Raw genomic sequence first — 57,671 nt, forward strand, 5'->3', positions numbered from 1 at the left:
TAGTCGAGGCCGGCAGAAATGGAGTGTGCCGGCGTAACCTGCCCGTTTTCATCCTGCAGGAGGTAGCTCATGGCCCCGTGGAGGACCCCTGGCCTGCCCGCGTTCAGGGAGGCGGCGTGTTTCCCGGTATCCAGCCCTTTGCCCCCCGCTTCAACCCCGATCATCTTAACCTCTCCATCGCCCAGGAACGGGTAGAAGAGCCCCATCGCATTGCTTCCGCCTCCTACGCAGGCCACAAGGTAGCCGGGAAGTCTTCCCTCCTTCCGAAGCAACTCTTCCCTGACCTCCCGGCCTATGACAGACTGGAAGTCCCGCACCATCATGGGATACGGATGGGGTCCCACCACAGACCCGATAATATAGTAAGTGTCGCGCACGTTGGTAACCCAATCCCGGAGCGCCTCGTTGGTGGCGTCTTTCAGGGTACGGCTCCCCGCATTCACCCCGGTGACCTTGGCCCCGAGCAACCTCATGCGGAAAACGTTGAGAGATTGCCTTTCCATATCCTCTACTCCCATGTACACCTCACACCGGAGCCCGAACAAAGCCGCGGCGGTAGCCACCGCGACTCCGTGCTGGCCGGCCCCCGTCTCGGCTATCACCCGCTTCTTGCCCATCCTCTTTGCCAGCAGCGCCTGTCCCAGACTGTTATTGATCTTGTGGGCGCCGGTGTGCATTAAATCCTCCCGCTTGAGGTAGATCCTGGCACCTCCCAGGCTTTCTGTGAGGTGCCTGGCATAATAGAGTGGAGTCGGCCTGCCCGCGTATTCTGCCAGGTAGTAGTGCAGTTCCTCCGCGAAGCTGGCATCGTTCCTGGCCTGGAGGTAAGCCTCCTCAAGCTCGAGAAGAGCCGGCATGACGGTCTCTGGAACGTATCGGCCTCCGAACGGCCCGAAATGCCCGTTTTTATCTGGCAGCCCCTGCATTCTCCCACCTCCGAACCTCTTCTATGAAGAGGCGTATCTTCTCACAGTCCTTTTCTCCGTCGGTCTCAACGCCGCTCGATACATCCACCCCGTACGGATTGGCTTCTTCCAGGGCCCTCGCCACGTTTTCCGGCGACAATCCTCCCGCAATGATAACCCTTCTGCCAGAATCCACGCGACGGGCCAGTCCCCACTTGAAACTCCTGCCTGTGCCTCCGGCCATCCCTTCGACATAGGTGTCCAAGACGTAGGCGAACGTGGAATATCGATCGGGGTCGGGGAAGAACCTGTCCCCCCTGACGCGAAGGGCCTTGAGTACCCTGAGCGAAAAGCGCCTGCAGTATTCCGGGCTCTCGCTACCGTGAAACTGAAGGGTGTCCAGCCCACAGTAGCTCGCAGTCTCGGAAACCACCTCGGGGTCTTCGTCCACGAAGACCCCAACCTTCCATATCGACCTAGGAAGACGGCGCACTATTTCCCTGGCCTCATCGGGGGTTACCCGGCGACGGCTGGGAGCAAAAACGAACCCCAACGCGTCGGCTCCGCACTCTGCGGCATAGAGTGCAGTCTCGATGTTCTTTATCCCGCACACCTTGACCATCACCATGCAGGTCGCTCACTCTCACGGCCTGCCAACTCCATCACTTTGGCCCGGATATCCCGGCTTCTCATGAGGCTTTCCCCCACAAGAACAGCGTGTACCCCGGCATCAGCCAGCCTGACCACGTCGGCCCGTGAGTTTATGCCGCTCTCGCTGACAACCACGGTACCGGGGGGAATGTGACGGATGAGGATCTCCGTGGTCTTGAGGTCGGTCTCAAAGCTCCTGAGATCGCGGTTATTGATGCCGACGAGGTTGGAGCCAGCAGCCAGCGCGACTTCGAGCTCCTCCCCCGTGTGAACCTCCACGAGGCACTCGAGTCCTATCTCCGAGCCAACCTCCGCGAACCGGCGGAGATCGCGCTCATTGAGGACGGAAGCTATGAGCAATATGGCATCGGCCCCCATCAGCCGCGACTCGTAAAGCTGATACTCCTCAAGAATGAAATCCTTGCGTAAGACCGGAAGGCCCGCACACCCCTTAACCTCCATCAGGTGCGAGGGAGAACCTCGGAAGAAATCCTCCTCCGTCAGTACGGAGATGGCGGCCGCCCCTCCCTCCCTGTAGGCGCACGCTATGGCGGCCGGGTCGAAGTCTTCCCGTATAAGGCCCCTGGAAGGGGAGGCCCTCTTGACCTCGGCTATAAGAGCAGGCCTGAACGCCGAAAGAAGCGCTTTCCTGAAAGCCGGCTCCCTTCGACCCGTCCCCGGCAAAGCCTCCACCTTCGTCATCAGTTCCTCCAACGGGGCTCTGCGCTTGGCCTGGTCCAATCTCTCCCGTTTACGCGCTACGATCTCATCTATGATCATTCGGTACACCTCGCGTCCTGTAGCGAAGTAGCTCGAGTTTCTCGAGGGCCTTTCTGGAATCGATGGACTCCGTGGCGATCCCCAGGCCCTCTCGAAGGTCCGCTGCTAACCCACCCGCCACCAGGGCCGCAGCGGCATTGAGGAGGACCACGTCCCGCCTGGGACCTCGCGCCCCCGAGAGTATCTCCATGGCGATGGAGGCGTTCTCCTGAGCGGAACCGCCACGCATGTCTTCAAGCGACGCTCTGTTGAGACCGAGCTCCTCGGGTGTCACGAAGTACGTACGCACCCGATCTTCGTATACCTCGGTTACCTTCGTGGGAGCGCTCACCGAAAACTCATCCAATCCGTCTCCGCTATGCACCACGAATGCGCGTCTAGTGCCCAGTTTTTTCAACACCTCTCCCAGCAGCTCCGTCAGCTGCGGGTCGAATACCCCCAATACCTGGGCCTGAGCCCCTGCAGGGTTGGTAAGAGGACCGAGGAGGTTGAAAACTGTCCTGATACCCATCTCTCGTCGAGGTGCTGCCGCGTGTTTCATGGCCTCGTGAAACAGCGGGGCAAACAGGAAACCCATCCCAACAGTATTGAGGCAATCCTGGACCACCTGCGGGGTCGCTGCGATGTTGACTCCCAAGGCCTCCAGCACGTCAGCACTGCCGCTCCTGCTGGAAACCGAGCGATTGCCGTGCTTGGCTACGACTGCTCCCGCCCCGGCGACCACAAACGCGGCGGTGGTCGAGATGTTGAAGGTATTCATGCCGTCGCCACCCGTGCCGCAGGTATCGACAACCACATCTTTTTCAGGATAGATCCTCGCGGCCTTTTTTCTCATCGCCCTGGCGCTTCCCGTTATTTCCTCCACCGTTTCACCCTTCATGCGGAGGGCCGTCAGGAAGGCAGCCACCTGGCTAGGTGTTGCCACACCGTCCATGATGTCCATCATGGCCGTCTCCGCTTCTTCTTCTGTAAGATTGACTCCCTGTACCACTCTCGCTATCGCTTCCTTAATCACGTGTTCTACTCCCTTTCCCACATGCATGTAGCCTCTCGGAGACTTCACCCGAATATCTCCTCGTCTCCGGCGGCGCATCTTGCGCCTGTCAGAGACCTGCGGTCCTCGCAGTCCCATCCCCGCCAGGCGTTTTTGCGTGTAGCACCAGGAAGTTCGCCAGTATCTTCTTCCCCTCCCTGGTAAGGATGGACTCCGGATGGAATTGGACCCCTTCCACGGGATAGAAGCGATGGCGAACACCCATCACCGTACCGTCGTCAACCTCGGCCACTACCTCCATCTCATCAGGAAGAGACACCCTGTCGATCACCAGTGAATGGTACCTGGTCGCAACCAGCGGGTTTTCTGCGCCTCGGTAAATGCCGCGGCCGTCATGTCGTATCACGGATGTTTTTCCGTGCATCAACCTGGGTGCCCTCACAACCCGCCCGCCGAAGGCGACTCCTATGGCCTGATGCCCGAGGCAGACGCCGAGGATGGGCACTCGCGGCCCGAAGGTCTTGATGATCTCGATGCAGATCCCTGCGCGTTCTGGCGTACCCGGCCCCGGGGATATGACTATCCTTTCGGGTTTCATCCGAGATATCTCGGCCGTAGAGATCCGGTCGTTACGGTAGACTACCGGCTTAGCCCCCAATTCCCCCAGGTACTGGACGAGATTGAAGGTGAACGAGTCGTAGTTGTCAATAACCAGGATCATATCAACCCTTCCCCAGTCACTTCGAGGGCTCGCAGCAGGGCTTTGGCCTTGTTGACACACTCCTGATACTCCCGCTCAGGGTCGGAATCCGCGACAATTCCCGCCCCTGCCTGGAAGTAAGCCTTGCCTCCGCTGAACACGATGGTCCGGATGGTAATGCACGTGTCCATGTTCCCCAGGAAGCCAAAGTAACCGACAGCCCCGGCATACGGCCCGCGCTTCGTGGGCTCCAGCTTATCAATGATCTCCATCGCTCGAACCTTCGGGGCCCCCGAAACGGTACCGGCGGGGAAGCACGCAGCAAAGGCGTCGAATGCGTCTCTGCCTGTCGCAAGCCTTCCTCTCACTCCGGAAAGGATGTGCATCACGTGCGAGTACCTCTCTACCGTCATGAATTCCGGCACTTCCACCGACCCGTATTCGCAAACCCGTCCCAAATCGTTTCTCCCGAGATCGACAAGCATCACGTGCTCCGCTCTCTCCTTCTCGTCAGCAAGCAATTCCCTCTCAAGAGCCCTGTCCGCCTCAGGCGTATCCCCCCTGGGCCGGGTCCCGGCGATGGGCCGAGTCTCGAGGACCCCGTGCTCGAGACGCACGAGCATCTCAGGCGAAGAACCCACAAGAGATATCCCGTCGAAGTCCATGAAGAACATGTAGGGCGATGGGTTGATGCTTCGCAGCGCCCTGTAAACCTCAAAGGGTGGTACGGATGCCTCCGCGTGGAAACGCTGGGATAAAACCACCTGAAATATCTCCCCGGCGGCAATGTAATCCTTCGCACGCCTGACCATTTCCATGAAAGAGCCAGGCTCCATGTTGGCATGGATCGACAACGCCCTGTTCCCAGGCGCGGGAGGACCGGCAGGAGATGCATGACGCGCGTTGTCTTCCGCTTCGCAGGAATTACGGATCCGGTCTGTGAACTCGCTGATTCTGGCCACGGCGGCCCTATAGGCCAGCGCCGGCGGGCGGTCATTCACGACAGCGTTTACGATGACCTTTATCTTATGGGTCACATGGTCAAATACCACAACCACCTCGGGGAAAACGAGAAAACAATCCGGTATTCCCATATCGTCCTCTACTTCCCCGGGCAAGGCCTCGTAGAAGCGTACCAGGTCGTAAGACATGTACCCTACCGCGCCACCGAAAAACCGCGGGAGGCCCTCAACGTCGCCCACTCGAAACTGCCTCATTATCCCCCGGACAACTTCCAGAGGATTTCCCTCGGCGGTTCTCTTACCCCCTCTTTTGTCGATCTCTACTTTGCTTCCCCAGCCACGTACGGTGATGAACGGGTCGAACCCGAGGAAAGAGTATCTCCCTAACCTTTCCCCGCCCTCCACGCTTTCCAGCAAGAAGCCGCACGTCTTGTCGCGAAGCTTCTGGTAGACGGAGATAGGCGTCTCCATATCGCAGACCAGCTCGCTGTACACCGGAATGAGGTCACTTTCGCGGCATTGCTCGACGAATGCTTTTTCATCAGGCCGATACATAAATTTTCCCTCCTTTCATCGCATGTCCCGGGTAGAAAAAGGCCTCCCATCCCGACCAGGGACGGAAGGCCTTTCCGCGGTGCCACCCCAATTACGTCACGGTTGCCCGTGACATCGCTCAAAGGTACTCCTTGAGGCCGCCTGAAAACGAAAAGCCTTTCGTCACGGGACGAAAGGCTTCGTGGTGCCACCCATGTGAGATCGCACGAGATGATCTCCCTCGACGGGTACTCCTCAAGAGGCGACTCTCAGTTTCATACCCTCCCTCTTTTCACGGCGAGGGATCCGGCAGAGCCTACCACCTCTCGCTCCACACGGGAGCACCGCCTGTCTTGCGACTGTTTTGTGCAGAGGCTTCGGTTTGCAGCTTGTGGGCCCATTCAACACGACCGTGCGGGCTGACCTTCCACCGCCATCAGCTCGCTGAGCCGCCGGCTTCGTGCCTACTCTTCCCACGCATCGCCTTTACTTGTTATTTGATTAGGTCGCACTATATCACTCCACAGACCGGATGTCAATATGTCGAGTTGCCTCATCAGAGGTTCCGCAAAACTGCCCCCCAAAATAGGCGACGCTTTCAATCTCGAAGGGGGAGCTGATAATCTTGTTTATATCGTCCACGTTGGGCTCGGCCATGTAGGCTCTTGTCTCCTGTCGAAGTCTTCCCTCGCGGGGAACAGTTTCCTTGCTGGTCACCAGGTACCTGCTGGGGACCCACCCCTCGCTATGGCCGACTCTAACCAGCACCCACGGCGGACATCTCTCTTTCACAACTACTTCCTGGCCGGCCTGAACGGTTCCAGGGGTAGATAGTTCGGTTGGCGAATTGCTGGGATAAAGATTCATGGTCATCCGACTGACCGGCATAGATGGCTTTGTGGGACCCTGGCGAGCTGTTGAGTCACAACCAGATCCAACAATGAGGAGAGCGACGAGGAAGATGCATCTCATTGACTGACATATACGCCTAATCAACATGCGTGTACTCCTCGCTTCCCATCCAGGCTCTATTACAGGCCCGTTGCTAATCGGAGGAGGATATCGATTTCTTTTTTCAGCCAGGGCCCGTAGCCAGGCAACGAGAACAAACTCCACTTGGTCTGATCATCCGTGTTTTGAATCCCGAGAAAAGCATCGTTAGGGTTTCGGGGGGCTGCGTAAACGATTATGTCTTTGTGTCCGAAATCATTCATCCCTTGTTCGGGCTTGTACGTCTCATAATAAAGGCGAATCCACAACCCCTTACTCTTTACCTCGTTCTTTTCACTTTGCCGGATTATCTCAAGATGGTCATGGCCTTCGGCAATATTCTCTATACCAAGGCCGCCACGAAGGGCTATCCATCGTAAATTTTGAATATCCGATACCAATCCGTATGGTTTTTGCCCGGGGGTTACCTTAAGAGTAAAACGGTCGTTGTCTCGTTGTACCACGATCTGGTGAAGCGTTTTCTTATCTTGCTGAGGTTGAGTCTCGCCCGGATTCTGTTCGGTTTCCGCACTCAGTGGAGTCACGCTCTGCCGGGCATCGGGATTTCCTGCGTTCTTGCCTGCTCTGTTGCTTGTTGAACAAGCACTGACTGTGAGTGTGGTAACAACGATGAAGAGGGAAAGCAAAAAAGCTGACAGCCACTCTTTCTTCACCCGCGCAACCCCCTTATGATACTGTGCCCCAAGTAATAGAGACCCGCGGGGCACCTACTTTGTTCCTGCCGTGAGGGTGGATAGTCAGGAGACTGGCATTCAGTCGCCACCCTGCCCCCCGCCATTACCTGCATTGTTTTCGATGCGGTGGATCCTAAGAGAGTCTGGGTGGGAGCTGGGAAGCAAGACTGGGAACTTAGCAATGGAGCCACCCTGGAGCCGAGTAGGATGGGTGTATACGGCGGTTTCTGCGTTACGCAGGACGGCGGTAAAACGTGGATTGCAGCGATCCCGGGCTCCCCTGGGCGAGAGGGGTACCGTGGTACGAAGACCTCGTCGAGGTGGTGCACGGGTCCTATCGTCTCGAAGTGATCTTGGTCTTACCAACGAAAAACCGACCTTCGGCTGTCGGTGAGACAGGCCGCGGCCATCTCTGCGGTGGGCGTTCATCGCACAGAAGTAGATCCTGGGATGATCTTCCAGAGGGCAAGTCCGGCCATGATGACCAGGAACAGAATGATCATGCCGGGAATCGCCGCCGCGAGGGCGATCTTGTATCCTACAAAGTTGCCGAACAGCATGACCACGCCGGAAATCACCAGCACGAGCATGGTCTCAAGGAAGTTGAGGTTCATCAGGCGTTACCTCCCTCTCTGGCCCCAGGAGATTTCAAGGCGTAACGGCCGAGTATGGGCTCGAGTTTCCAGTACATCCAGTGGGTCATGGGTAGGGCAAGGAAAATCGTCGCGTAGACCCCGTCCGCCATGGTAGCGAGGTTCGACGCGCCGGCGAACGCCGTAATCTGGTCCTTCAAGTGTGGATAGAGAGCGATGAGGCTACCTGAAGATGCCGCCATCATGCTCCCGCTCCCAACACCGCAGGCCATGGCGAGCGCGTATGGGTGGAGCGGAGTGACACTCGCCAGGAATCCCGCAAACAGGCCCATAAACACGGCCCCAAACAGGGTCCCCACCACATACACACCGAGAACGCCGCGCCCCTCGGGACTGTCGAGGCCGTACTTCTCGCTGATAATCGCGACGTTCGGCTCACGGCCGATGGAGTGGGTAGCCCCTATGGTTTCCCTTTTCAACCCCAGGAGAATCGCTATCGGCACCCCGATCAATGCGGTCCCGAGGTTGCCGAGTTCCTGAAGGATGAGCGCCGGGCCTGCGCTGAGAATCGTCTTGATGTTTGGGCCAATGGTCACCGCTATCTTTGCTACCAGAAAGAGTATGGATACCGTTATGATGGGGGATGCGACCTTGCTTTCGTCCGCATTGAACAGCTTAAGGTGCGCGATCCCCCGCCCGGCGTTACCGACACCCAACCAGAAGAAACACCCGGGTGCCTTTTCCTGGAATATGGCGAAGTCCTCTCCTCCCATCGACGGCAACGGCCTGACTATCGCACGACTGTGACCGAGCACGCAATGGACGCAGTCCTGGCGGCGGCGTGCGCGATGGCCTGCGCGGGCCTCGATCCGGTATTGGACGAAGACTGCGTTGCGGAAGTACTGCAGGAGTCCCGTTCCGGCAGCGTACGGTAACAACCACGAGCGAAGGAAGGTGCAGCAATGACGAGTGGGGACGAATACGAGACCCTATACTGTTGTTTTGTACAGTAGATGTCCCGTGGTTTTTCAGACCGGGTGGGTGACGGGCGCAGCCCCGAACATTTTTGCCGGTAGCAGCGTCTAAACACCTGTGGATCTGCAAGGTTGGAGGACTATTAGATGGTGAAGAGGCTCAGGATGGTCGTACTGGTTCTGGCTCTGTTGATCGCAGGTTGTGCCCCGGGAGCGACGAAGCCGCCTGCCTTGCCTGGCGCTGGAGGGGCCGGTGGCCTGTCCGCGGTCCCGCCGGAGGCTGCGGCGAAGTTCGAGGACGCGAAGCGCGCATTCCTGGCGACCTTCAAGGAGGAAGCGATATACGGACGCGCGCAGGGCAGTGCCGGGTTCCAGTATCCTGAAAAGGAAGCGCTAGGAAAGCTACCCGCCGGCTCGTTGTTGGCCGGAATCAAGGAAGGCCTGGCGGGCGCGAAATCCCGGCCCGAGATGGTTTTCTGGCTGGACTTGTTTTCGGTTGTGCCTGACCACGAACCGGGCGCCGCCCAGGTTCTCCTCGATTATCTGATTTCGCTTCCGCCGGAGGGTGACCGCTACCTGGCTTATCAGAGCGGCCGGGTTCACCTGGCGCGCCTGATGAGGGAAGAGGATGCTGCGTTACTTATGTCAATGCTGGGTCGTTACGATGAAGGATTGCAGTACCTCCTACTGTCCGTGTTGCACGGGCAGGGGATTCTGACAGTGGAGAAAGCCATAGAGCTGCTCAAGCAACCGGACGTGTACGCGCAGGCGGTGGTGGCCCACCTGGATCCGATCACGGCGGGGGTCCTTTCGCTTCTGGGCAAAGACTTCACCAAGTTCACAACAAAGACGCAGGTAGTGGTGGCCGAGAGAGTAGGACACCTCTCAAAGTGGGGGCCCGGTGAAGGGCTCAAGAGGGATGCACTGTCCTGGTTGAATACAATGCTCGAGAAGTCCAGGGAACCTGCGGTGAGGCAGGAGATACTCTATCAGGTATACCAGGTAAGTGACTCGAAGGAATCGCTCGACCATCTCGTGGTGGAGGTAGAGAAGGACGGCACGACCCCGGGCCTTAACATCTGGGGAAACCACTATCTGCTACGTGAAATAAGGTCAAGTTACCCGGACAGCTACCTGGCGCGTGGGTTTGTAGCGTATGAAAAGGTGCGCGGGCGGCCGTACTTCGTCCTCGACTTCTGGGACTCCATGCGCAACGACCCCTGGCCGTTCAAATACGGATCGGGACAGTATGAACCGGCGAAGGAGATCCCGGGCTGGCTTGAGTTCCTGGAGGATTTCTCAAAACACCCGGGAGCGGACGACGCCGCCTACCGGCTGGGCCGCTGCTACGAGCTTCAAGGGAAGTGGAAAGAAGCGCTGACCTGGCTGGCAAAGGCCGCCGTGCTGCCTGACGGGGACCTTCACTTCGATTCGCGCGGGCGCCTCCTGTTCGTCCTCGACGGGAGGGTTCCGCCGGCGGAGCTGGAGAAACTGGCCGGTGACCCGGAAGTTGTTCCCGAACTCAAGCCACTTATCGAATACACCCTCGCCGTCCGCGACATTCGCGATGAGAACTATCAGCGGGCGTCGGAGCGCCTGGCGGCATTCATCGAACGCTACGGTGACAAAGGCGCAGACGCTACGGGGGAGCTCCTGCTGGGTGGAGCCGTGGGAGTACGATACCCGTTCTGGGCGAGGATCAGGGAACAACAGGGATGGGTTTCGAGCCTCGCGGAACAAACGGCGCGGCTAAAGTCGGATTCGAGCAATCCCGAAGCGCTGTACCAGCTAGGGGCTGAAATCTATCGCAACCAGTTCATCTACTACAACTTCCTGTGGGCCGGGGCCAGGCAGGGGTTCAACTGGGTCGGCCACATCAATGAACTATGGGCGGAGATCCCCGAAAAGCAGGCCTATCTCCAGGGGCTCATCAATTACCAACACGCCTTGAAGTGCTTTGAGGCTGTAGAAAAGTCCCCGCAGGCGACGGGCGACCTGAAGGCCAAAGCACTGTACTCTCAGGGACTCGCGCACATCGGGATCCTGCAGTGGGGGTTGGACTCGGAGACGGTGCTCGGCGCAGAGTCCATACGGGGGAAGATCGTAGACACATACAAGCGTTTCATTGAAACGTATTCCAGGAGCTCCATGGCCGACGACGCCCTGTTGACCCTGTATGCCTACACGAAGGATAAGGCGTACCTCGAGAGGTTGCTGACGGATTACGCGAACGGCGACCGCGCCTGCGAGGCCCGGGAGTTGTTACAACAGGTAAACCCCTGAGAGAACATCGGGTACAAGGAGAGAGGGCGGTCATTCCGCCCCTTAAGTTCGGAAACCCGGAACGGCGCTCAAGAGGGCCGCAGCCCGCTCCCGCGATGATGTTCCATCGTACTGTACAATCTCTGCCTGCACCGCGTCGAGGTCCTTCCGGAGAGCTTGGGGTCCGGCACCGATCTCGCGCAGTCGCTCCAGCAGCACCTGGCACTGGCAGACACCCCGCAATCCCCTCCTCGAAAAAAACCGAGAAGTTTCGCGGAAAGGGGTTAAGAAGTAGGCATCTATCATCGATTATATATATCGGTGTGTAGACTTCCGCTTACCGATCTATCAAGCCTCCAGACCGCAAGCCCCAGGCTCAAAGCCCGGTATTCGGTACCGCCGAGGCCGCCGGAGAAAGACAACGGTAGTTCTGCCTGCGTCAACCCATCTTCGGAAAAGCGTGGAGGAACACTAATAGGACTTCTATACCCGGCGTCAGGATGCAGCCAACCGCGGGAGGAAGAGATGCTGCGCCTGCGTTCTTACCGGGCGCGGGGGGTATGTATGGACCTCGAATCAGGAATTCCTGCACTAGTACAGGATCCTTGTGTCAATATGATCCACAAGTATTTTCGAGCCGTCGAAAGACTCTCCGATTTGACTTGCAGGCCCACTTCCGTGCAGGGAGCGCTAGAGGGCTCTATTGATGTATTGATGGACCTGCTGCAGGTCAAACAAGCCTCGATCATGCTCCTGGATCCTCTGACGAATGAATTGAGCATCAGGGTATGCAGAGGGTTTCCAGCCTTCAGGGCGACAAACCGCTTTTTGAGGGCCGGAGAGGGGATCGCCGGACAGGTACTCTTACGAAGAGAACCCTATTTGGCCACCAGTAAGGAACGGTCGTCATCGCAATGCAATCAGTCACTCCCTGAATTCGATGCCGCCCTTTATATCCCTCTGGTGGTCGGGCACGAGGCCCGTGGCTTGATTACTCTCGGCAGCGTTTGGGAGAAACGGTTCTTTAGCGCTGCTGAGATTAAAATATCTTCAGCCCTGGCCGGCTACATTGCTCTGGCCCTGGAGAATACCAGGTTAGGCAGTGAGGTTTCTGGCCTCAGTCTGAACTTCCTGAAGAGCCTCGCTATGGCTATTGATGCAAGAGATAGCCATACCCGGATGCATTCAATGCGGGTGACCAGGTATGCGATAATGACCGGAATGCGAATGGGATTATCGCAAGATAGCATCGAGCTGCTCCGGAGAGGAGCTCTGCTGCACGATATTGGAAAGATCGGGCTCCCGGACAACATCCTCCTGAAGCCCGGGAAGCTGACAACCAGCGAATCCGAAGCGCTCCGAAGGCACCCCGAAATCGGGGCCAAGATCCTGGGGCCTGAGCCTTTTCAGCCTATTGTGCCACTGGTACTCTACCACCACGAACGATACGACGGTAATGGCTACCCCCATGGGTTAAAGGGAACTGAAATACCTCAGGGGGCACGGATCATCGCAGCTGCGGATGCTTTCGAGGCGATAACCGGCGACCGGCCCTACCGGCCGGCTCTTTCATATGAAGCAGCGGCAAGAGAATTGCAGCAAAACGCGGGAAGCCAATTCGATTTAGAGGTAGTGAACGCATTCATGGGGGTGTTGAACGAGGAAATTCGTAAACCAGCGCCTGATCGGTAAACCGGCAACCAGGAACCCAATTATCAAACAGATGTGATCTGTTGTTCAGGTGAGGGAGTCCGCAGGGGCTACCTGGAGTGGAATCCCAGGGAGTTGTTGGAGGCGGACTACTTTCACCAGGCAGTTAGATAGTGTGAGTTGGAGGTGCTGCCTGTGTCCCAACAGGCGCGACGAATTCCCGATGACATAGAAGCATCGGTAACGAAAATGCAGCTATTGCTGTTTTTTTATAATAATCCATTCACCCTGGACGACCTGGAGGGAGTCTCAATGTGGGTGGGCATGAACAAGGAAGACATTGCCGGTGAGGTAGAGCAACTCTGCCAAATGGGTTTATTAATCAAGCACGGGCGCGCTACTAACCCTTACTACAGCCTCACGGACGATCCTGAACTGGTTGAAGTGGTACGCTGCCTGGTCGAGAGGTTTACCAGAAGAAGTCGGAGGCTTTGAAATGGGGCCAATGAACCAAGAGGCGAAAATCCGAAGTAATAATACCAAGGGGGGGATTTCTGTGTCGACCATTCAAACAGGGATCGCTGGATTGGATGAAATCCTGTGCGGGGGGATACCCCGGGAGAACAGCGTGTTAATCAAAGGCCCCCCTGGGAGTGGCAAGACGATCCTGGCCATGCAGGTCATCTACAACGGGATTGTAGAATCCAACGAGCCCGGGTTGATCATCAGTTTCGAAGAATTCCCCCAGATGATCTACCGGGATGCCAAGAGCATGGGTTGGGACTTTCGGGAACTCGAACGACAAAAGAAACTGCGGGTAATGTCCACCTCTCCGCAAGTGATCCTGGAGCAACTGGGCGCCGGGCAGGGTGTTCTCGTCGACATGATAAAGGAAATCGGGGCCAGGCGGGTAGCGGTAGACAACATCACCCACTTGCAGCGGCTGGAGCAGGATCCCGTTAAGCTTCGGGAGCTACTTAATAGACTCATCAACGGGCTTAAGCGACAGGGGTTGACCCCGCTATTGATCGCGGAGACGGCCGCCGAGCAAGGAAGAGTGGCTTTCGAGGAATATGTGGTGGATTCGGCAATCATCCTCAGCGAAGAGCTGAAGGGACGCATATCCACCAGGTACTTGCGGGTCGTCAAGAGCCGCGGGCGAAACGTCGTCCCCGGGTTACACACCTTCAAGATCACCACCCACGGCCTCGAAGTCTTCCCCCGGGTCACCGCCCCGGTAACGATTCCGGATCATCAACCCGTTTCCGAGACGAGAAACAGTTTCGGAATCACGGAACTGGACAATATTCTGGGCGGCGGCCTGCTGAAGGGGGATTCCCTGCTGCTGGCAGGCGATTCGGGCTCGGGGAAATCGCTCCTCGGACTGCAGTTCCTGATGCAAGGAGCGCAGCAGGGCGAGTCGGGGTTACTGGTGGCGCTGGAAGAGCACCCTCGCCAAATTGTCAAGAACGCGGCCACCCTTGGTTTTGACCTGGCAGAACTGATCCGGGAGGGAAAAGTGACGATTCTCTGCACCTCTCCAGGGGAGTTGGACCTGAACGAACACTTACACGCGCTAAAGCAAATGGTGCAAACAAATGGAATCAAGCGGATAGTAATCGACACCATTAGCAACTACGAAAGCAGCGTCGACGACCCGATTATGTATAAGGAGTACATCCACGCTATTGTCAACTGGTTCAAGAACTGCGAGGTCACCTCCATCCTCATTACCGAGGTAGACGAGCTACTGGGACTTAACACCATCACCTTCCATAAAGTCCCTTTTCTTGTGGATACCATTATCCTCTTGCGCTACGTTCAACTGGGAACGGAACTCAGAAAAGCCCTGCTGGTGGTGAAGATGCGGGGTGGTGCGCACGCCCGGGACATCCGCGAGTACGTTATAGAAGAGCAAGGAATCAAAGTCCGCAAAATCAACCCGAAAGAAGTAAGGGAAAGACTTTCTTTCCAGCATTGCACCGGCCTTCTTTCCCAGTCTCCCCGGCAGCGTAGCGACCGTGGGTGATTTTGGCCCCGGTAACCATTTACTCATCGGCCCGGGAGGTTGGATTCGTGGGAAACAAGGAAGTGGTAATCCAGGGCAAAACGGTCAAGGATGCTTGCCTCACGGCCAGGAAGATTCTCCAGGCAGAAGAGAAGCACCTACAAATAGAAGTGCTGGACGAAGGCAGCAGGGGATTACTGGGCCTTTGGTGGCGGCCGGCCACCATCCGGGCGATTCTCCGGCCGGAACACACTTCAGGGCGACGGGATCGCGATGCCGAGGCGGACCGCGAGGGGATGGCCGAAGTAATCGGTGGTGTCCTGCGGGTACACGGGCCACATGGCACGGGACAGGCAGCAATGGTCATTCCAACTCCCGGAGCCGTCCTGCGCGTGAACGGGATAGTAGTGCACGGTCCACGACAAATACGCGAGGATGAAGAAGTTGATGTCGAGCCCGTGGAAGAAGTGCGCCCGGCCGGAGTGGAGGTGGAGGTCTCCGCCGATGGCTTTACAGCTAGGGCAAAAGTAACCCCGCAGGTTACCGTTCGCCACGAGTTGGTAGACCAGAACCCACAGAGTGTACTCCAGTTGTTCACCCAACACCACGAGGAAAGGATCAAAGTAATCGCCGCGGCTGACGTGGAAGCGGCCTTGTGGACCAAGGGGGTGACATTTGGCCTTAATCGCGAGGAAATCCTCTTAGCGGTGGAGACCGCGGACGGCGTGCCCCGGGTAGTAGCCAGGGGTGATCCGGTCAGAGAAGGACAGGACGGTTTCATCGAATATCTGTTCGACCGCGAGCCGGTGGAGATCGTCTATGGGGATGAAGAGAAGGTCAATTACTGGGAACGGTACGTTTTCCCCTCCGTGAAGGAAGGAGAACTGCTGGCTGTACTGCACGAACCGGTGCCAGGAGTACCCGGGAGGAAAGTAACAGGGGAAATTGTCTTGCCGCGCCCCACTCGGGAAGTCTCGCTGCGAGTCAAGGACGGAGTCGTGATCGACGATGGCGGAAGAAAAGCCGTAGCGGCCATTGCTGGTAGGCCCGTTGTGGAAGGTTACCGCGAGCGGTATTTGAAGGTCGTCCAGATGATGGTACACCCCACTGATGTGGACATGAAAAGCGGCAACTTGAGTTTTCGGGGGGACTTGTTGATTCTCGGCAACGTCAATGAGGGAATGCGGGTGGTGGCTCACGGGGACATTACCGTGATGGGGAACAGCTCGGGCGCGGTGATCCAGGCCGGGGGCATGGTAATATGCCGGGGAAGCCTTATCGGCTGCCAGGTGCGAGCGGGAGGATTGAAGTTACTCTACAACCGGCTGGCTCCTTTGCTGAATAGCCTCGACCAGATCCTGGAGCAGATTGCCCGGGAAACCAACAGAATACGGCAGCATCCTGTTTACTCCGACAAATTGAAAAAGACCGATGTCAGCAGGATTGTCAGGTTCCTCTTGGAGAAAAAGCGCCAGGAGATTAACGCGATTGTAACTGAATACGCCACGGCCCTGGAAAAGATCGACCTACCATTTCCGGCTGTCTTCCGTGAATTGCCACTGAGTATTAAGAACTTGGTTCTCGGTCCGGCTGGCCGGGAAGAGTCCAGCACCGATGAACTGCAGAGAATGCTCGAGAAGAAAGTGGAGATCGACCACCTCCTTGACTCCCTGCCCGATCAACCGGGTGACATCCTTTGCTCTTACGCACAAAACAGCGTTCTGGACGCCACCGGCAGCATCGTTGTAGCAGATCAGGGATGCTACCATTCGGTTCTCACGGCAGGGAAACGGGTTAAGATAAACGGCGTTTTCCGGGGCGGTGAGATATCTGCGCTGGGGGATGTCTATATAGACGAAGCCGGATCACCGGGCTTTTCCACCCGTAAAACGGCGAGAATTAAGGTGGCCGAGGAAGCAGTGGTTGGTATACGCAAAGTCTTCCCTGAGACGACGGTTCAGGTGGGCAATCGTTCCTTCGTCTTTTACGAGGAAAGGAATCGCGTAAGGCTATACGTGGGACCAAACGGGACTCTTAAAATAGGAACTCTTGGGAATGATGAGAAACATCCCGGTGGAGACCATCGGGTAGTAGCCGGCGATAATTAGGCAGACCTGCGGCGATGGGGCCCTCCGCCGTATCAGCCCCTCGCGCAAAGGGTCATTGTCCACTACAAGATGGAACCCATGGACAAGGAAGAGGTGTTTCCGTACGTCGCTCACCAGCTCAGACTGGCCGGCGCGGCCACAGAGGTGTTTATGGAGCAGGCGCTGGAGGCTATCGCTTCCCACTCGGGAGGCTGGCCAAGGTTAGTGAACAACCTGGCCAGGACGGCGCTGCTCTTGGGATCCCAACTGAAGCAGAACCCCATAGACGCCGAGACCGTGAGGCTCGCGTCCGCCGAAGCCAGCCTCTAGCCCCGTACGCCGAATAAATCCAACACGGTGGCGCCTCCCCGGCGCCACCTTTCCCTATGCAGTGGAACGCTCGCCAACCCAGCGTGCAAAATGCAAATCGAGGGTCAGGACAAAGTGAAAGAAGACGGGAGGGACATCCAAAGGAATCTGACAACTTGCAGATTGGCACGCGATTTCAGGCTTGAAGACTGTGCAAAACACGGGGTGTGCTAATGTGCAAAGTCACACTGATTGTTTGGCGTCACGACACGCAAGTCCTACTGAGTACCTGATCCAATTCTAAAGTGTTAGGGGTTGACGGCCTCGTTCATATCAGTTCGGCAACAGGCCCGTTAGCAGACACATTCCGCCCGTCTGTATGAAGACATCGAAGGCTGCCGATCTGAGTCGGCTGGAAAGATAGTTTGCCTAGGCTAGTAGAAGCCATGCGATGGGAAAGCCGATCAAATCCCGATGCATTGGTGCCGGTTGCGGGTTGAACACCTACATAGCGGAATCACGCTTTCAGTTGGTCTGCTATCACCACCTCGCGCGGAGGTAAACCATCTGGCGCGATCCTTCTTGACCGGTGGCTGTCTTCACGGACATTGAGCACGTTACGGCGGTGTGTCGAGTCTGCCCAGAATGGCTGCAGCGCCTGTAGCACTATCGACCGGACCTTCTAAGAAACCTACCGCTCCGGTGTCATAGGTGGCTGAATGGGTAGAGACTCGCTCCTCTTTGTGAGATTAAACCTCGCGATAGAGACGATTCGGATTTCATCCGGGTCATCCTCATCGTTGAACTCGACAACCGCTATAGTCCCGTCCGGTAGGTCCTTAATGGCCAAAACCCGACGCCGCATTGAGCTGAAGTCTTGACGCGCGAGCTTAGCCATGTGAGAGACTTGGACCCGGCCAATCATCTCACTATCTTGCTGGCTCTTGGCCTCAATTGGAAGGATGTGAAGAGTACCCTTTCTATCGATGCCTACGTAGATAGCGTCGACCTCTACCTCGCCGGAGTCCTTGACAAAGCTCCTGTAATGATTTTCGATATGGTAGCAGGTCAGACCTGTGAAGATGTCGACGAGTCGATTGTACAATACCCGCGTAAGCAAGGACTGCTCGTCGCGGCGAAGTAGGCCCTCCACTACCTCAGGAATGGCATTCAGTATTGCGACAGGTTCGTAGTCACCGAATCGGATCTCGAAACGGGGAGGGTTCCTCAAGAGGCGGAAGGCATACTGTCCTCTTCCACACGGTTCAATAGCCCAGTGCCCGAGAGCAACGATTTTCTCTGGAAGCAGCCGTCTCACCCGATATGTGTAGATGATGTCAGGCACATTCCTGATGGTGTATCCACGTTTCTCACTAGCTTCGGCAAGTTCGTCCTTCGTGAATCTTAGGTAACTCAAACCGGGACGGTAATGCTTGAAGAACACGTCGACCATGATTTCGTCATAGCGCGTGAGCTCCAGCTCGCTACTGGAGATCTCGTTTTGTCCTGACAACACAATTCACTCCCTTGGACGGCGGATAATCAAGACGTTCTCGTCAATATCTCGCCTAGTCGCAGTCGCCCGGCGGGTTCTCCAAAGGTCGATGCCTTCAACCTCGTAACCGGCCTTTAGGGCCACTTCGGCCAGCAGCTTGGCTGTCTGAATATGCACCCGGAAGTAGGACATCTGGTCGCCGACAACATAGGCGCATCGAGCTCCATGTTTGAGATGTGGCAATAACGAAGCCAAGTGGCGATACATCCCTCCGAAGTACAGCAGAGTCACTTTATGGTACAGTCGTTCAAAGCCAGACGTCTTGTGTAGTTCGACCCTCCGCCTTTCAATCTCCTCCGATACCTGTACTATCGGCTTTATATCGCGAATGAACCGGTCGTCGTCGTCACGGGCAAATACCGTTCGAGTATTGCTCCGCAGAAGATGGTCTTTGACGTGGCGCAAATCACTCTTACTGCGGATCAAGCCGAGTAAGACGCTCTCCAGCCTAGTACTCCGGGTATAGTCCTTCTCGTTTGGGTACGGTGGAGATGTCACTACACAGCCTATAGGGGGTAAGTCATCTACAAGATTCAATTCACGTGCATCGCTATCGAACATGTAGCACTTGGGCTCGGGATTGCCCACAGGCAAGCCTTGCACGTATCTAAGGTCTTCTATCATCTGGCTCACCACGGTCCAATAAGCACCTACTATGTCGGAATCGGGTCTCTGAGGCAAACGATAGACCTCGGGGCCAAAACCCACATTACCTGCGTACGCCACTATTGTCTTTGCGAGGCCAACCTGCAAGAACTTCATCTCGGGTCCATCGGGAACAATCCGCTCAAGCGCCTGTCGCAATGATAGCACACGTGTGAGCTGGTTCCGTCCAATAAAGCCCTCCGGGATTAGGGAATAGGCCTCAGATGGCAGGATAAAGTCAGGGTCGAAGCTATTCGGATCTCTTACTCTGGATATGGCGGCCCAACCTGGCAGTGACAGTTGGGTCCGTCTCGAGCCAACTGTCGGTAGACCACTCAATGTTACGCAACCATCCGCGTAGTCTATGATGTGGTCAAGCAGGGCCCGAATTCTCACGGTGTCTAGGCTCCAATGAGTCTTGACACTGGACGCTAGAAAGAGCATCGGATTCGCCTCAACACCGGCGCTTCTAAAACCACGGAGTTTGGCTTCGACTGGTGTGGTACCCGTCCCGCAGAATGGGTCGAGAACAAGGTCGGACTGCGGGTCGACCCTAAACGCCTTGAGATACTCACGCACGAGGTGCGGGGGGTAACTCAAGACGAATCTGTACCAGTCGTGAATGGGCTTGTCATCTGCTTGGAGGCGATTGCCGTTTGATGTATTGCACGGAGATTCCCTGACGTCCCAGGTAGCCAATCGAACTTGTCCTCCTTAAGGAGTCATCTGCCCGATACACTGGCTTGGTCTAGGTTCATATTCACGCTTTGCCTTTGTCTTCCCTGTCGTGCGAACCGAGTAGAATCTCAATTGGTGATGTGAATATAACGGGGCATTGACATAGATGTCACCTCGTGGTTGCCTATGAATGTAAGCGCCAACAAACATCTATACGAGAGACCACGAAGTGGCCAACGACAGCTTCCCACTTTTGGAGTAGCTTAGCAAGACCGGTATGGAGCAAAACGCTCCCACCGATCCAGAAATGTTCTCAAGGTGCTCTCGTAGGATCTTACCTTGCGCAGCCATTAGCTCCGACCTCCATCCCCAGGGGTTCCGCAGATTTGCTTAAGGCGAAAAGGGTAGGGCCTGGTTAGAGTGGGGAATTGGGCAGATGGATTAGTTTGGGCATTTTCGAATATTCTGGTTGACAATTGGATCTGTTAGCTCGATTGGATCTAGCAGCTCTAGTCTGGGAAGTAGGGTTATTAGCAGGGGAAAGCGGACGCGCTGTATGCGACGTCTTCATTCATAAACGAGGTAGAGAGTCAGGGGAAATGGGTTGTAATCAGGGTTAAGCAGGAGAACCGGCATATTATCAGAGATGCTGAGGGGCTGTTTCGAAGAGGGGGCTTGATTACGAAGGTAAGGGGCTGGATGATTTCAAGGGTTCGAGGTATGACGTGAGGATATGGGACGAAGAGGGGTTCACGATCTGGGACGGGGTGCGGGTGCCATTAAGGTGTTTGAGGGTTGAAGAGTTACGGCACAGTCTGAGGGACGGGGAGCCGGTGAGCGAGAGAAACACGAGTTACATAGTGACGACGTGCCCTAAAGGGCTGGTGAAGGCCATTACAGTGTGGAAGATCATGCACGCGAGGTGGGACATAGAGAACGAGGTATTTCACGAAGCGAAAACCTACTGCTCACTGGGACACTGTTTCATTCACGATGAGGTAGCGACGGAGGTTTTGTGGAATCTGCAGGTTATTGCGCTGAATCTGTTTTTGTTGTTCAGGTATAGGGCGCTAAGGAAGGCAGATGGGACGACGCATATAGGCATGGCGAGGGCGATCCTGATGGGGTTAGCGAGTCTGCCCGAGCCGGTATTTGTTGGGACTGGATGAAAGCGTGGGCCTCAGGCGGAGGGTGTCCAGTGAGCGGGCAATAGCAGAGAATACAGTGGGAACAGCCCAACGGGCATCTTCACCCCCAAAACGAGCCTCGGTGCGAAGGCCCTTTTCTCCGGACTCTGACATGACCAGGCTTGGTTTCAGAGCAGTTTTGCGGAACCTCTGGGGTTCACCTACTAACTGTTGACATGGACAATACTTTTACAATATTAATATTATGAGACCAAACTGGGGGCCATTCGAATGTCATCGAGAAGCCAGCGGCTCAACGACCTAATCACTCGCATCGCCAACAAGCTCGTATTCCTCGAGGGCAAGGTTCTCAAGGACACGGATTTCTCGGATCTCACACTTGGGGAACTGCACGTAATCGAGGCGATCGGGACGGAATGTCCGCGCTCGATGTCGGAGATTGCGGGGACTCTGGAGATCACGCTGGGCGCTCTAACCCCCACGGTTGATCGCTTGGTCAACAAGGGCTACGTCAGCCGCAGGCACTGCGAGGACGACCGGCGACTTGTACTCGCGGAGTTGACCCCGCGTGGCAAGGCCGTGTGCGAGGAGTATGCCGTGAAGGAGGCTCAGGCCATTGACCAGATCATCGGCTCTCTCACAGCGGAGGAGCTGAACATACTGGAAGCACTCCTGGAAAAGTTGTTTAACCAGGTCACCAGATTGATGTGAAGAGCAGTACCTTGAGGCGAAGGCGAGGGGGCAGCTCAAGACGATGAGGTGGCTGGCCGAGAACTCCACCGGGCGGCCCGTGGCCATGACGATGATCATACTGGTAGTTGTGGTCTTCGGATTGTTTTCTTTTAAACGGTTGCCCGTCAACCTTTTCCCCGACGTTGAAACCCTGGTGGTGACCGTTCTCACAACCTACCCGGGCGCCGGCCCGGAAGAGATCGAGAATCTCGTGACCACACCCATTGAAGAAGCCGTCTCCGGTATCACTGGCGTGGCAAAGGTGAGGTCGGTGAGCAGGGAGGGGGTCTCAGTAGTTGCGGTTGAGTTCGAGTTTGGTGCGGACATGGAATATGCAGCGCTCCAGGTCAGGGAAAAAGCAGAGCGCGCGAGGTCCAGGCTCCCTGATGACGCCGACAATCCGATCATTCACAGGTATGATCTGGGATCAAGGCCTACCCTCCTGCTTGGCGTGAGCGGGAACGCGGACGCTGTCAGCATGAGGAAACTTGCGGATGACACGATCAAGCCTGTACTGGGGAGGATATCGGGCGTAGCTGCGGTCGAGGTGACAGGCGGTGCCAGGGAAGAGATCCGCGTTATCCTTGACCAGGAGAGGCTCAGCCATTTCGGCCTCACTTTCGGCGACGTGGAGCGAGCCCTGGCTGCGCGAAACGTGAATGTCCCCGGCGGGCACGCCGAATCCGGGAAATCGGTCTATGTTGTCAGGACGCTCGGGGAATTTCGGTCAGTCGCGCAGATGGGCGACGTCGTGGTGGCTGTGTCGGGGGGTTCGGTAGTCCGCCTGAGGGAGGTCGCCGAGCTGGAGCGTACGGTGGAGGAACCCGAGTATTACACGAGAATGGACCGTAAGGCAAGCGTCGGCGTTGAAATAAGGAAACAGAGCAGCGCGAGCGCTGTCGGCATATCGAGGCTCGTCTCAAAAGCGATCGATGGGCTGCAGAGGAAGCTTCCTGAAGGGACACAGGTGAGGGTCGTCTTCGATCAGGGGAAGTTCGCCCAGCACTCGATCAGCACTGTCTACAACCAGGCATGGCAGGGGGCCCTTCTTGCCGCGGTGGTGCTTTATTGCTTTCTGCGAAGCCTGAGGCATACATTGGCCATCGCCGTGTCCATACCTGTGTCTATCATTGCCACGTTCTTTATGATGTACCTTGGAAAGCTGACCCTCAACATAATGTCGCTTGGCGGGCTGGCCATAGGGGTCGGCATGATGGTGGACAACTCGATCGTTGTCATGGAAAACATCTACAGATGGGCGGAAGAGGGCCACGAGCCATGGGAATCTGCCGTGAGGGGGACTGTCGAGGTAGGCGGCGCGATCTGGGGGTCGACCATTACGAACGTGGCTGTTTTCCTCCCCATCGTATTCATGAAGGGCATAGTCGCCCAGTTCTTCAGGGAGCTTGCGCTGACCGTGACGTTCTCCATGACGGCGTCGCTTGTCTCCGCTGTGACTGTTGTGCCAATGACATGCTACCGCATGCTCCTCATTTCACGTGGCAAGGCGCGTGGTGTGTATCCCAGTCGCGCAGCAAGAGTATTGGAATGGGTCAGGTGGGGAACGGATCAGGGGGTGCCCGGCGTTTACCGCAGGGCTCTTGCCTGGTCTCTCGATCATAGAGGGCTCGTCGCCCTCATCGCGGCGTCGTGCGTCTTTTTCACTATTGCCATCATCCCCTTCGTTGGGGGCCAGTTCATGCCGGAGTGGGATGAGGGGCGATTCACAGTTGAGCTCGAGATGCCGGCGGGGACCCCCCTTGAAAGGACTGACCAGGTCGTGGCTCAGGTGGAGGAGTACGTGTCGGGGATTGAGGAGGTCGAAGCCGTCTTTGCGACAACCGGCCGCGGTAGGGCGAGCCTCGCCGACATCTCTGCGACGCACCTTGGGTCTGTCGAGGTGCAGCTCGTTTCCAGGACTCGGCGGTCGCGCTCGACCAACGAGATTATGGAGTGGGTCAGGCACCAGGCATCGCGGACTCCGGGCGCCAGAGTCAGGGTGGTCAAAGGCGCGTTTCTCGGCATCACGATGGAAGCGCCTCTACAGGTCACAATTCAAGGATCCGACTACACGGTCCTTGAGGATGCCGCAACAATGCTCGCTCAAAGGCTAACGACCATCCCGGGAACTAGGGACGTTCGCACATCGATTGAGACGAGGCTCCCCGAGGCTGTCGTCGCAGTCGACGACGAGAGGGCGGCGACGCACGGCCTGACGACATACCAGGTGGCGGATGCCATTCGTACTGCCCTGACCGGTCAGACGTCAACGAATTACAGGGTCGGCGGCAACGAAATCGCTGTTCGCCTACGCCTACCGGAGCCCCAGCGAAAGCAGCTGGACGAACTAGGGAACCTTAGAATCCCGACGTCCCTGGGCACAACCGTAATGTTGCAGGACGTCGCCGGTGTGACGCTGGGCAGTGGACCGACCGCGATCAACCGTGAAAACCAGGCTCGCGCTGTTTCGGTGAGCTGCAGCACAGAGGGGCGTGACTTGGCCAGTGTCATGGTTGAAGCCGCCAGGAGCATGAGTTCTATACCGTTGCCTCCCGGCTACTCGTGGGAGTTTGGAGGGGAAGCTGAGCACATGCGGGAATCATTTGATAGCCTCGGTCAGGCACTGGTTCTAGCCATCCTGATAATATACATGTTGCTGGGGGCTCAATTCGAGAGCCTCCTCCAGCCCTTCGTCGTGATGCTTACAGTGCCCCTGTCTGCGCTCGGGGCGTTTTGGGGGCTTCTCCTCGCGGGTCGAACCGTGACAATTGTGTCGTATGTCGGCCTGATCATGCTAGTGGGCATAGTTGTGAATAACGCCATTGTGCTCGTTGAGTACGTCAACCTCCTGCGTCGCCGCGATGGCATGTCAATTCGCAACGCTTTGCTTAAAGCGGGACCCACGAGGCTGAGGCCGATCCTCATGACAAGCCTGACCACCATACTGGGAGTCCTCCCCCTGGCCCTGGGGCTGGGCGAGGGTGCCGAGCTCGAGGCGCCACTGGCCACCGTGGTTGCGGCGGGCCTGGCGAGCTCGATGGTGCTGACGCTGATAGTCATTCCGGTAGCGTATGACCTGTTCGAAAGGATATCAGACTGGCTTACTACACGGATCTACGGTGGAAACCACAGCGCGTGAACCATGGCAAAAAGGGAGTGTGAATACTCCTGTGTAAATGGTCTCTGCAGTTGTTCCCTGGGCGCCTCACGCCATGACCCGATTCACTTCTATCGTGACTTGGGGCAGGCATCGAGGATGTTCCGCACAAAGTGCGTCTGGCAGCGCTGCCAGGTTGCGCCCTGAAAGTGCGTCGTAATGGCCTTGACCAGGCCCTTGTGGTCGTCCGAGACCACCAGGGCCACCCGAAGAAATCCGACCAGCTCCCCTCCGATTCGCTGTCGCCCACTTTCAGCCCTAACACCTCGCGGTAGCCCTTCGCAAAACGAATGCGCAGAGATGTACCACGCTGAACGTCATCGCCGTCCGATTTCGCGCGGACCGGGCAGTGAGTCATCACTTGCGCGAGTACTCATCGGCCGTGTATCATCTACACTAGCACTGCGTGTAGGCCGGATTGGCTGCGAGTGATTACGGCGTGTTCGCGGAGGACTGCGCTTTGTCCAGTCAGACTGCCCATGGCCCGCCTCATAGCGGTCAGCGCCGGAGGTTCGAGGCCCTTTTTCAAGCCGCGAAGCCCTCCGGGCGATTTATCGTGCTGCTTACTTTCTGGTTGGCGCTCTGCGGCCGCATTGATCCGGGATCGGTGGTTATCGGACTAATCTGCTGCGCCTTCGTGACGTGGTTCAACGTGGCGGACTCGCCTCGTCCGGTCCAACCTCCAATGAGGGCGCTTAAGACGACGTTTCGATTGCTCGCCTGGGCCCCCGTTCTTCTCGCGAGGTTCGTCTTTGAAATGGTATCGGCCAACATTCAGGTTGCACGCCTTGTGCTCCACCCCAGAATGCCGATCGAGCCCCGGGTCATCAGGTTCCGGACGAAGCTCCGTGGGACCTCGAGCCGCGTGATGCTGGCAAATGCTATTACACTCACCCCCGGAACCCTTACGCTTGATATACAGGGAGATGAATTCGTGGTACATTGTATCTCCGCGAAGGCTGCGAACGATGTCTCAAATTGGGTGATGGAAGATATGCTTGCCCGGATGGAAATGATGGCAAATGGCGAAAGCAGCGCTTGAGGTTTGTGCTATAGTACTCATGCTCCTCACGTTCTTGAGTTTCTCAAGGGCTATCGCGGGACCGACCCCTGCTGACAGGGTGGTCGCCGTGAACGTTATTGGGACCAAGACGGTGGTGATAGTCTCGACTCTCGCCTTCGTTTACGACTCGCTCCATTTCCTGGATGTGTCCCTGGTTTACGCCCTGATGAGTTTCCTGGCGACTTGCGGTATAGCCGCTTACCTGGAAAAAGGGAAGGTGATCGACCCCCGTGTTCTCGTCGACCCGGGAATTCGTGGTGGTAGTGCTGGCGGGCCTGGGGATCTTCTTTTTCACGGTGGGAACCATAGGTCTCCTGAGGTTCCCGGGTGTTCTGCCCCGTATCCACGCGACAACTAAGTGCGATACCCTCGGGGGAGGCCTGATGATCCTGGCGCTGGCAGTCTACTCAGGCTTGAACGCTCATACAGCCCGGCTGCTCTTGATACTTGCCTTTATCTGGCTGACGAATCCGGCCGGCTCGCACCTGCTCGCCAGGGCTGTCTATAGAACAAACACAGAACAGTCCGAAATGTTGAAGTCCGAGCCTGATGGAGGAAGTATCTCAAGTGCCTGACGCCATGAGTACGATCCTGCTCACGTTCCTCGTCGTATCAGCCGCATCCGCGGCTCGGACAAGAGATCTCGTCAGCGCGGTAGTGCTCTTCGCCGGCTATAGCCTGGTAATGGCCATCGTGTGGCAAAGGTTGAACGCTCCCGATATCGCAATAACGGAAGCAGCGGTAGGCGCCGGGATAACGTCTCTGTTGTTCCTGATGGCGATCAGCCGCACCGAGAGGTACGAGAGATGAGGACGGTTGCATCAGCGTTCATCCTGGGCCTGGTCGCGGTCGTGCTCATAGGCATAGTATCCGAGATGCCGCGGTTTGGAGGCCGTTCGAACCCGGCTCTGGGAACAACCTACCCGAGATACACCGGCTCCGCCATCGGTGATACGGGGGCCCAGAACCTGGTTACCGCGATAGTCCTCGACTACCGCGGTTTCGACACCCTCGGGGAGACGACAGTCCTGTTCACAGCGATCCTCGCCGCCACCCTGGCGCTGGCGGCGGCGAAGCGTAAGACTGGCGATCCCGGCGAATGAACCTCGCTTCTATCGTCATCATTCCGTGGGAGGTCCATAAATGGATAGCACAATAGCTCGCACGATCGGGCGTCTGGTGCTGCCGTTCATCCAGGTTCTGGGGTTATACATAGCTTTCCATGGGCACCTCTCCCCTGGAGGCGGATTCGCAGGAGGTACCGTCGTCGGCGCGAGCCTGATCCTCGCGCTCCTCCTTGACATCCCGTTTCGAGGCAAGAGCGTTCTAAAAGAGTCTTTCGCACTCGCCGAATCCTCGTGCCTCGTCATCTACGCAATGATTGGTTTCGTGGGGATCGCGGCGGGGACGGGCTTTTTGGGGAACCTCTCGGCGGGGTTTCCTCGCGGAATACCCGGCAGCGTACTGTCGGCGGGCTACATGGTTCCGCTTGGGGTAGCGATCTGTCTCAAGGTGGCGAGTACCATAGGCTCCCTTTTCTGGGCCCTGGCCCGAGAGGACGGCCAGGAGGATGTCCGGAATGCGTGAAATGGTCGAGTCCGTGGCCACGAATCACTATTATCTCGCGTCCATGCTCCTTTTCGTAATAGGGTTTCACACGATGTTGACCCACTCCAACCTGGTCAAGAAAGTCATGGGGCTCAACATCATGGAGACAGCCGTATTCCTGTTCATCGTATCGAGCGGTTACATCGAGGGAGCGAAACCTCCGATCGCGGAGGGGCCGTGGGATCGCGGTCCCTTCGTCAATCCGTTGCCGTCGGCCCTCATACTCACGGGCATAGTGATCGCGGTGAGCCTGACGGCTTTCGCCCTCAGCCTCATCGTACAGATGTACAGGTTTTATGGAAGCCTCGACGCCGACGAGATAGCCCGAATCCGGCTCGAAGAGGGGGGAGAGCAGTCATCGTGGAAAACGCGCCGGCTCTGGTAGTCGTCTTCTTGCTACTCGGGGCGTTCCTGATCCCGATCGTAGAAATGAAGTGCCGCAGGTTCGTCCCATGGCTGGTCGTGGCGCCCGCCCTTTTATCGTCTTCCCTCGCGCTGATCATGCGGGCGAAGGTCCGGAGTGAGGGGCCGATCAGATACTACGTCGGCGGATGGGCGCCACCTTGGGGCATCGAAATGCTCGTAGACGAATACACCACGACCATGCTGACAGCGATCTTCCTGGTAGGCGTACCTGTCCTGTTGTACTCCGTGGCGTCCATCCCCCACGAGCTATCGCCCGATCTCGCCCCAAGATACCATGCTCTCAATCTGCTTCTGCTGGGGTCGCTTTGCGGCATGGCTATGGCGGGCGACATCTTCAACCTGTACGTATTCATGGAGATCTCTTCGCTCGCGGCGTGCGGCACCATATCCGCCAAAGGTACCCGCGACTCCGTTGAAGCCAGCCTGAGGTATTTCCTCCTGAGCGAACTGGGATCTGGATGTATCCTTCTTGGGATAGCCATACTTCACATGTTGACAGGGCACCTCAACATGGGTTTGTGCCTCGAGTCAATGCCTCGCGCCGCCTCTCTGGCGCCGTCCAACGTGGCAGCGGCAGCCGGACTCGTATCGATAGGCCTCCTCGTGAAAGGGGCTCTGTTCCCCCTGCACATCTGGTTGCCGGACGCGCACGCTGTTGCTCCCGCCCCTTCGAGCGCCATACTCTCAGGTCTCGTGGTGAAGGTCGCGGCATTTGCGCTCTGGCGAGTGCTCAACCGTGCTTTCGGTCCGGAGATGACAGCCGGTTTCAGGATCTTCGACATCATCCTGCTGATGGCCACACTGGGCATAATCCTCGGGTCAGCCCTGGCTCTTAACCAGACGCACCTTAAGAGGATGCTCGCCTTCTCAACGGTGGGACAGGTGGCCTACATCTTCCTTGGCCTGGGGTTCGGCTCTGAAACTGCCGTGCATGGGGCCTTTCTGCACCTGATGAATCACGCAGTCGCGAAAGCGTGTCTCTTTCTAAGCGCGGGCGCCATCTCGCAGAGGCTCGGCGTGTCGAGCATCCAGAAGATGGCCGGGATCGGGAGACTCATGCCGATAACGATGGCCTGCTACAGCTTGGCTGCTTTTTCCATGGTAGGCATACCGCCCTTGGGGGGGTTCACGAGCAAATGGTACCTGGCAAAAGGGGCACTGGAAGCAGGGCGCCCCATCTACGTGCTGGTAATACTCGTTGGCAGCTTCCTGGCGCTGCTCTACACCTTCCCACCATTGGCTTCTTCGTTTTTCGCAACCAGCACAGGCTCCAGGCCTGCAGGCAGCGGGGATTCCGGGGAAACGCCCGCAGCGATGCTCATACCGATAGCCATACTGGGGGCCGCGTGCGTGGTGCTGGGCATAGACCCGGGCATAGCTGCGCGGCTGACAAGATGACCCCCGGACTCTGGGAATCTCCGGCGAATTGCGCTGTGCCGTTCGAATCGCCCAAGGGGAGGTGCCTCATTGACTGAGATTTCGTTGCTGCCACTGGCGGCCGTGAGTACGCCCACCCTGTCGAGCGTGCTGGTCTACGCGGTGGGCAAGAGGGCACTCGGCCTTGGAAGGATGCTCACGGTGCTCGCCTCAGCGCTCTCCCTCCTGCCCATAGCTCTCATGTATCCCATGGCCGCCCGCGGGGTCGTCTTAGAAGTCGCCCTTCCATCACTCCTCCCCCCGCTGGGGGTCATGTTCAGAGTCGACGGGCTGGGATACCTTTTCTCGGCGATGACCTCCGGAGTGTGGTGCCTTGTCACGATATACGCCATCTCATACATGAAAGGAGCGCTCAACCAGGCGCGGTTCTTCGCAGCCCTCCTGCAGACGCTCGGCGCTTGCCTGGGCGTGGCAATGGCCGGCGATTTATTCACCTTGTTCGTTTTTTTCGAGGTCCTCTCGCTGGCAGCATACGTATTGATCGTGCATGATCAGACTCAAGAGGCAATGCGAGCTGGTTTCAAGTACCTGGTCATGTCAGTCACCGGCAGCCTCAGCCTTTTCTTCGCCGTAGTGTCCACCTACGACGTTTCGGGAACCCTTTCCCTGGCAACCAGGGGCATAATTCCAGAGAAATCCGGCCTCACGCTTACCATTTTCATAGCTTTCCTGGTCGGTTTCGGTATGAAAGCGGGGGTGTTCCCTCTACACGTGTGGCTGCCCGACGCTCATCCGATAGCGCCTGCCCCCGCCAGCGCCCTGCTTTCGGGGATCATGATAAAGGCGGGTGCGTACGGGATAATCAGGGTATTCCATAATGTCTACGGAGCGCAGCTCGTTACGGCTGGCTGGTGGCCGTCCTTGCTCCTCTGGGCATCCGGCGCCAGCATGGTGCTCGGCTCTGGGGTGGCCATACTCCAAAGCGACCTGAAGAGAAGGCTCGCGTATTCCAGCATAGGACAGATGGGTTACATACTCGCCGGCGTGTCACTGGCCAGCAGTCACGCTCTCGCCGGCAGCATTTTCCACGTGTTCGGCCACGCCCTGGCGAAATCGTGCCTGTTCCTTTGCGCGGGGCTAGTCGCATCCAAAACCGGAATCAAGGACGTCGAAGCGATGGCGGGAGTGGGAAGGCGCATGCCGGTCACGATGATAGCATTCACCGCAGCGGCCTTGTCGATGGTAGGAATACCGCCGTTCAATGGCTTCGTGAGCAAATGGTGGCTTTCGCTGGGTGCGGTACAAGCGGGTGTTCCCCTCCTGCTCGGGCTCTACCTCGCATGTAGTATGATGGCGTGCCTGTACATCCTTCCGGTGGTGGTCTCGGCATTCTTCGGCCCCGAGCCCAGGGACCGGACGGCGGAGCGCACCTGCGGGGCCGAAGCACCGCTCGGAATGCTGATACCCGTAGCAGTACTCGCGACGGGGACTGTTCTGTTCTCCCTGGCGCCTGGCAACTTCGCCCTCGTACTGAGCAGGGTCTGGGCTGAAGGCGCGGGGCTCCGATGAAGTCCTGAGGGCATGAGAGTCCGGAGGAATCGATGAGGGATCAGGGCGGCATTTCACAGCTGATATCGGCAATCCTGTCGGGTCGGGATCTCGCGATCCTGGTTTTCGCCCCGATAATCGCCGGCCTGGCGATCCTGGCATTGCCCCCAAGAGCCAGACGCCATTCCGCGCGCATAGCGTTGGTCACAGCGGCTGCGGGGCTTGCAGCGAGCCTGTCGCTTCTCAGCCAACCTTCCGGAGCCACGTTGAGGATCCCAAGGTTTCTAGCCCAGGGCATCATCTTACGAATAGACTCCCTCTCCATGGCTTTCGCCCTCACCGCGTCGGTCGTGTGGACCTGTGCGACACTGTTTGCCCTCGACTATCTGCGAGGGGAACGAGCCGCGCACCGGTTCTTCGCTTTCTGGCTGCTCACGCTCGGGGCTTGCCAGGGGGTATTCGCCAGCGGAGATTTGTTCACGCTCTTCCTGTTCTTCGAGACCATGACCCTGGTCTCATATGCCCTTGTCGTCCACGAGGAGTCCCGGGATTCCATGGATGCAGGGGCTCTCTACATTAACCTGGGTATCGGCGGAGGGTTGCTGCTCCTGGGAGCCATAGCCAGCGTCTACTACTCTACAGGAGACGTCTCTTTCGCTCCATCCCTCGAAGCGATCGCCGCCTCGGTCCCCTACGTTCCTGTTTGGATTGCGTTCTTCTTCGGTTTCGGCATCAAGATGGGCATGGTACCGCTGCACTTCTGGCTGCCGCGAGCACACCCGGTCGCGCCCGGCCCAGCCAGCGCAGTGCTCTCGGGGATCCTCATCAAGACCGGCGCCTACGGGCTACTCAGGGTATCCAGTTCCGTCATGAATCCTTCGGTCCCAGTAGCCAATCTCGCATATTATCGCGAGGCATTCGGCCTAGCCGTCACAGGCGTCGGCATACTCACAGCCCTCACGGGTTCGATGAACGCCATGCTGGAATCCGACTCCAAACGGCTGCTCGCTCACTCAAGCGTGAGCCAGATGGGCTATGTGCTTTTCGCGATCGGCATCGCATCGGCGTACCCGGCGGCTGCGCCATACGCTACCGCAGCCGCCATCCTGCAGATCATCTGTCACGCTGTGTACAAGTCAGCACTGTTCATGATGGCCTCAGCCTCTCGAAAGGGAATATTCCTGCCACAAGGGGAAGCGGCGGGGCCAGGCAGCCGCCTCGTCTTGACAGCCCCGCTGTGGATTTCGGCACTGGGGCTAGCATCGTTCCCTGGCTTCGGGGCTTTCGGCGTCAAGGTCCTTCTCCACCATGCGGCGGCGAAATCCTTCGTGAGCAGTGGTTTACTGGGCCATTTGGTCCTCGAAATCGCGTTCGTGGCGTTTGGCGCCGCTGCAACCTGGTACGCGCTCAAACTGACCCGGCTCATCCTTCTAGAAGGCACAACCACCCCCTGCTGGCCTCACCATGAAACCCCCGGTGCAGGAGGAAGCGAGGGCGAAATGCTCAAAGGCCAAACCCACGCCCACAGGTGGCTTGCGAGCCGGGCGGCTTTCTCGGTGTCCGCCGTTCTGGTTCTCGCGCTGGGCTTTCGCCCTGACGTTTTTGTTCGCGGCCTCGTAATCCCGGCCATGCTGGGCATTTCGACAGACGCTGCGAATCCATCTTCGCTGGCAAGCCTGCTCGCCGACAAAGAATACTTCACTCCGGCGAGCGTTGCCATCGCCCTTGCGGCCGCCGCAACCGGCGCAGTCGCGCTGAGCAGCTCCGGTCGCCTGGGTAAACGCGCCGCCTATTGGTGGAGACCCTGCGCAGAGTCGCTTCTCGGTCGATGTGTCCTGTCGCCGTGCAGATGGGGGCTGGCATTGATCGAACGCTTCATGGACCGCGGAGTCAACCGCGTCCTGTCGAGGATACCGGTGTTGCTCTTCAGGGCCCTGCGCGCGCTGGAGACGGTGTTCGATCGCCGGGTCGACTCGGCATACGAGCGAACGGCGGAAATCACGCGGCAGCTCACCTCGGGGATGAGCAGACTCGAAGAAGCCCTCACTACCGCTTCGGATCCGGCCAACATGATAGCTCTGGATGCCGGTCCGGGGCCCGCCGGGGTCAAGAGGCAATACGAACCCCGGCTCGCGTCATGGAACTCAGCTAACCTCAACAGCGCTGCCATCATACTTGCGTTCGTGCTCATGTTGTTGCTACTATTTCTGGCAGGACCACACCTGGACTATCGCGCTTAAAGTTCCCACCGGAGGTGCTCCCCCACATTGAGAGTCAGGTTGGCGATATCGGTAATCCTGGTTTTGACGGGGATTCTCGTACTTAGAGCATACGAGCCGCGTTCCGCCCCCCCGAGCGTCGGTCCTGGAGAGCTCGAGGCCACGCTCAGGTCGGGCGGGAAGGTCGTCCTCATCGACGTGCGTCCTCGCGAGCACTATCTCAGGTCAAGGATACCTGGGTCTCACCATACCGCTGCAGCCGAGGCAATACAGGCTGCCCGGCGCCTGGCCCGCGACCCCGATGAGGAGATCGTAATCATCAGCGAAACCGGAAGGGAGGGCGTGGATCTCGCCAGACAGCTCCAGAATGCCGGATTCGGCCGCACAAAGTTCCTGAGGGGCGGCATCAAGGCCTGGAAGGGGCCGCTGGCGAACTAGACGCCGAACCGGCCGCCGAACTAGCCGCCCGCTGAACCCTCGTCTCGAGGACGCTCCGCACGCCCAAGCCGCTCGGTCTCCCGGCGGACGGTCTTCGCGGAGTCAGGCTCAGCGTGAACCACGCAATCGATGGCGAAGTTCTCCTTGATGCACCGCCTGACAGACCCTGCGATCTCGTGAGAATCTCTGACTGGAGTTTGACGGCCAGAGGGGTTTTTGATGCCACGAGCGGGCAAAAGCCCTGCTAGATGGGTTGCGGTCCCTCCGGCACGCAAAAAGGGTCACGTCTCGACGCTCCTATGTCAAGAACTAGGTAGAGGAACTAGGCCGCCCTATTGTCCGTTAGGGAATGAGTCTGATAATCCAAGCACTCTTGCCAGAGCTGCCAGATTGCGCGAACTATGTACCGTTTCAATGCGCGGAAAGCTTCGCGACGGGTCTTTCCCTCAGAGGTTCGCCGGAGCAGATAGCATCTGGCCTCGGGTAAGTGGCGTGCTTGGGTTATGGCTATGCGATACAGGATTGCGTTAAGCCGCCGGTTACCGCCACGGTGGAGACGGTGACGAACCAAGCCTGCTGAAGAGGCCTCAATAGGAGCCACTCCGGCATAAGCTGCGAGCTGTGCGTCGCTCGCAAACCTTCGACCAGGACCCAAAATACCGGCCAGAGCACCTGCTGTAAGTAAATTGATGCCGCAGAGCCGTGTTAGCGGAAGAAAGTAGGTACTCGCAAGCTGTTCGATCTCGTGGGCAATGTCTTCGCTTTGTTCGAGGACCAGCCGGAGACGCCGCGCGAGCCTTCTGATGGTAGCAGCGCGATGACAGGCTATTGAATTGCTGTCAGGTGAATCATATCTCTCCAACGCGAGTAACCCTGCTTGAGTCTGCATATTCGGGAGATGCAGTCTGTACTCGGGGTCGATCTGAGGAAGAACGGCATGTATCTGGTTTCGCAGACGTGTGGCTTCGGCCAGTGCGGCCTCCCGTTCAATCGAAAGCAGGTTCAACACTGTGGTTATGTCTTCCTGCGAAATCTGCGGGAGCGTACCCGTCTCGCGCATGACACAGACGGCCACCGCCCGCGCATCTAGCTTATCGGTCTTCCCCAACTTCCTCGCCTTCCGCCGGCTCATCGCCGTCCAACGTGAGTTGATCTCATATACTACATCCCCGCGACCTACCAGGTATTGTGCCAGCCTTCTGCCGTAGCCCCAGGCTCCCTCAATTCCCCACTGCCGAGCCTCTCCCAGCTTGCACGCCCACCTGTACACTTGTTCCCAACCACGTTGGGTATTAGGCCCGCGCCATTGCGACAGTTCACGTCCATTTTCGTCTAAGGCAACCGCCATGTGTACTTCCTTGTGCGCGTCCACCCCGAGCGTTATCACTCGTACCACTCCCCCTGCACTAAACTGGCGCACAGCTTCGGGGCTGACAAGACTCTCTTGAGTCATCCACATGCTCCTATTAGGTCAAGCCCCTAAGCCCAGCGAGGGGGCGACAAGTCGAGACTAGGGCACGCAGCCGATCAAGTGTTGAGTCAACCCGCCTCGCTGCGCTCCCTCCTTCACTCTAACAGAGAATCAAGTGGTGGAAATTGTCTCGGCAGCTCCCTCCGGACGATCCATTCAAACTAGCTCGCCAAGGCGAGCTCTGCCTCAGCAACTGACGTTCGTTCCAGCTTCTTCATGGATTCCTGGCTGAAGTACCGCCGGCCGATTGCCCACTCGTCGTTCTGCTCCATGAGCACCGCCCCCAGGAGCCTCAAGGCCGAGGCCCTGTTTGGGAATATTCCGACAACGTCCGACCAGCGCTTTATCTCTTTGTTCAGCCTCTCCAGCGGGTTCGTGGAGCGTATCTGCCTCCAGTGTTCCTGAGGGAACGCCATGTAGGCCAGGATCTCGTACTCAGAGTCAAGCAGCATCTGGCTTACCCGTGGGAACCGCTTCTCGAGCACCCTGGCGATCTGAGCCAGTTGGGCGTGGGCGCTCGGCTGGTCGGGCTGGGCGAATATCGTTCTCACCGACGCCGACACCATCGACTGCGACCCTTTAGGTACATGAGACAGTATGTTCCTCATGAAGTGTACCGTACACCGCTGCCATACAGCCCCCGCCAGCACGGTTCCTATCGCTCTCTTCAGTCCCTCGTGAGCGTCGCTTATAACCAGCTGAACCCCGCCCAGGCCTCTCGACACCAGGCCCCTCAGGAACTCCAGCCAGAACTCGCCGTCCTCGCTCGGCCCCAGGTCGAAACCAAGCACCTCCCGCTCACCAGTCGCCTTCACACCGATCGCTACCACGAACGCCATGCTGATAACCCGGCCATCGTCCCTTGACTTTATGTACGTCGCGTCCACCCACAGGTACGGATAGGGTCCGCCTGAGCCACCAGCTCGACGGCTTCCTTGAGAAAATCAACGTCCCCTTCAATTCCGGCCTTGCGCATCGCCTCCAAAAGTGACAAGATTTGATCGGCAGCTGCCATGTTGGTCTCCTCCCCTCAGAGTCGATTACTCCTAACTCCGAAGGGAACCACTGGCGGCTGCTTATGTCAATCCCCACCCCGGGGAATTTCCACCACCACTTAAGACTTTAACCCTGTTCGTATCCTGCCACCATCCCGTGCGACTCCTTAGCGAAGCTCCCCCACTGCGGGTCTCGTCGGTTTGAGGCGAAGCTTCGCTAGCCTATTGCCACAGAGCGCGGGGCACGGCTGTCGAGGAGGGACTGTTCGCGGGGTCCAGGGTTTCCCGGGAGTGAGATTGAGATCAAGAGGCTACAGCCGCTGGTCGGCGAACGATGAGATAGAAGTCGGACTGCCTCAAGAGTGATTGCTGGAAAACGAGGGTTCTTTCTCTGGCGCCGAGGGCAGCCTGCACCTTGGTAGCCCGCTTTTTGGCGGGTGCCCGAGAGACATTCCACAGATGTGTCGGCGTGGCACGGGGGTCCTGAGACTTGAACCGGCATCCGGCCGCTAGGCTAAAAGCGCTCAGACCCGGCCGCCACCATCAGCCGCCTAACACGCATTGAACTGCCTGCACTACGGCGTTGAGATTGAGGGAATACCGTGCAGGACGGCGAACAAGAAGGTTCATACAGAGGCGTTTCACCGGATACTCGAGGATGAATGCCTGGCTGGGCAGGAGGTTGAGACGTTCGCGGGAGCGAACCGGAGAGTGGAGGAGTTCATAGAGTTCCACACAAGATACGGATACACTCGAGCATTCTTATATGGCACCTGAGGAGGAGAAGGGAATCCTTATGCGCATTATTGTGGGGATAACAGGGGCATCCGGGGTAATCTATGGCATTCGGGTACTCACAGAAATGGCGTCGCGTGGCGTGGAAACGCATCTGATCATCAGCAGGTGGGCGAGAGAGACGATCCGTGCCGAGACCGACTTCGATGCAAGGGCTATCGAATCGTTGGCCACAGTCGCGTATGACAACGATGACCTTACGGCCCCGGTGTCGAGCGGGAGCTTCATTACCGATGGCATGGTCATCGCACCCTGCAGCATGACTACGGCGGCCGCGGTTGCACATGGTTACGCGGAAAACCTTATATCGCGCGCTGCGAGCGTGTGTCTTAAAGAAGGCCGTAGACTGGTAATCCTTCCACGGGAATCCCCCATGAGCGCAATCCACCTCGAAAACCTCCTGAACCTCGCGCGGCTGGGAATCATTGTGCTCCCGCCTGTCCCCGCGTTCTACTCACGCCCTAGATCAATCGATGACCTCGTCGACCACACGGTCGGGCGGGTGTTAGACCAGTTTGGAATTGAACACGGGCTCGTGGGTCGCTGGGGACTGGATTGTCCCGGGTCTGGGCGAGAGCAGCAGGGTCCCGGCTGCACCGATGTGCCCCAGCGCGACGGAGGGGCGGTGCCCGCCGAAATCGGCAGGGTGCAGGTGGCCGTGGGTGAGGGACGGTTTCAAATCAGCGGGAACGCCTGGGTGACGATGGGAGGAATTATTGCGGGGCTTTTTGGCGGAGATAGGCCGCACGTGGGCTCGGTTGTGGTCAGCGTGCCGCGCCCCAGCATCACTGGATCGGGAGAGACGAGCTGCACGTCTTCAGTGGTTAACCTGCTCGCTCACAAGGAGGAAACGGTCATCCGCCCGCTTGCCGAGCATATTGCCAGGGTGACCGGGCGTCCCGTGGTCGGCGTATGCGGGGTGCACCTCGACGGGGCCACTCCTCAGGATATTAGGCTGCTGGTTGCCAACTGCGAAGAGGCCGGTCGCCGACTGGTCGAAAGCATGATGCCCCTTATAACGGACGTGGAGACCCCCGGTAGTCGGGACCGATAGCGCCAACAAGTCCCTCCCAGGTCCCTCCGAGAATCGTGGGTGGCCTCGAATTGCGATTCGGGTCAAGTCCCGCCCTGCGAGAATCTCGCACAGGAACTCTCGACACACTGTCGAACTCATGCGTGTGTCGCTGAATAGGACATCGTTCCATGTGGCGGAAGTCTCATCTCCATAGTCCGTGGCCTTTCAGGTAGTGAAAGGAAGTATTCTGCGTCTCTTGCAGATGGGTTAATTGCTCATTCGCCGCTCGCGATCGAATCTCGCGGTCAATGTGGGCGGCATCTTCATGAAGAACCCGGTGATGACCTCGTCGGGCTGCTACGGTTACGGACTTTCGTACACCGACTTTTATTTGCCTGCCTTGCTAGGGGCTCTTGTGGTAAAGGGGCTATATTGCGAAATGCGGAAGGGCAACCCGCCCCCGCGGATCGTGGAGACCCCCGCTGGGATGTTGAATTCGGTCGGCCTCGAGGGTCCGGGCGTAGACGGCTTCATCAGGTGTTATCTCCCGAAGCTGCGGGAATACGGCGCGACTGTGATCGCCAACGTCGCGGGGCGGACCGTTGAGGAATACGAGTTCGTAGCGCGGCGACTCAGCGAGGCAGAGGGGCTCTCGGGTTTGGAACTGAATGTCTCATGCGCGAACGTGGAGCAGGGGGGGTGGCATTCGGGATAGACCCGAAGATGGTTTTCCGAATAGTGTCGGCGGTGAGGAAGGTGACTACGCTACCCGTCATTGCGAAGATGTCGCCCAACGTGACGGAATATCCGCGTGACCGCCCGCGCCGCCGAGGAAGCGGGCGCCGATGCGCTTTCGATGATAAACACCTTGCTCGGCATGGCGATCGATGTCAAATCGAGGCGCCCAAAGCTTGGCAGCGTTACCGGGGGGTTATCCGGTCCCGCTATACGCCCTGTGGCTGTCCGTATGGTCTGGCAGGCTGCACAGGCCGTGAAGATTCCGATAGTCGGGCAGGGAGGGATCATGACGGCGGAGGACGCCCTGGAGTTCATCTTGGCGGGGGCGAGGGCGGTCGCGATCGGAACGGCGAATTTCGTAAACCCCATGGTGCCACTCGAGGTGATCGACGAGCTCGGGAAGTACCTTGACGACAACGATATAGAAGATATTAACGAATTAGTGGGTAAGGTCGTCACGGACCCCAACCCATAGGCTTGGGGGGTGAACAGTGCATCACCAGGTATTAGCGATAGTCAAGAGTCATGGCGCCGAAATCCCGGGCTACTACAGGCTTAGGCTGGAGGCCCCGGCGGTGGCGAATGAGGCCCGCCCCGGGCAGTTCGTGATGGTTCGTTGCTCTCACACATTGGACCCACTGCTGAGGCGGCCACTGACTGTATGCGCGCTTTATCCGGAAAGCGGTCAACTGGAACTGCTGTACAAGGTGGTGGGCAAAGGGACCCGGCTTCTGAGCGAGATCCCTGTCGGTGCCCGGGTCGATGTTGTCGGGCCGCTTGGCAACGGGTATACTCTGCTGCCCGAGGCGCAGACCATAGCGGTCGTGGGAAGAGGGGTCGGGGTGGCCTCTGTTTTTGGCGTGGCTCAGGCGGCGCGGGCGGAAGGGCGGCGGGTTTTTGCCTTTGTCAGTGCGCGCACCCGGGACCTGCTCCTCCGGGTGAAGAGTCTTAGGGAGATGGGCTGCTGCGTGGAAGTCTCGACGGATGACGGGAGCGCCGGCCACTGTGGGCTAGTTACGGACCTGCTCAGGCCGAAGGTCGGGCCGGAAGGGATAGGGGAAGTATTCGTCTGCGGCTCCAATCGGCTGACCCGCGCTGTGGCCGAAGTCGCATTGGAGAACGGGATCAGCGCGCAGGTATCGCTCGAAGCGCACATGGCCTGTGGGGTTCATGCCTGCATGGGCTGCGTGCGGCTCGTGGGGATTTCGGGGAACCAGAGCTACAAGAAAGTGTGCGAGGACGGGCCCGTGTTCTGGGTCGACGAGGTAGTGGAATTGACGAACGCCCGCTGAGCGGGCGGCCCTTGCCACTGATAGCGGGCCTGGAGAGCGCTCAAGTCCTTTTGTGGACGTCAGAACGGTGAGGAGGTTTAGTGCGGGCATTCCTCATCGCGGCCGTTAAGGTAGCTATGACGTCAACAATCGATTCATTGCCGGACGCGCAACACAATAACCCGTTCCCCAAGGACCACCAAAGGAGTTTTCGACGCGCCGTCGAACCAATACCTTGTTCCGTCAATAGGATGCTATTCCGCTTAGCGGAACATGTGCCCTTTGCGGTCGTGGGAGTATGCGTCCCCAACGGAAGATACCAGAGGGAGAATGGCTTATGCTACCAGGCAGCAAACGCGAAAGGATGTACGGATGGGCACGCGCGGCGTTGACGGTAGACCTTTGCTCGGGCAAGATTGAGAGGATTGTGCCCGAGGAATCAGTTGTCCGCAAGTGGTTGGGCGGGAGAGGATGGAACGGTCATCTTCTCTGGAAGATGACGGATGCGAGTACAGATCCACTTGGCCCCGGAAACCCCCTCATCTTCAGTGTAGGCCCCTTGACCGGCACGCTGGCGCCTGGTTCGGCACGCTATCAGGTAACCGGGAAATCCCCACTGACTGGAATCTTCGGTGACGCCAACTCGGGAGGCTTCTTCGGCCCGGAGATGAAGTTTTGCGGGCTGGATCAGATTGTTGTAACAGGGTACGCGGAGACGCCGGTGTACCTGTTCGTTACGGATGAGAAAGCGGAACTCCGGGTCGCGAGGCACCTGTGGGGGAAGACGACTTGGGAGACTGAAGAGGCCATTCGCTCTGAGATCGGCTCGGACCTGGTCCGCGTCGCGGCGATCGGCCCTGCCGGAGAGAACCTCGTCAAGTTCGCCGGGATCATCAACGATACTGGTCGCGCCGCGGCCCGGACGGGGCTCGGCGCCGTGATGGGCAGCAAGCGATTGAAAGCCATCGCGCTGCTCGGCAACCGCGGGGTGTCCGTATCGCTTCCGGATGAATGGGATCGTTACTATCGCAGGGCGCGGGACCACATCGCGGCCGCGCCAGCGTACCCCATGCGCTCGCGGTTCGGTACCACCATGTTGATCGACACCTACCAGCTTATGGGGGTGCTTCCTTCCTACAACAACCGCTCGGGTGTGTTCGCGAGGGCGGAAGATATCGGCTGTAAGACCCTTGAAAAGAGGTTCGTGAAGCGGCTGATCGCGTGCTTTTGTTGTCCGGTAAGGTGCAGCCGCTACTACAGCATCGAGGAGGGTCCCTATAAGGGAACCCATGGCGAAGGCCCTGAGTTCGAAACCCTGGCATCACTGGGCTCGAGATGCGGAAACTCGGACGTGGAGGGAATCCTCGCCCTCAACAGCAAGGCCAACCAGCTGGGAATCGACACCATATCTCTTGGAGGCGTGCTTGGGTTTGTAATGGAATGCTGTGAGCTCGGACTGATCCGCCCGAGGGACTTCGGCAGCAACCTGGATTGCGTTCCGTGGGGCGACGTCAACTCAATGATGCAGCTAATGGAAGACATCGCATACAGGCGCGGGTTCGGAGACGTTCTTGCTGAAGGGGTCCGGAACATATCGATGAAAATTCCGGGTTCGCAGCCATACGCCCTTCATGTGAAGGGCCTGGAGATTCCCGAGCAGGAAATAAGGGCGCTGAAAGCCTGGGGGCTGGGATGGGCTGTGTCCAGTCGCGGCGCCGATCACTTGCGCGCTTTTCCTGTCGCGGAAACCACCCTGACTCCGGCCGAAGCGAAAGCACTGTTTGGGACGGATGAGGTATGTAACAGGTTCAGTTACCGGGGTAAGGGACGTCTTGTCAAATGGTCCGAGGATCTGAGCGCCGTATCGGACTCGCTGTCAATGTGCAAGTTTGTCACGATGAGCATGGCGCTTCCCGCTGAGGTCATCTGTGGCTTGCTTCGTGCGGTCACGGGTGTCGAGTATTCTCCAGAGGAGTTGTTTCCTATTGGGGAGCGCATTGTCAATCTCGAACGCTTGTACAATCTCAGGCTAGGGTTGGGAAGGGACGACGACACCGTTCCTTCGCGGTTTGTCGAAGAAGCGTTGCCGGAGGGGCCGAGCGCCGGGCACAGGTTTCAGCTCGAGCCAATGCTGGACGAGTATTACAGCGCCAGAGGCTGGGGTAGTAACGGGCGGCCTCTGCCGGCCAGACTTGCCGAGCTCGGTTTGTCCAATCTCGTCACCGAATGATGGGGAGGCGGTACAATGGCCTTTGACGACCTTCGAGAGTTTCTTGGCCTGCTGGAGGAGCACGGTGAACTGATGCGAGTCGAGCAGCGGGTCAGCCCGAAGTTCGAGATTGCCGCATACGTCCGCGCGGCATCCGATCTGGAGGGGCCGGCGCTGCTTTTTGAAAAGGTAGAAGGATACGATATGCCGGTGTTGGGCGGACTCTTTGCCACCAAATCGAGAATGGCGCTGAGTCTTGGCTGGCCGGAAGACGAGATGCTTAAGCGCTACCTTAATGCCGAAGAGACATTTGTTGAACCCGTGATGCTCAAGTCGGGTCCAGTTCAGGAGGTAGTGATCAGGGGAGAAGACATCGATCTCGGGATCTTACCCATTTGCACCCATTTCGAGCTTGACGCGGGCCCATACGTGACCGGAGGGGTGCAGATCGCCAATGACCCTGTGAGTGGATCCCGGAACGTGTCGATGCACCGGATGTTGCTGCTGGACCGCAGAACGTTGACGGTATACGCTCCTTTGGGAAGGCAACTTGCCACGATTATTGCCAGGAATGAGGATAAGGGCAAGGGTACTGAGATCGCCACAGCCATTGGGATGGATCCGGTGATTCCAATAGCATCCCAGTGCAGGCCGCCGCTGGGTGTTGATGAGCTCTGGATTGCCGGCTCGATGCGTGGCAAGCCTGTTGAGCTCGTGAAATGCTCGACCATTGATATTGATGTTCCTGCTACGGCGGAGATCGTTATCGAGGGCCGGACCATCCCAGGCAAGCGGGTGGGAGATGGACCTTTCGGCGAATACCCGGGAACTTACAGCGGCGTAAAAGATGCACCGGTGCTCGAGGTTACCGCGATTACCATGAGGAAGCAGCCGATCTACCAGATATGCATGACCGGACGACCGATGACTGAGAACCATTGGATGATGGATATGCCCCTGACTGCGGCCGCATACCGTGAGGTATACAAGATAAACCCGGACATCAGGGGAATTCGACTTACCCCTGGTGGCACGTCCCGTCATCACTGCGTTGTCTCGATCAAGAAAAGGCATGAGCTGGAGGCTCGAAACATCATATTAGCGTTACTCTCTGCTCCAATCGGCATCAAGCTGGCGGTCGTGGTCGATGAAGATATTAACGTAAACGACTCTCTTCAGGTCGAATGGGCAATCAACACTCGTGTTCAGGCCGAGAAAGACGTGATAGTCCTTCCCGCTGTGGCGAGCCCTACGCTCGATCCATCTGCTCCCATGCAACGCGCGAGCTCCAAGATGGGGATCGACGCAACCGCGCCGCTCGGCAAGTGCAAGGAGGAGTATGCCCCAGTCTTCACTCCTGGGGAAAACGACCCCGCGATCAAGCAGGAGATCGTCGATTTCATGGACAGGAAGTGATAGGCTTTCATTGTGGAAGTGCAATCCGGCTGTGAGGATCTTGTGCGCGCGTTTTCGGGATGGAGGTGGACAGGATTCCTTTCCAAGGAGGATGGTACGATCTCGAGGGATCGATAGATATTCATGCGCACACGGGTCCAAGCGTATTTCCGAGGATTCAGGATTCGATCGACTGCGCGATCGAAGCCCGTACGGCCGGGATGCGCGGTATAGTGCTGAAGAACCATCATGGGATATCGGCTGACCGGGCGGCGCTTGTTGAAAAGGCTGTACAGGGGATATCCGTGTACGGCGGAGTCGTCTTGAACGGGTTTTGCGGAGGGGTAAACCCGTTTGCGGTCGAGGCTGCCCTCAAACTGGGTGGAAAACTCGTCTGGTTTCCAACGCAATGGGCCAAACACCACCTCTCTGTCTACGGTGCCCCTGAATACAAACAGATGAAGTTGCTGGTCAATAGAGCCAGGCGAAATGTAACCGGCCTCACGGTGTTGAAGGACGATGGCAGGCTCACCGAGGAGACAAATGAGATACTATCAATGGTCGCTGAGGCTGGTGTAGCCGTAGGGACAGGGCATCTTTCCGAGGTGGAGATTCTCTCGCTTGTCAGCGGAGCCCGGGAAGCGGGGGTTAAGAGAATCGTAGTCCAGCATGTTACGCTGACCGAGCTCTGGAATTGGACTTCGGCTGGGCTCAGGCGACTCGTGGAGCTTGGGGCGATGATAGAGTTCACCGCCATTTACACGTTTCCGAACCGGTTTCTGGTAACGCCCGAGAGGACGTCCGAAATGATTGGCTGGGTCGGCCCGGAAAACTGCGTTATCTCGTCTGACTGCGGTCAGCCGCGCAACCCAACGCCGGTTGAGGGCATGGGACGCTTCGCTAAATCACTCTTAGACTGTGGGGTGAGAGAAGACGATCTGAAAAGGATGATGGTGTACAACCCGGAGTTTCTTTTGGGAATTCGGTGATTACGTCGGGCGGCCGCTGGAAGGCATTACGGAAAGGGGAGGAACTACCATCATGGCGAACAGATGGACGAGAGTTCAGTGGCAGGTCATTTCCTTGGTCTTGCTGATTGTGTTCGCGGCAACTGTCCTTGCGGGTTGCGGCCAGGCTCAGGCGCCTGCCAAGCAAGAGCCCGCCAAGCCAGAACCGGCCAAGACAGAGCCGCCGAAAGCCGCCGAACCGGCGAAGAAAAGACTAAACATCGCGACGGCGACCACCGGCGGGGCCTATTACCCGGCAGGCATAGCGGCTGCCCAGCTGTTTACAGAGCAGGCAGGCGTGCAAGCATCAGCGTCGACGAGCGCCGGCTCGGTGGAGAACATCGACCTTCTGATGAAAGGCGAGGCCGATATCGTATGCGTTCAATCAAACATACTGCAGTGGGCCTATGAGGGCTCTGATACTTACAAAGGTAAGCCTAACCAGGATCTGCGCATTCTCGCCCCGATCCTCTCCCAGCACTACAACTTCGTGATCCGCAAGAACGCTGGGATAAAATCGGTCAGAGACTGGAAGGGAAAGCGAGTGGTGGTTGGTCGGGCCGGGAGCGGCACTGTCTCGACGCACGAGATGGTGCTCGGCGCCTTCGGTATGACTCTGCAGGATGTGAAACCGGACTACATCGGGCAGGCTGAAGCGATCGAGGCCATCAGGAACGGTCTGGCGGATGCCACAATCGCGGTTGGAGCCGCGCCCATCTCGCAAGTCTCGGACGCTTTAGTAGCGCCTAATACGAACGCCGCCGTTCTTTCGCTGAGCGATGAGGAGATCAAGACGATTACCGAAAAGCACAAGTGGTCGATGGCAATGCCAATCCCAGCAGGGACATATCCCAATCAAAAGGACGAGATAAAGACCGTCGGGCATTTGGGATACTTCGTGGTTAGGAAAGACTTCCCACAGGACCTTGCGTACAAGTTGGTTAAGGCGATGTATGACAATAAAGACTGGCTGACCAAGTCATACTCCGGTTACAACAACGTAGCCTTCCTCGAGCCGGCGAAAGCCTTGAGCATCCCTGTCCCGCTTCATGAGGGAAGTAAAAAGTACTTGCAGGAGAAGGGCTGGGTCAAGTAGCCATCGGAAAGATGGGGAAGGGGGATGTCTCCCCCTTCCCTGCACTATCTGTCACGCATGGGGGTAGCAATCGTGAGAGAGGACTCAGCTAGTGTTTTGCCTCCGAAGGCCGACTTCAAGGAACGCACGATAGTTGTGCTGGCGATCGCGTTTTCGCTGTTTCAAGTCTGGACGAACAGCTATGGAATTATGATGTCGATGAAGCAAGGGGGCGTGTTTCTTGCGTTCACTCTGGCGCTGATCTTCCTGACGTATCCCTCCGGGCGCGGGGAGTTCTGGAGACTTGTGGACTGGTTTCTTGCGTGTGGTGGGGCTTTTGTCGGGTTATATACCTTCTTCAGAGCGGAGCAGTTGGCAATACGTAATCTTCAGGCCGAGTCGTTGGACTATTATATGGCTGCCCTGGCGCTCATCCTGGTTATTGAGGCGGCGCGGCGCAGCATCGGGATTGCGATGTCAATTCTACCCGTCTTGTTCCTCGTGTACGCGGTGTTCGGTAAGCACTTGCCTGGAATACTCGGGCATTATGGTTTCACTATCCCGAGGCTCCTCATGAGGATGTACCTGGTAGATGAAGGCATCTATGGAATAACGCTTCAGGTGGCGGCCACGTATATCTTTCTCTTCATTTTATTTGGCTCGTTCCTGGCGGAGAGTGGAGTTGGCCAATTTTTCACGGACCTTGCCACATGGCTTACGGGCTCGGCAGTCGGCGGGCCGGCCAAGGTGGCGACGCTTTCGAGCGCTCTTATGGGAACCATCAGCGGGAGTGCCGCTGCAAACGTGGCTACCACGGGTACATTTACCATCCCGATGATGAAGAAAGTGGGATTTCGGCCTGCCTTTGCTGGCGCGGTGGAAGCAGTCGCATCAACCGGCGGAATGGTCATGCCGCCAGTGATGGGCGCTGCTGCGTTTGTCATGTCTCAATACTTGAACATGAATTACGGAAAGATCATGGTGGCCGCGGTGATTCCGGCCCTGCTTTACTATCTCTCAGTGTATTGCTGGGTTCACTTCGAGGCGCTGAGGCTCGGACTCAGGGGAGTGCTCCGGGAGGAACTCCCGCCAATAAAGGACCCCGGGCGCAAGGTATTCTTGTTCCTTCCCATAGTCGTGGTAGTGTGGTCGCTGCTTCAAGGCCGCACCCCCATATTTTCTGCTTTTCTTGGAATTCTGTCCGTCGTAGTGGCAAGCCAGGTGCAGAGGGAACGGATGGGATTGCGAGAAGTGATACGAGCGCTTGAGAAGGGCGCCCGTGCGTCACTGACCGCGAGCTCGGCCTGCATTGCAGCAGGCATCATCGTCGGCGTGACGGCCATGACTGGGCTCGGGCAGGTCATAACTTACAACATCATAGGACTGGCTCATAACAACCTGATTCCAGCCCTCGCCCTCACTGCAATTGCCTCGCTTGTTCTGAGCATGGGCCTGCCTGCAACCGCCTGTTACGTGATAACTGCTACGATAGCCGCCCCTGCGCTGGTGCGGATGGGGGCTCTGCCGCTTGCCGCCCATATGTTCGTATTCTACTTTTCCTGTCTGTCGAACATAACCCCGCCTGTTGCCATAGCGTCGTACACTGCTGCCGGCATAGCTCACGCCAAACCATTTGAAGTGGGCTGGATGTCAATGCGAATAGCCGCCCCTGGCTTCATAATACCCTTCCTTTTCGTAATGAATCCGGTCCTGCTGGCTCAGGCGACGACTCCAGTGCAGCTCCTTTGGCCGTGCGCGACCGCGTGCGCCGGAGTGATGTTTATGGCCGTGGGTGGAGTAGGGTGCCTGTGGCGTCCGCAGAGTCCGCTGATCCGCCTGGGCTACCTGGCAGGTTCTCTCATGCTCATCGATCCCAACATGATAACGGATGTGATCGGACTCGCGATCCTGGGAGCGACTCTCCTATATGACTTTGTTTCGAGCAGGAAGTCAAGGGACGCAGAGACGGGGCGCTGAGGAGGGACAACGGTGATGACTGTGTGGCGGGCCCGCATCGGCATTCTGATACCGTGCGTAAACGTGGTCATGGAGCAAGATTTCCACAGGCTGTTGCCTGATGGGGTGACCGCGCACGCGGCAAGAGTCGGCCGATCGCAGCTCAAATCCACGCTAAGCGCCGAGCACGAGACGGTGCAGCGCGCCGTAGAAGCAGTACGCTTGCTGGCTCACGCTTGTGTTGACATCGTTGTCTTTGGGTGCACTGCTGCAAGCGTCACGCGCGGTCCAGGCGGGGACCTGGAGATCGGCGCCGAGATAGCTTCAGCCGGCGGTATGCCGTGCGTGACCACGGCCACTGCTGTCGTCGAATCGTTAAGAGCAGTCGGTGCAAGAAGCATATCGGTTGCGACCCCGTACATCGACGAGATCAACTCCATCGAGGAGGCTTTCCTCAGGGATTCCGGGTTTGAAGTGCCGGCTGTCAAGGGTTTGGGGATTGTCGAGAGCGTTCAAATACCCCGTGTGAGTCCAGAAAGCATCTACAGGTTTGCGCGGTCGGTGTTTCGCCCGGGGAGCGATGCGTTGTTCATCAGTTGCACAAACTTCCGTGCTGCTGAGATCGCTCCCGTCCTGGAGCAGGATCTCGGTGTTCCGGTAATTACCTCCAATACAGCCTCACTCTGGGCTGCCCTACGCCGGCTCGGCATTAACGACGCTGTGCCTGGGGGCGGGGTGCTCTTCAACGGCGGAGAAAGGGTGATGCGGAAATGAGCGCCAGCACGCTTTTCTTGAGCCAGCGAGACGTTATTCTGGCTGGTGGGCTCGACATGAAGGAGACGTTGAAGGCCGTCGAAAGCGGGTTCAAGGCCCACGGGACTGGCAGGTACGTACAGCCTCCCAAGACCAATTTACGAAAAGGGCCTCCGGGAAGCCCTCAGGCTTCTCAGGGCCTCATTATGGCGATGCCGGGATATCTGAGCGGGGAACCTGAGATTCTTGGACTCAAGTGGGTTCTGGCCATGACGGAGAACCCGGTGAAGTATGGATTGCCCAGGTCTTCCTCTTTGATCATCTTGAACGACCCAGACACGGGGCTGCCAATCGTCATCATGGAGGGCACGATCATAAACGCCACACGCACCGGCGCAGCTACCGGCGTCGGGGCGAAGTACCTGGCCAGGCCGCGCGCAACTGTCATGGGGCTTGTGGGCGCCGGGCCTCAAGGTCGCGCTCAAGTTCTTGGAGTCGCGGCTGCAGTCTCGTCGCTTGCGGAGGTAAGGATATTCGACCTGAATGCGGCCAGGGCGGGCGCACTTGCAGGCGAACTCATGGAGTCGACGGGTCTGGGCGTCAAAGTCGCCTCGAGCGCCAGGGAAGCAGCGAGGGATGCCGACATAGTGGCCACGGCTACCATTGCAGGAGAACCATACCTGGAGGCCGAGTGGCTTGCGCCTGGCGCATTCTATGCTGATGTTGCGGCCAACGATGCAACGCCAGGCGTGTATCTGAGGGCCGGCAAGGTGATCACGGATGACTGGGAGCAAATGAAACGCCACGGCGCCGGAACGCTTCTGGAGATGTACCGCAGGGGCGAGGTTGGGGATGACCGGATATACTGTGACTTCGGAAAGATCGTAGCTGGCGAGAAGCCGGGCCGGGAGCGGGATGAAGAGACCATAGTGTTCAAGCATATCGGAATGGCCGTGACAGAACTTCCTGAGGCTTACCGGATATATCGCAACGCCGTGTCCAGAGAGATTGGAACCGTGCTCGCCCTGTGGGATAAACCGATATGGGTTTGAGTCGCCGAGGGCTGGCAACCTCACGGGATATTTGAGGATAAGGAGATATTGGGTGTATGCTGGGATGGCGTGCAAGAATAGGTGTACTGCTACCGGCCAATAATACGGTTCTCGAGCCTGAGATGTACGGAGCGGCGCCGAGAGGCATGACGTTTCACTTCACAAGAATGGTCTCGAGCAGGACCGGCCACAGCAGTGTGGAGGGCCTACACAATATGGTCACCAACGTTGATCGTGGGGCGGAGGAACTCTCAATAGCCGGCGTCGACGTTGTAGTATATGCCTGTCTGTCTACGAGCCTGGCAGTCGCTGGGTGGGAGGATACATTCCAGCACAAAGTGGCCAGGTGGACAGCCGCCAGCGCATTTACCGCGTACCAGGCGACGGTGGAATCCCTGCGTCTTCGCGGGGCTCGCCGGATAGCCATTCTATGTCCGTACGGACACGAAATAGATGCGATGGTGACTCCAAGATTCAGGGAAGCCGGATTCGATGTGGTCGCTATCAGAAGTCTAAACGTGACAGGGCTGCGGGCTGTCTGCAATGTGCCGCTCGAAACCACTTACCGGGCATCCAGGGAGCTTGCGAAAGAGGTTGGAGCGGCCCCTGCCATTGATGCCCTGTGCATATTGGCGACTGATTTGAGGACCATGGATGTGGTCGGGGTCATCGAGCGTGACCTCGGCATTCCAGTTGTGAGCACCAATATGGCCATACTTGAGAGTAGCCTCGGCCGGGTTAGGAGCTGCCAGCTCCAGACCCTGTAGCACCGGGTGACCGACAACTCTTGCAGCGAGCCTACGCGTTGTCGTAGATTGACTTGGCCTGTGTGGGCGTGACGTAGGTTCCGCCATTGGCATCGATATGATCAACAAACCGGAGCAACCTTTCAAGCATGGAAGGGTTACTGGCTGTTATGGTGTGAACCAGGAAGTGAATTATCTGAGGCGTTCCGGAATTTCGAGCGCGGCCCGTAATCGTGTCCCATATCCTGTTGAGATTGTCCAGGTCCTGCAAATCCCCATCCACGTAAAGCACATTTCTTTGCTCCCCGCCGAAGCCGTCCGCGCCAAGCGGGATTTCCAGTACCTTGCTGCGTTCGTCACCGCACTCTCCATGGGTCTTGTCGACCCTGCACAGGTAGTAGGCCGAATAGGGGGCTCCCGCCCAGGTTGCCTGCTTGGAGGGTTCGTTCACTCCGGGCGCTGCCGACATATCGATGAAAAGACCAAGGCTTTCGAGCAACTCCGTCATGAACGGCGCATATGCGTACAGGCCGCCGCGGTATCCGACCGGCCTGACACCCTGATCGGAGAGGGTCCGGTAGGCGCATTCCACGACCTGCTCCATGTGGTCCTTGTCTCCGTAGAGAGTTCCCTTGCCTGCAATTTCCTCGTGCGTATGAACGAGCACTTCTGCGCCGGCAGTCAAGGCGTTTCTCCAGAGACCCAGGAACGGCTCCTTCAGGAATGCATCCCTGCAATATGTGCCCGTATGCGCCGCAAACGTGAAGCGCCCGCCGACGAGTTTTTTCATCAGTTCGGTCATTTTTTCTATCTCCTCGTGGCAGAGCGCGAGAGGGGGCGTCCCTACACTGTAGTTCTTCCTGGGATTGAGCGGGCCAAACTCCGCCCATGTCACGTCTATCAAAGGGACACAGTATGCGAGGTGTTCCATATCCCGGTCACTCCTTGGCAGAACGCGTCGCTGCCGCCCAGTTATCTGCCTGACTGGCGCACGAGCCTTCCCGCGTTCGCCAGCCTCAAACCAACGTCGCTCAGACCCAGGCTGACCAGGCACTCCTCAGTCTGCCATCCGGAATGAATGTCCCAGCCGTGAGCCATGTAGTAATCGTCGAGCATCTTGTTCCAGCCCTGAAGATCCAGCACTGCACCTTTGAATGGCCCGGAGCTCACTGGTGTCGTCATCAGGCGCCTGGGTGGATAATCATCGACTCTCGTGAAGCCCGCGTGCAGTGTATTGAACGCTTTTTCGACATTGTAAATCACTTCCCCCTTTCGCAGCAGCTGCGCGGCAGATACGTATTTCCCGGCTGAGGCGCTGTACATTTCAGCATAATCATCGGGCCCCAGCATCGAGATTCCTGACCACCAGCTCCCGAAATAGCACAGGCCAAGGGAATCGACTACGGCCTTGAAATCTTCGAACCATTTTACGAGCGTTCCTTTCCCCTCATACGAACACGGATCCCCAGCCGTTGGCACTCCGAATAGCGAAGAAGCGGTGGCCGGGTCAAGGCGCTTCTGCTCGGTGTTCGGGGCTCCGTTCAGATGGCCGCCGCCGCGTGTCGAGGTTATGATGCCAAGCGCCCATGCTTTGTGAGACCGAACCCCTTGTTCGTTTATGCCAGCGCCTTTCACGTGCATGGCGCACTCCAGTGCTTCTCCGCCGATACGCTCTGCGGCTCGTGCGACTCCCCCTGCAAGCAAGTCTCCGAAGCCTTTGCGATAAGCGATGTCCCCAAGCACGCGTAGAACCGCGTCTCCATCACCCCACCTTAGACGGACTCCTATCTGGTTGGAGCGCAGTATTCCTCGTTCGATGCAATCCATAGCCCACGCTATCGCGGCTGTAGAACCATCAACATCAAGACCGGCATCCGTGAGTATCGCCTGAGCCCCTATTACGACTTCCGGATCGGCTATGTCCAGGTTGGACGTGAAGGCGCGGTGAGTATTCGACTGGATCCCTTCTACCTCGATGCCCGCGCGCTTGCCATTCGTAATTGCGTACTTCCGGCTGCATCCGATCGGGCATTCGTAACAGGCCATGCGGTGCACCAGGTAGTTGTCCCTGAAGGCCTTCTCCTTGACACGGGCGGTAAGCTCCGCTTGCCAGACTTCGTCGAGCAGGTTTCGAGCCGTCTGTGGTAAGTCTTCATTCAGGCCCCCTGCTGCAGACCGCCCCATGGTTCCGTACTCACTGAGGATGGCTGCGTCCCTCGATGCCAGGATTTTCTCTCTAGCCCGGCGACAGGCGTTTGCGAATTCGTCGGTGTACCTGCCGGACGGGCATCCACAGCGCGACGACGCTCCGGAAACTGCAATGGCCTTCAGATTCTTCGAGCCGAATACTGCTCCAATACCACCCCAGCCTGCTGCTCTCGCCTCATGAACGATCACGCAAGAGATGAGGACCAGATTCTCACCAGCAGGCCCTATTGATGCCACCTGCGCGTCTTCGTCGTTTGTCTCCTGCCTGATTGCAGCCGCACAGCACCGTGTAGTCATGCCCCAAAGGTGGTCTGCCGGTCGAATCTCAGCGCGGCCGTCGAATATCCACAGATACACAGGCTTCGCCGAAGCTCCCGACACGAGCACGTAGTCGATACCTGCTGCGGAAAGGGCCGCTCCAAAGTGACCTCCAACATTGGAGGTGCATATGCCGTTTGTAATCGCGTTCTTCGTTACGAGAGCGGTCCGGGAAGAAGACGGCGCTTGAGTCCCGGTAAGGCCACCGTTACAGACTGCAATCACGTTTTGCGGGTCAAGAGGGGAAACACCCGGTGAGACCTCGTTGAACACAATCCAGTCTCCGACGCCGCGTCCACCTATCCACCTGTCCGCTAAATCCTGTGCGTCCTGATATCTCAGCTGTCCGCTCGTAAGATCGACTCGCAGAAGTCGCGCTCGCAAGTGCCCCATTCCTCCAGGCCTCAGATAGCTCTTTCAAGGTCTTTTCGATGAGCGGAAGGCAATTCCTTTTCGTGGGCAAGTATGGGCCCTCAGCCTCCCCGGCTTCACTGATGGGGGAGGTTGACTGTCACAGTGCGGCTGGCGCCATCCCAGTCTACGGAAGCGCCCAATTCACCCACATAGCGCAGGGGCACCATAGTACGGTTCTGCTGAATAACGGGAACCGTATCCATCGACTTCCGCTTACCATTTACCTCAGCAGTCCTGCTGCCAATGGTCAATTTGACCGTCAACTCAGCCTTGACGATCGTGATCAGCCGGTGGGCACCATCCCAGTACACCAGCGCACCGAGCCCCTCGGCGATTGCGCGCAGCGGAACCATGGTACGGTTGCTGCCATCGATATAGGGTTCCGAGTCGAAGAAAATGGGGACATTGTTGACGATGACACCGATCTGTCCTGGCTTTCCAGCGTATCCGTAGATCAGGTATTGCTGACGCTGCTGCCTGAATGCCGCCAGCTCGGCTGCGTAGCGACTCTCTCTCGGCTCAATCTGCTCTCACATCCATCATGCCAACACCACTACCTAGTTTCTGCTGAAAAAGTTGGTTATTGGACCTTGAAAACAGCATAAATAGCTGGATTCCGGCTGCCTCGGCAGGCTGGTTCCTACGGAGGTGAGGCCTGATGTTACGCCTTCACCAGGAGCATAGGAACCAGATTACTTTCCTGGACGAGCTCTTACTACCCGACCTCCGCTGCCTGCCCTAAGAACTGGCCCAGATGGCTTGATGATGAACGATTCTTCCGCCCATTCCTCGGTCACTACCACCAACGGCTGGGACGGCCATCGATTCCCGCCGAGAATACCTCCGGATGATAGCCCTGAAGCACTCATCGACCGGCAGGTCTGTACGCTAGTCGAGGACCGGATCAGTTGGGGCGACGGTTCTGTCGTATCCCATGGAACCAGCCGGTCCCTCACCCGAGCAGCCTGACCAAGATCCGTCAGCGTCTGGATGTGAACGGTGGGAACCACATGGCGCTCCTGAACGAGCACCTGGTTCGCAAGGCGAGCGAAGAAGGACTGCTGAAAGCACGTAAGATACGGGTGGATACGACTGCCGTCGAAGCCAACATCCATCATCCGACCGATGCCAGCCTGATCTACGATGGGGTGCGGACAATTACCCGCCTGGTCAAACAGGTAAAGGCCCTGGGCGCTGCTAACGGCCTGTATTGTATGAAAAAACCGGACCCGCAGCCTCAAGAAGCGACTGCTTAGCATCACAAAGGTCCTGCGCCGGCGAACCGGTGAGGCGGTAAAAGAGGTACGGCGGATCACCGGAGACATGACGGACATCGGGAACAAGGTACTGCAGGTGGTCAGCAGGGTCCTCGAAGAGTTGCAGGCCAGTGGCGACACTGCCGTGAAACGGGTAGCCGAAGGCCTGGTGACCCTGCAAGACTGCACAACACGTATAATCGAAAAGTTGGGCGTGAAGAAGGCTAGTCTGCCCCGCAAGGGCAAACTCAGCGGTAAACGCCGAGCGTATGAACGCCAGTCCTGGTTTGAGCGTCTCCAACGTTGGCGCGCCGGCCAGGAGGCCACGATCAGCGTGCTTAAACGACGCTACGGGTTGGACCGACTCTGTACCGTGGGTTGGACGGCCCCCGGCGCTGGGTAGGCGGGGTGATTTGGGCCTACAATCTCCACCAGATCGCGCAGATTGCCTGATCCCCCGGTGGTAGCCGAACCGTGACCAATTGTCAAGGAGCAACATGCCGGGAAACTAAACCGGCAATGCGGGTTTTTCAGCAAAAACTATCTAACACAGTTGCTGAGTGTGGCAAGCCTGCTGTACCGTATTGCGCTTCAAGGCCTTTGCGCGCCCTGGCTATCAACTCGCGCTGGTTTCGGCTTTGCGGGCTGCGGCCGACCCAACACCCAGTCCTACTGACGTCTCCCTCCACCAGCAGTTGCCTAGCACGCCTTGAGTTACTTCGCCCGAGCGAGCCACCACGTACTTGTCGATCAAATTCGGTTGACTCCAACATACCTCGACAACTAGAATAAAGCTGCCAGGAAATGGGAATGCTGGTGTCGAGTCCCTCCCCGATTTCTACACGCTTTGACGTAGTGTCCCTCGGTTGGCGTCGGTTCCCGAAATCCGGCGGCAGTGCGCTGCCTGCCCGGCTCCAGGTTCAAAGAGTCGTATGGGGGGTGTGTTGTCTGAAGCCTGCTATTGGGAGCCTCTGTTCCGCTATGAAGAGATGCAGGGAGAAAGTCGTTGGTACCCTCACCCTGCAAGTGTCGGCGGTCGCTCACAGTGAACGTGGGGCCACATCAGCTGAGTATGCGCTGGTGCTCGCACTCGTGGTTGTCACGCTGATTACTGCCCTGAGTGCTCTCGGGGCGGCGTTGAACGATAAGCTCCACTCAATCATAGAGCAGATTTCCAATGCGCGCTGAACGGGTTGTCGCGGATCAGCGCGGCGCGGCCGCGGTTGAGTTTGTACTCGTAGCAGGCATGTTGTTTACGGTGCTGTTCGGGGTGCTGGAGTTCGGCCTGTTGATGAACTCCAAGGTGCTGATCACCTCGGCTGCGCGTGAGTGCGCCAGGCGCGCCGCCGTCGATGGCGGGTCGTCACAGGCGGCGGTGTCCCGCGCACTCGATTGCCTCCGGACGAGTAACCTGGACCCCGGGTCCGTCGAGGTCGTTATCCGGCCGGCGCAGGCCGCGTACGGCTCTCAGATAACGGTCCGGGTCTCGTGCCCGTACGTGCCGCTCACGCCTTTGCTGCGACGGGTGGCCGGTGGGCGCGTGACGCTGGATGCTGAGGTAGTGACGAGGAGCGAGAGAGTGAGATGAGGGGCGAAAGAGGCTCCGTGAGCGCGACCCTTGCGCTTACCTTCCCGGTGTTGCTCGTGGCGGTTTCGCTGGTTACCGATGCGGGCGTCGCAGTCTGGGCGCGGGCCGTCGCCCAGGCCTCGGCCGACCTGGCAGCCCTGGCAGCCGTGCAGGAAATCGACCTCGATCGGCTCGCCCGCGGCGAACGGTCGCTCGTGGAAGGCGCCGCGGTGGCCCGCGCAAGGGCCGTCGCGATCGACAACTTGAACAGGGCCGTGGCGGGATTGGGGCCGATTTTCGAAGTCTCGGTCGATGTTTGCGTGTACAACCCGGAGAGCGGCGGAACGGTAGTCCACCAGCGAGACGGCAGGCGTTTGCGGGACCCTACCGTATGCGTCACCACCGGACTTCAGGCCACAGTGCCGTCGCTTGCGGCCGGGTGGAGGCGCATCGCCGTGTCGGCACACGCGGATGCGTCCGTCGTGGAGAAGAAGTAGGCCCACTCATTCCTAATTGCCCGCCCTGGCGAAGCGTCACAGGCTAAGTAGCCGCGACCCGGGCTCCAGCAGCAGGAACAACTCGGCAGACGCGAAATAAATCGATCGTGAGACGTCTCGCGATATCTGGTCCGAGAGACTGTGACAGCAAAGTGGCAAGGAGGCTGGCTCGTGAACCAGATTAGGAGGTCCATCCTCGAGACGATAGGGAACACGCCCCTGGTCGAACTCCGGCGGGTTCGGCCCTGTAACGGCTGCAGGGTGCTCGTCAAAGTCGAGGCTCTCAATCCGGGCGGCAGCATCAAGTGCCGCCCTGCTTATGCAATGATCAGGGCCGCGGAGGAACAGGGACTCCTCAAGCCCGACTCGATCATCGTTGAGGCCACGAGCGGGAACCAGGGCATCGCCCTCAGCATGGTGGGGGCCGCGCTGGGGTACAGGGTCCGGATAGTCATGCCGGCCAACATGAGTAAAGAGCGGCAGATGATTGTGCGGGCGTACGGAGCAGAACTGGTGCTCACCGACCCGGGCAGCGACATAGGCCAGGCACTCGATACCTGTCTTAAGACCGTGAGGAAGATGGCCGAGGAGGATCCGCAGGTGTTCGTGGTGGGCCAGTTTTCCAACCCCGCCAATCCCGCCTCGCACAGGCAGGAGACGGCGGTCGAGATCATCGAGCAGGTGGGGGATCAGGGCCCCGTGCACGCGTTCGTGTCCGGAATAGGCACGGGGGGCACGATAACCGGTGTCGGCGAGGCCTTGAAGAAGGTGTGGCCGGACTGCGAGGTCGTGGCGGCCGAGCCGGAGAACGCGGCGATACTCTCGGGCGGAAAGATAGGCCACCACGTGCAGCAGGGGATCGGAGACGGCCTGATACCCGAGGTCCTCAACACGAAGATCATCGACGAGATCGTCGTGGTTTCTGACAAGGACGCGGTCGCCACGTCTCTAAGACTGGCGCGCGAGGAGGGGTTGTTCGTCGGCGTGTCCTCCGGCACCAATGTCTGGGCCGCGCTGCGGGTCGCGGAGAATCTGGGTCCGGGTAAGACTGTGGTGACCCTCTGTCCCGACACGGCCGAGAGGTACCTCAGCATGAAGCTGCTGGACTACTGCTGATGAACCCGTTTGACGTCATAGGTCCCGTCATGGTGGGACCGTCGAGCTCGCACACGGCAGGCGCGGTCAGGCTTGGCCGGATGGCCAGGGCCATCGCCGGTGGTAAGCCTGTCGCTGCTCGCATTGGCC

52 protein-coding genes and 3 pseudogenes (2 of these 55 cut by a window edge) are annotated in these 57,671 nt (G+C 58.1%); 37 read left to right on the forward strand and 18 right to left on the reverse strand.

The window, feature by feature from the left end; all coding sequences use genetic code 11:
- The 10 genes from trpB to HPY55_09095 all read right to left on the reverse strand — a co-directional run.
- Positions 1–926 carry the 5' portion of a tryptophan synthase subunit beta gene (gene trpB / locus HPY55_09050; protein ID NPV70776.1) on the reverse strand. Its footprint begins 271 nt before the window's first position, so the window shows 926 of its 1,197 coding nt (coding positions 1–926); its start codon is at positions 924–926; the stop codon falls past the left edge of the window.
- Positions 907–1,533: a phosphoribosylanthranilate isomerase gene (locus HPY55_09055; GenBank protein ID NPV70777.1), complete on the reverse strand. Its 627-nt coding sequence runs from the start codon at positions 1,531–1,533 to the stop codon at positions 907–909. Before HPY55_09055 ends, trpB begins: the two co-directional genes overlap by 20 nt.
- Entirely contained in the window at positions 1,527–2,336 is an 810-nt protein-coding gene (trpC, locus tag HPY55_09060) for an indole-3-glycerol phosphate synthase TrpC (GenBank protein NPV70778.1), read from the reverse strand. Before trpC ends, HPY55_09055 begins: the two co-directional genes overlap by 7 nt.
- Positions 2,323–3,351 carry an anthranilate phosphoribosyltransferase gene (trpD, locus tag HPY55_09065; protein NPV70779.1) on the reverse strand — a complete coding sequence of 343 codons (1,029 nt, stop codon included), beginning with the start codon at positions 3,349–3,351 and terminating at the stop codon, positions 2,323–2,325. The genes trpC and trpD overlap by 14 nt, the downstream gene beginning before the upstream one ends.
- Before the next feature lie 88 nt (positions 3,352–3,439).
- Positions 3,440–4,051, reverse strand: a complete 612-nt coding sequence (locus HPY55_09070; GenBank protein ID NPV70780.1) for an aminodeoxychorismate/anthranilate synthase component II — start codon at positions 4,049–4,051, stop codon at positions 3,440–3,442.
- Positions 4,048–5,547, reverse strand: coding sequence for an anthranilate synthase component I (gene trpE, locus HPY55_09075; protein NPV70781.1), 1,500 nt, complete (start codon positions 5,545–5,547; stop codon positions 4,048–4,050). Before trpE ends, HPY55_09070 begins: the two co-directional genes overlap by 4 nt.
- A 495-nt stretch (positions 5,548–6,042) precedes the next feature.
- Positions 6,043–6,243 carry a hypothetical protein gene (locus HPY55_09080; protein NPV70782.1) on the reverse strand — a complete coding sequence of 67 codons (201 nt, stop codon included), beginning with the start codon at positions 6,241–6,243 and terminating at the stop codon, positions 6,043–6,045.
- A gap of 314 nt (positions 6,244–6,557) precedes the next feature.
- Positions 6,558–7,190: a hypothetical protein gene (locus HPY55_09085; protein NPV70783.1), complete on the reverse strand. Its 633-nt coding sequence runs from the start codon at positions 7,188–7,190 to the stop codon at positions 6,558–6,560.
- Between the two features lie 446 nt (positions 7,191–7,636).
- Positions 7,637–7,825 (reverse strand): hypothetical protein, encoded by a 189-nt coding sequence (locus HPY55_09090; GenBank protein NPV70784.1) that lies wholly within the window; start codon positions 7,823–7,825, stop codon positions 7,637–7,639.
- Positions 7,825–8,742 carry a DUF3100 domain-containing protein gene (locus HPY55_09095; GenBank protein NPV70785.1) on the reverse strand — a complete coding sequence of 306 codons (918 nt, stop codon included), beginning with the start codon at positions 8,740–8,742 and terminating at the stop codon, positions 7,825–7,827. Before HPY55_09095 ends, HPY55_09090 begins: the two co-directional genes overlap by 1 nt.
- A 183-nt stretch (positions 8,743–8,925) precedes the next feature.
- Here HPY55_09095 and HPY55_09100 point away from each other — a divergent pair, with 183 nt between their 5' ends.
- The 6 genes from HPY55_09100 to HPY55_09125 all read left to right on the forward strand — a co-directional run bounded on the left by HPY55_09100 (position 8,926) and on the right by HPY55_09125 (position 17,115).
- The gene (locus HPY55_09100; GenBank protein NPV70786.1) at positions 8,926–11,061 is read left to right on the forward strand and encodes a hypothetical protein; all 2,136 of its coding nucleotides are present in this window, start codon (positions 8,926–8,928) and stop codon (positions 11,059–11,061) included.
- 543 nt (positions 11,062–11,604) lie between these two features.
- Complete coding sequence (locus HPY55_09105; protein NPV70787.1) at positions 11,605–12,732, forward strand: HD domain-containing protein; 1,128 nt, start codon at positions 11,605–11,607, stop codon at positions 12,730–12,732.
- Between the two features lie 153 nt (positions 12,733–12,885).
- A complete protein-coding gene (locus tag HPY55_09110; GenBank protein ID NPV70788.1) occupies positions 12,886–13,185 on the forward strand; it encodes a hypothetical protein in 300 nt (99 codons plus the stop codon).
- Between the two features lie 61 nt (positions 13,186–13,246).
- Entirely contained in the window at positions 13,247–14,719 is a 1,473-nt protein-coding gene (locus HPY55_09115; GenBank protein ID NPV70789.1) for an AAA family ATPase, read from the forward strand.
- A 47-nt stretch (positions 14,720–14,766) separates the two neighbouring features.
- Positions 14,767–16,806: a FapA family protein gene (locus tag HPY55_09120; protein NPV70790.1), complete on the forward strand. Its 2,040-nt coding sequence runs from the start codon at positions 14,767–14,769 to the stop codon at positions 16,804–16,806.
- A 78-nt stretch (positions 16,807–16,884) separates the two neighbouring features.
- Positions 16,885–17,115 carry a general secretion pathway domain protein gene (locus tag HPY55_09125; GenBank protein NPV70791.1) on the forward strand — a complete coding sequence of 77 codons (231 nt, stop codon included), beginning with the start codon at positions 16,885–16,887 and terminating at the stop codon, positions 17,113–17,115.
- A gap of 670 nt (positions 17,116–17,785) precedes the next feature.
- Here HPY55_09125 and HPY55_09130 read toward each other — a convergent pair.
- Positions 17,786–18,607, reverse strand: a complete 822-nt coding sequence (locus HPY55_09130) for a hypothetical protein (protein ID NPV70792.1) — start codon at positions 18,605–18,607, stop codon at positions 17,786–17,788.
- 6 nt (positions 18,608–18,613) lie between these two features.
- Positions 18,614–19,993 (reverse strand): hypothetical protein, encoded by a 1,380-nt coding sequence (locus HPY55_09135; GenBank protein NPV70793.1) that lies wholly within the window; start codon positions 19,991–19,993, stop codon positions 18,614–18,616.
- A gap of 704 nt (positions 19,994–20,697) precedes the next feature.
- On the opposite strand from HPY55_09135, the gene HPY55_09140 reads away from it, so the two are divergent.
- From HPY55_09140 to HPY55_09150, 3 genes are all read left to right on the forward strand, one after another.
- Entirely contained in the window at positions 20,698–21,141 is a 444-nt protein-coding gene (locus HPY55_09140) for a transposase (GenBank protein NPV70794.1), read from the forward strand.
- 249 nt (positions 21,142–21,390) lie between these two features.
- Positions 21,391–21,831: a MarR family transcriptional regulator gene (locus HPY55_09145; GenBank protein NPV70795.1), complete on the forward strand. Its 441-nt coding sequence runs from the start codon at positions 21,391–21,393 to the stop codon at positions 21,829–21,831.
- 43 nt (positions 21,832–21,874) lie between these two features.
- A complete protein-coding gene (locus HPY55_09150) occupies positions 21,875–24,991 on the forward strand; it encodes an efflux RND transporter permease subunit (protein NPV70796.1) in 3,117 nt (1,038 codons plus the stop codon).
- 95 nt (positions 24,992–25,086) lie between these two features.
- On the opposite strand, the pseudogene HPY55_09155 reads toward HPY55_09150, so the two are convergent.
- Positions 25,087–25,289: pseudogene (locus tag HPY55_09155) on the reverse strand (IS256 family transposase).
- A gap of 276 nt (positions 25,290–25,565) precedes the next feature.
- Here HPY55_09155 and HPY55_09160 point away from each other — a divergent pair.
- The 11 genes from HPY55_09160 (at position 25,566) to HPY55_09210 (ending at position 33,688) form a co-directional block, all read left to right on the forward strand.
- Complete coding sequence (locus tag HPY55_09160) at positions 25,566–26,051, forward strand: Na+/H+ antiporter subunit E (GenBank protein NPV70797.1); 486 nt, start codon at positions 25,566–25,568, stop codon at positions 26,049–26,051.
- Entirely contained in the window at positions 26,032–26,430 is a 399-nt protein-coding gene (locus HPY55_09165; GenBank protein ID NPV70798.1) for a cation:proton antiporter, read from the forward strand. The genes HPY55_09160 and HPY55_09165 overlap by 20 nt, the downstream gene beginning before the upstream one ends.
- On the forward strand, positions 26,327–26,647 hold the full coding sequence (locus HPY55_09170) for a monovalent cation/H(+) antiporter subunit G (GenBank protein ID NPV70799.1): 321 nt from the start codon (positions 26,327–26,329) through the stop codon (positions 26,645–26,647). The genes HPY55_09165 and HPY55_09170 overlap by 104 nt, the downstream gene beginning before the upstream one ends.
- A gap of 4 nt (positions 26,648–26,651) precedes the next feature.
- Positions 26,652–26,882 carry a DUF4040 domain-containing protein gene (locus HPY55_09175; protein ID NPV70800.1) on the forward strand — a complete coding sequence of 77 codons (231 nt, stop codon included), beginning with the start codon at positions 26,652–26,654 and terminating at the stop codon, positions 26,880–26,882.
- Positions 26,879–27,175 carry a hypothetical protein gene (locus tag HPY55_09180; GenBank protein ID NPV70801.1) on the forward strand — a complete coding sequence of 99 codons (297 nt, stop codon included), beginning with the start codon at positions 26,879–26,881 and terminating at the stop codon, positions 27,173–27,175. The genes HPY55_09175 and HPY55_09180 overlap by 4 nt, the downstream gene beginning before the upstream one ends.
- A 40-nt stretch (positions 27,176–27,215) precedes the next feature.
- Positions 27,216–27,659 (forward strand): sodium:proton antiporter, encoded by a 444-nt coding sequence (locus tag HPY55_09185; protein ID NPV70802.1) that lies wholly within the window; start codon positions 27,216–27,218, stop codon positions 27,657–27,659.
- A 1-nt stretch (position 27,660) separates the two neighbouring features.
- Positions 27,661–28,065 (forward strand): cation:proton antiporter subunit C, encoded by a 405-nt coding sequence (locus HPY55_09190; GenBank protein NPV70803.1) that lies wholly within the window; start codon positions 27,661–27,663, stop codon positions 28,063–28,065.
- Positions 28,041–29,504 (forward strand): monovalent cation/H+ antiporter subunit D family protein, encoded by a 1,464-nt coding sequence (locus HPY55_09195; protein NPV70804.1) that lies wholly within the window; start codon positions 28,041–28,043, stop codon positions 29,502–29,504. The genes HPY55_09190 and HPY55_09195 overlap by 25 nt, the downstream gene beginning before the upstream one ends.
- 69 nt (positions 29,505–29,573) lie before the next feature.
- Positions 29,574–31,052, forward strand: a complete 1,479-nt coding sequence (locus HPY55_09200) for a monovalent cation/H+ antiporter subunit D family protein (GenBank protein ID NPV70805.1) — start codon at positions 29,574–29,576, stop codon at positions 31,050–31,052.
- 32 nt (positions 31,053–31,084) lie between these two features.
- Positions 31,085–33,271, forward strand: a complete 2,187-nt coding sequence (locus tag HPY55_09205) for an NADH dehydrogenase (GenBank protein NPV70806.1) — start codon at positions 31,085–31,087, stop codon at positions 33,269–33,271.
- Positions 33,272–33,298: 27 nt separating this feature from the next.
- The gene (locus tag HPY55_09210; GenBank protein ID NPV70807.1) at positions 33,299–33,688 is read left to right on the forward strand and encodes a rhodanese-like domain-containing protein; all 390 of its coding nucleotides are present in this window, start codon (positions 33,299–33,301) and stop codon (positions 33,686–33,688) included.
- A gap of 322 nt (positions 33,689–34,010) precedes the next feature.
- Here HPY55_09210 and HPY55_09215 read toward each other — a convergent pair whose 3' ends face one another.
- The gene (locus tag HPY55_09215) at positions 34,011–35,075 is read right to left on the reverse strand and encodes an IS110 family transposase (GenBank protein NPV70808.1); all 1,065 of its coding nucleotides are present in this window, start codon (positions 35,073–35,075) and stop codon (positions 34,011–34,013) included.
- Between the two features lie 245 nt (positions 35,076–35,320).
- Positions 35,321–36,046, reverse strand: a complete 726-nt coding sequence (locus tag HPY55_09220; GenBank protein NPV70809.1) for an IS256 family transposase — start codon at positions 36,044–36,046, stop codon at positions 35,321–35,323.
- A gap of 904 nt (positions 36,047–36,950) precedes the next feature.
- Here HPY55_09220 and HPY55_09225 point away from each other — a divergent pair.
- The 11 genes and pseudogenes from HPY55_09225 (at position 36,951) to HPY55_09275 (ending at position 50,187) form a co-directional block, all read left to right on the forward strand.
- Entirely contained in the window at positions 36,951–38,003 is a 1,053-nt protein-coding gene (locus HPY55_09225) for a UbiX family flavin prenyltransferase (protein NPV70810.1), read from the forward strand.
- Between the two features lie 286 nt (positions 38,004–38,289).
- A pseudogene (locus HPY55_09230) lies at positions 38,290–39,177 on the forward strand (dihydroorotate dehydrogenase).
- 16 nt (positions 39,178–39,193) lie between these two features.
- Positions 39,194–39,994 (forward strand): dihydroorotate dehydrogenase electron transfer subunit, encoded by an 801-nt coding sequence (locus tag HPY55_09235; GenBank protein ID NPV70811.1) that lies wholly within the window; start codon positions 39,194–39,196, stop codon positions 39,992–39,994.
- A gap of 316 nt (positions 39,995–40,310) precedes the next feature.
- A complete protein-coding gene (locus HPY55_09240) occupies positions 40,311–42,203 on the forward strand; it encodes an aldehyde ferredoxin oxidoreductase family protein (GenBank protein ID NPV70812.1) in 1,893 nt (630 codons plus the stop codon).
- A gap of 15 nt (positions 42,204–42,218) precedes the next feature.
- Positions 42,219–43,598, forward strand: coding sequence for a UbiD family decarboxylase (locus tag HPY55_09245; protein ID NPV70813.1), 1,380 nt, complete (start codon positions 42,219–42,221; stop codon positions 43,596–43,598).
- Positions 43,599–43,657: 59 nt separating this feature from the next.
- The gene (locus HPY55_09250) at positions 43,658–44,566 is read left to right on the forward strand and encodes a hypothetical protein (GenBank protein ID NPV70814.1); all 909 of its coding nucleotides are present in this window, start codon (positions 43,658–43,660) and stop codon (positions 44,564–44,566) included.
- 52 nt (positions 44,567–44,618) lie between these two features.
- The gene (locus tag HPY55_09255; protein NPV70815.1) at positions 44,619–45,680 is read left to right on the forward strand and encodes a TAXI family TRAP transporter solute-binding subunit; all 1,062 of its coding nucleotides are present in this window, start codon (positions 44,619–44,621) and stop codon (positions 45,678–45,680) included.
- Positions 45,681–45,752: 72 nt separating this feature from the next.
- Positions 45,753–47,636, forward strand: coding sequence for a TRAP transporter permease (locus HPY55_09260; protein NPV70816.1), 1,884 nt, complete (start codon positions 45,753–45,755; stop codon positions 47,634–47,636).
- A 12-nt stretch (positions 47,637–47,648) separates the two neighbouring features.
- A complete protein-coding gene (locus HPY55_09265) occupies positions 47,649–48,389 on the forward strand; it encodes a maleate cis-trans isomerase (protein ID NPV70817.1) in 741 nt (246 codons plus the stop codon).
- A gap of 56 nt (positions 48,390–48,445) precedes the next feature.
- Positions 48,446–49,420, forward strand: coding sequence for a hypothetical protein (locus HPY55_09270; GenBank protein ID NPV70818.1), 975 nt, complete (start codon positions 48,446–48,448; stop codon positions 49,418–49,420).
- Positions 49,421–49,476: 56 nt separating this feature from the next.
- Positions 49,477–50,187: a hypothetical protein gene (locus tag HPY55_09275; GenBank protein ID NPV70819.1), complete on the forward strand. Its 711-nt coding sequence runs from the start codon at positions 49,477–49,479 to the stop codon at positions 50,185–50,187.
- A 31-nt stretch (positions 50,188–50,218) separates the two neighbouring features.
- Here HPY55_09275 and HPY55_09280 read toward each other — a convergent pair whose 3' ends face one another.
- The 3 genes from HPY55_09280 to HPY55_09290 form a co-directional block, all read right to left on the reverse strand.
- Positions 50,219–51,097 carry a hypothetical protein gene (locus HPY55_09280; protein ID NPV70820.1) on the reverse strand — a complete coding sequence of 293 codons (879 nt, stop codon included), beginning with the start codon at positions 51,095–51,097 and terminating at the stop codon, positions 50,219–50,221.
- Between the two features lie 41 nt (positions 51,098–51,138).
- The gene (locus HPY55_09285) at positions 51,139–53,076 is read right to left on the reverse strand and encodes a hypothetical protein (GenBank protein ID NPV70821.1); all 1,938 of its coding nucleotides are present in this window, start codon (positions 53,074–53,076) and stop codon (positions 51,139–51,141) included.
- A 104-nt stretch (positions 53,077–53,180) separates the two neighbouring features.
- Entirely contained in the window at positions 53,181–53,459 is a 279-nt protein-coding gene (locus HPY55_09290) for a copper amine oxidase N-terminal domain-containing protein (protein NPV70822.1), read from the reverse strand.
- A gap of 305 nt (positions 53,460–53,764) precedes the next feature.
- On the opposite strand from HPY55_09290, the pseudogene HPY55_09295 reads away from it, so the two are divergent.
- The 6 genes and pseudogenes from HPY55_09295 to sdaAB all read left to right on the forward strand — a co-directional run.
- Positions 53,765–54,815, forward strand: a pseudogene (locus tag HPY55_09295) (hypothetical protein).
- 528 nt (positions 54,816–55,343) lie between these two features.
- Positions 55,344–55,550: a Flp family type IVb pilin gene (locus tag HPY55_09300; GenBank protein NPV70823.1), complete on the forward strand. Its 207-nt coding sequence runs from the start codon at positions 55,344–55,346 to the stop codon at positions 55,548–55,550.
- Entirely contained in the window at positions 55,540–55,950 is a 411-nt protein-coding gene (locus HPY55_09305; GenBank protein NPV70824.1) for a pilus assembly protein, read from the forward strand. Before HPY55_09300 ends, HPY55_09305 begins: the two co-directional genes overlap by 11 nt.
- The gene (locus HPY55_09310) at positions 55,947–56,426 is read left to right on the forward strand and encodes a hypothetical protein (GenBank protein ID NPV70825.1); all 480 of its coding nucleotides are present in this window, start codon (positions 55,947–55,949) and stop codon (positions 56,424–56,426) included. Before HPY55_09305 ends, HPY55_09310 begins: the two co-directional genes overlap by 4 nt.
- A gap of 180 nt (positions 56,427–56,606) precedes the next feature.
- Positions 56,607–57,542, forward strand: coding sequence for a cysteine synthase A (gene cysK, locus HPY55_09315; protein ID NPV70826.1), 936 nt, complete (start codon positions 56,607–56,609; stop codon positions 57,540–57,542).
- Positions 57,542–57,671: the beginning of an L-serine ammonia-lyase, iron-sulfur-dependent, subunit beta gene (gene sdaAB, locus HPY55_09320; GenBank protein ID NPV70827.1), read on the forward strand. The gene runs 536 nt beyond the window's last position; 130 of the gene's 666 nt are visible here — the first part of the coding sequence; its start codon is at positions 57,542–57,544; the stop codon falls past the right edge of the window. Before cysK ends, sdaAB begins: the two co-directional genes overlap by 1 nt.

Source organism: Bacillota bacterium (assembly GCA_013178305.1).
In the GTDB taxonomy this organism is placed as follows: domain Bacteria; phylum Bacillota; class Sulfobacillia; order JABLXB01; family JABLXB01; genus JABLXB01.

Coding starts and splice junctions, on each gene's coding strand:
- HPY55_09175 (NPV70800.1), top strand. CDS start 26,652: ATGAGTACGATCCTGCTCACGTTCCTCGTCGTATCAGCCGCATCCGCG.
- HPY55_09070 (NPV70780.1), bottom strand. CDS start 4,051: ATGATCCTGGTTATTGACAACTACGACTCGTTCACCTTCAATCTCGTC.
- HPY55_09310 (NPV70825.1), top strand. CDS start 55,947: ATGAGGGGCGAAAGAGGCTCCGTGAGCGCGACCCTTGCGCTTACCTTC.
- trpE (NPV70781.1), bottom strand. CDS start 5,547: ATGTATCGGCCTGATGAAAAAGCATTCGTCGAGCAATGCCGCGAAAGT.
- HPY55_09205 (NPV70806.1), top strand. CDS start 31,085: ATGAGGGATCAGGGCGGCATTTCACAGCTGATATCGGCAATCCTGTCG.
- HPY55_09190 (NPV70803.1), top strand. CDS start 27,661: ATGGTCGAGTCCGTGGCCACGAATCACTATTATCTCGCGTCCATGCTC.
- HPY55_09300 (NPV70823.1), top strand. CDS start 55,344: ATGAAGAGATGCAGGGAGAAAGTCGTTGGTACCCTCACCCTGCAAGTG.
- HPY55_09275 (NPV70819.1), top strand. CDS start 49,477: ATGCTGGGATGGCGTGCAAGAATAGGTGTACTGCTACCGGCCAATAAT.
- HPY55_09270 (NPV70818.1), top strand. CDS start 48,446: ATGAAGGAGACGTTGAAGGCCGTCGAAAGCGGGTTCAAGGCCCACGGG.
- HPY55_09305 (NPV70824.1), top strand. CDS start 55,540: ATGCGCGCTGAACGGGTTGTCGCGGATCAGCGCGGCGCGGCCGCGGTT.
- HPY55_09255 (NPV70815.1), top strand. CDS start 44,619: ATGGCGAACAGATGGACGAGAGTTCAGTGGCAGGTCATTTCCTTGGTC.
- HPY55_09180 (NPV70801.1), top strand. CDS start 26,879: ATGAGGACGGTTGCATCAGCGTTCATCCTGGGCCTGGTCGCGGTCGTG.
- HPY55_09245 (NPV70813.1), top strand. CDS start 42,219: ATGGCCTTTGACGACCTTCGAGAGTTTCTTGGCCTGCTGGAGGAGCAC.
- HPY55_09165 (NPV70798.1), top strand. CDS start 26,032: ATGGCGAAAGCAGCGCTTGAGGTTTGTGCTATAGTACTCATGCTCCTC.
- HPY55_09225 (NPV70810.1), top strand. CDS start 36,951: ATGCGCATTATTGTGGGGATAACAGGGGCATCCGGGGTAATCTATGGC.
- HPY55_09280 (NPV70820.1), bottom strand. CDS start 51,097: ATGGAACACCTCGCATACTGTGTCCCTTTGATAGACGTGACATGGGCG.
- HPY55_09100 (NPV70786.1), top strand. CDS start 8,926: ATGGTGAAGAGGCTCAGGATGGTCGTACTGGTTCTGGCTCTGTTGATC.
- HPY55_09290 (NPV70822.1), bottom strand. CDS start 53,459: ATGGTTCCGCTGCGCGCAATCGCCGAGGGGCTCGGTGCGCTGGTGTAC.
- HPY55_09090 (NPV70784.1), bottom strand. CDS start 7,825: ATGAACCTCAACTTCCTTGAGACCATGCTCGTGCTGGTGATTTCCGGC.
- HPY55_09250 (NPV70814.1), top strand. CDS start 43,658: ATGGAGGTGGACAGGATTCCTTTCCAAGGAGGATGGTACGATCTCGAG.
- trpC (NPV70778.1), bottom strand. CDS start 2,336: ATGATCATAGATGAGATCGTAGCGCGTAAACGGGAGAGATTGGACCAG.
- HPY55_09145 (NPV70795.1), top strand. CDS start 21,391: ATGTCATCGAGAAGCCAGCGGCTCAACGACCTAATCACTCGCATCGCC.
- HPY55_09240 (NPV70812.1), top strand. CDS start 40,311: ATGCTACCAGGCAGCAAACGCGAAAGGATGTACGGATGGGCACGCGCG.
- HPY55_09105 (NPV70787.1), top strand. CDS start 11,605: ATGGACCTCGAATCAGGAATTCCTGCACTAGTACAGGATCCTTGTGTC.
- HPY55_09185 (NPV70802.1), top strand. CDS start 27,216: ATGGATAGCACAATAGCTCGCACGATCGGGCGTCTGGTGCTGCCGTTC.
- HPY55_09150 (NPV70796.1), top strand. CDS start 21,875: ATGAGGTGGCTGGCCGAGAACTCCACCGGGCGGCCCGTGGCCATGACG.
- HPY55_09055 (NPV70777.1), bottom strand. CDS start 1,533: ATGGTGATGGTCAAGGTGTGCGGGATAAAGAACATCGAGACTGCACTC.
- HPY55_09125 (NPV70791.1), top strand. CDS start 16,885: ATGGACAAGGAAGAGGTGTTTCCGTACGTCGCTCACCAGCTCAGACTG.